This is a genomic window from Pseudomonas triticicola, from assembly GCF_019145375.1.
Lineage (GTDB): Bacteria > Pseudomonadota > Gammaproteobacteria > Pseudomonadales > Pseudomonadaceae > Aquipseudomonas > Aquipseudomonas triticicola.
Map to the genome: position 1 here is coordinate 1 of NZ_JAHSTX010000001.1, position 57,671 is coordinate 57,671.

The 57,671-nt window shown below is 59.9% G+C and carries 38 protein-coding genes and 1 pseudogene (1 of these 39 running past the window's edge); 17 read left to right on the forward strand and 22 right to left on the reverse strand.

What is annotated here, in order from left to right:
* The 3 genes from KVG85_RS00005 to KVG85_RS00015 all read right to left on the reverse strand — a co-directional run.
* Window positions 1-1,278 (reverse strand): RHS repeat domain-containing protein (locus KVG85_RS00005; RefSeq protein WP_367615303.1); only part of this gene is annotated, 1,278 nt, incomplete at its 3' end.
* The gene (locus KVG85_RS00010; RefSeq protein WP_217862622.1) at window positions 1,275-5,756 is read right to left on the reverse strand and encodes a SpvB/TcaC N-terminal domain-containing protein; all 4,482 of its coding nucleotides are present in this window, start codon (window positions 5,754-5,756) and stop codon (window positions 1,275-1,277) included. The genes KVG85_RS00010 and KVG85_RS00005, both read right to left, overlap by 4 nt.
* A gap of 199 nt (window positions 5,757-5,955) precedes the next feature.
* Entirely contained in the window at window positions 5,956-7,479 is a 1,524-nt protein-coding gene (locus tag KVG85_RS00015; protein WP_016773454.1) for a fumarate hydratase, read from the reverse strand.
* A 487-nt stretch (window positions 7,480-7,966) separates the two neighbouring features.
* Here KVG85_RS00015 and KVG85_RS00020 point away from each other — a divergent pair, with 487 nt between their 5' ends.
* Genes KVG85_RS00020 through KVG85_RS00030 form a run of 3 tightly spaced genes read left to right on the forward strand, consistent with a single transcriptional unit; the run spans window position 7,967 to window position 10,773 of the window.
* The gene (locus KVG85_RS00020) at window positions 7,967-9,073 is read left to right on the forward strand and encodes a GGDEF domain-containing protein (protein WP_217862623.1); all 1,107 of its coding nucleotides are present in this window, start codon (window positions 7,967-7,969) and stop codon (window positions 9,071-9,073) included.
* On the forward strand, window positions 9,066-10,001 hold the full coding sequence (locus KVG85_RS00025) for an iron-sulfur-binding ferredoxin reductase (protein ID WP_217862624.1): 936 nt from the start codon (window positions 9,066-9,068) through the stop codon (window positions 9,999-10,001). The genes KVG85_RS00020 and KVG85_RS00025 overlap by 8 nt, the downstream gene beginning before the upstream one ends.
* Window positions 10,002-10,029: 28 nt before the next feature.
* Entirely contained in the window at window positions 10,030-10,773 is a 744-nt protein-coding gene (locus KVG85_RS00030; RefSeq protein WP_217862625.1) for an enoyl-CoA hydratase-related protein, read from the forward strand.
* 137 nt (window positions 10,774-10,910) lie between these two features.
* Here the strand turns inward: KVG85_RS00030 and KVG85_RS00035 are convergent, their stop codons facing one another.
* Both KVG85_RS00035 and pyk read right to left on the reverse strand, forming a co-directional pair.
* Window positions 10,911-12,206 (reverse strand): hypothetical protein, encoded by a 1,296-nt coding sequence (locus KVG85_RS00035; protein ID WP_217862626.1) that lies wholly within the window; start codon window positions 12,204-12,206, stop codon window positions 10,911-10,913.
* A gap of 201 nt (window positions 12,207-12,407) precedes the next feature.
* On the reverse strand, window positions 12,408-13,859 hold the full coding sequence (pyk, locus tag KVG85_RS00040; protein ID WP_024014116.1) for a pyruvate kinase: 1,452 nt from the start codon (window positions 13,857-13,859) through the stop codon (window positions 12,408-12,410).
* Between the two features lie 172 nt (window positions 13,860-14,031).
* Here pyk and KVG85_RS00045 point away from each other — a divergent pair, with 172 nt between their 5' ends.
* Window positions 14,032-14,418 (forward strand): tetratricopeptide repeat protein, encoded by a 387-nt coding sequence (locus KVG85_RS00045; RefSeq protein WP_016773461.1) that lies wholly within the window; start codon window positions 14,032-14,034, stop codon window positions 14,416-14,418.
* A gap of 231 nt (window positions 14,419-14,649) precedes the next feature.
* Window positions 14,650-15,009 (forward strand): PilZ domain-containing protein, encoded by a 360-nt coding sequence (locus KVG85_RS00050; RefSeq protein ID WP_212616999.1) that lies wholly within the window; start codon window positions 14,650-14,652, stop codon window positions 15,007-15,009.
* A gap of 132 nt (window positions 15,010-15,141) precedes the next feature.
* On the opposite strand, the gene KVG85_RS00055 is transcribed toward KVG85_RS00050, so the two are convergent.
* Window positions 15,142-15,519: a DUF6124 family protein gene (locus KVG85_RS00055; RefSeq protein WP_217862628.1), complete on the reverse strand. Its 378-nt coding sequence runs from the start codon at window positions 15,517-15,519 to the stop codon at window positions 15,142-15,144.
* Between the two features lie 460 nt (window positions 15,520-15,979).
* On the opposite strand from KVG85_RS00055, the gene KVG85_RS00060 reads away from it, so the two are divergent.
* The 4 genes from KVG85_RS00060 (at window position 15,980) to KVG85_RS00075 (ending at window position 31,187) form a co-directional block, all read left to right on the forward strand.
* Entirely contained in the window at window positions 15,980-19,192 is a 3,213-nt protein-coding gene (locus tag KVG85_RS00060; protein ID WP_217862629.1) for a hypothetical protein, read from the forward strand.
* 124 nt (window positions 19,193-19,316) lie between these two features.
* Window positions 19,317-22,973 (forward strand): Tc toxin subunit A, encoded by a 3,657-nt coding sequence (locus tag KVG85_RS00065; protein ID WP_217862630.1) that lies wholly within the window; start codon window positions 19,317-19,319, stop codon window positions 22,971-22,973.
* Window positions 22,974-23,038: 65 nt separating this feature from the next.
* The gene (locus KVG85_RS00070) at window positions 23,039-27,133 is read left to right on the forward strand and encodes a Tc toxin subunit A-related protein (protein WP_217862631.1); all 4,095 of its coding nucleotides are present in this window, start codon (window positions 23,039-23,041) and stop codon (window positions 27,131-27,133) included.
* The gene (locus KVG85_RS00075; RefSeq protein WP_217862633.1) at window positions 27,126-31,187 is read left to right on the forward strand and encodes an Ig-like domain-containing protein; all 4,062 of its coding nucleotides are present in this window, start codon (window positions 27,126-27,128) and stop codon (window positions 31,185-31,187) included. The genes KVG85_RS00070 and KVG85_RS00075 overlap by 8 nt, the downstream gene beginning before the upstream one ends.
* Window positions 31,188-31,196: 9 nt before the next feature.
* Here the strand turns inward: KVG85_RS00075 and KVG85_RS00080 are convergent, their stop codons facing one another.
* The 6 genes from KVG85_RS00080 to KVG85_RS00105 are packed head-to-tail and all read right to left on the reverse strand — an operon-like array spanning window position 31,197 to window position 37,895.
* Window positions 31,197-32,525 (reverse strand): DUF58 domain-containing protein, encoded by a 1,329-nt coding sequence (locus KVG85_RS00080; protein WP_217862634.1) that lies wholly within the window; start codon window positions 32,523-32,525, stop codon window positions 31,197-31,199.
* Complete coding sequence (locus tag KVG85_RS00085; protein WP_217862635.1) at window positions 32,522-33,523, reverse strand: AAA family ATPase; 1,002 nt, start codon at window positions 33,521-33,523, stop codon at window positions 32,522-32,524. The genes KVG85_RS00080 and KVG85_RS00085 overlap by 4 nt, the downstream gene beginning before the upstream one ends.
* On the reverse strand, window positions 33,520-34,683 hold the full coding sequence (locus KVG85_RS00090; protein ID WP_217862636.1) for a DUF4350 domain-containing protein: 1,164 nt from the start codon (window positions 34,681-34,683) through the stop codon (window positions 33,520-33,522). Before KVG85_RS00090 ends, KVG85_RS00085 begins: the two co-directional genes overlap by 4 nt.
* Window positions 34,680-36,218: a DUF4129 domain-containing protein gene (locus KVG85_RS00095; RefSeq protein ID WP_217862638.1), complete on the reverse strand. Its 1,539-nt coding sequence runs from the start codon at window positions 36,216-36,218 to the stop codon at window positions 34,680-34,682. The genes KVG85_RS00090 and KVG85_RS00095 overlap by 4 nt, the downstream gene beginning before the upstream one ends.
* Window positions 36,205-37,182 (reverse strand): stage II sporulation protein M, encoded by a 978-nt coding sequence (locus KVG85_RS00100; protein ID WP_217862639.1) that lies wholly within the window; start codon window positions 37,180-37,182, stop codon window positions 36,205-36,207. Before KVG85_RS00100 ends, KVG85_RS00095 begins: the two co-directional genes overlap by 14 nt.
* On the reverse strand, window positions 37,179-37,895 hold the full coding sequence (locus tag KVG85_RS00105) for an RDD family protein (RefSeq protein ID WP_217862641.1): 717 nt from the start codon (window positions 37,893-37,895) through the stop codon (window positions 37,179-37,181). Before KVG85_RS00105 ends, KVG85_RS00100 begins: the two co-directional genes overlap by 4 nt.
* A gap of 267 nt (window positions 37,896-38,162) precedes the next feature.
* On the opposite strand from KVG85_RS00105, the gene sbcB reads away from it, so the two are divergent.
* Entirely contained in the window at window positions 38,163-39,593 is a 1,431-nt protein-coding gene (sbcB, locus tag KVG85_RS00110; protein ID WP_217862642.1) for an exodeoxyribonuclease I, read from the forward strand.
* A 97-nt stretch (window positions 39,594-39,690) separates the two neighbouring features.
* Here the strand turns inward: sbcB and mvaT are convergent, their stop codons facing one another.
* Complete coding sequence (mvaT, locus tag KVG85_RS00115) at window positions 39,691-40,068, reverse strand: histone-like nucleoid-structuring protein MvaT (RefSeq protein ID WP_016773476.1); 378 nt, start codon at window positions 40,066-40,068, stop codon at window positions 39,691-39,693.
* A gap of 337 nt (window positions 40,069-40,405) precedes the next feature.
* Here mvaT and purU point away from each other — a divergent pair, with 337 nt between their 5' ends.
* Window positions 40,406-41,254, forward strand: coding sequence for a formyltetrahydrofolate deformylase (purU, locus tag KVG85_RS00120; RefSeq protein WP_016773477.1), 849 nt, complete (start codon window positions 40,406-40,408; stop codon window positions 41,252-41,254).
* A gap of 81 nt (window positions 41,255-41,335) precedes the next feature.
* Window positions 41,336-41,512: a hypothetical protein gene (locus tag KVG85_RS00125; RefSeq protein WP_217862644.1), complete on the forward strand. Its 177-nt coding sequence runs from the start codon at window positions 41,336-41,338 to the stop codon at window positions 41,510-41,512.
* Here KVG85_RS00125 and gpgF read toward each other — a convergent pair.
* From gpgF to KVG85_RS26190, 5 genes and pseudogenes are all read right to left on the reverse strand, one after another.
* Window positions 41,496-42,494: a glucosaminyl phosphatidylglycerol flippase gene (gpgF, locus tag KVG85_RS00130; protein WP_110602535.1), complete on the reverse strand. Its 999-nt coding sequence runs from the start codon at window positions 42,492-42,494 to the stop codon at window positions 41,496-41,498. The genes KVG85_RS00125 and gpgF overlap by 17 nt on opposite strands.
* Window positions 42,491-43,261, reverse strand: a complete 771-nt coding sequence (gene gpgD, locus KVG85_RS00135; RefSeq protein WP_217862645.1) for an N-acetylglucosaminyl phosphatidylglycerol deacetylase — start codon at window positions 43,259-43,261, stop codon at window positions 42,491-42,493. The genes gpgF and gpgD overlap by 4 nt, the downstream gene beginning before the upstream one ends.
* On the reverse strand, window positions 43,254-44,366 hold the full coding sequence (gene gpgS, locus KVG85_RS00140; RefSeq protein WP_496198498.1) for an N-acetylglucosaminyl phosphatidylglycerol synthase: 1,113 nt from the start codon (window positions 44,364-44,366) through the stop codon (window positions 43,254-43,256). The genes gpgD and gpgS overlap by 8 nt, the downstream gene beginning before the upstream one ends.
* A gap of 195 nt (window positions 44,367-44,561) precedes the next feature.
* Complete coding sequence (locus KVG85_RS26185) at window positions 44,562-45,326, reverse strand: methyl-accepting chemotaxis protein (RefSeq protein WP_425375757.1); 765 nt, start codon at window positions 45,324-45,326, stop codon at window positions 44,562-44,564.
* A gap of 93 nt (window positions 45,327-45,419) precedes the next feature.
* A pseudogene (locus KVG85_RS26190) lies at window positions 45,420-46,451 on the reverse strand (HAMP domain-containing protein); the annotation flags it as partial.
* A 186-nt stretch (window positions 46,452-46,637) separates the two neighbouring features.
* On the opposite strand from KVG85_RS26190, the gene KVG85_RS00150 reads away from it, so the two are divergent.
* Window positions 46,638-48,125, forward strand: a complete 1,488-nt coding sequence (locus KVG85_RS00150) for a helicase HerA-like domain-containing protein (protein WP_217862648.1) — start codon at window positions 46,638-46,640, stop codon at window positions 48,123-48,125.
* A gap of 133 nt (window positions 48,126-48,258) precedes the next feature.
* Here KVG85_RS00150 and KVG85_RS00155 read toward each other — a convergent pair whose 3' ends face one another.
* Window positions 48,259-48,714, reverse strand: coding sequence for a DUF721 domain-containing protein (locus tag KVG85_RS00155; protein ID WP_016773483.1), 456 nt, complete (start codon window positions 48,712-48,714; stop codon window positions 48,259-48,261).
* A 308-nt stretch (window positions 48,715-49,022) separates the two neighbouring features.
* On the opposite strand from KVG85_RS00155, the gene secA reads away from it, so the two are divergent.
* From secA to KVG85_RS00175, 4 genes are all read left to right on the forward strand, one after another.
* Window positions 49,023-51,764: a preprotein translocase subunit SecA gene (secA, locus tag KVG85_RS00160; RefSeq protein ID WP_217862650.1), complete on the forward strand. Its 2,742-nt coding sequence runs from the start codon at window positions 49,023-49,025 to the stop codon at window positions 51,762-51,764.
* A gap of 122 nt (window positions 51,765-51,886) precedes the next feature.
* Window positions 51,887-53,104: a bifunctional glutamate N-acetyltransferase/amino-acid acetyltransferase ArgJ gene (gene argJ, locus KVG85_RS00165; protein ID WP_217862651.1), complete on the forward strand. Its 1,218-nt coding sequence runs from the start codon at window positions 51,887-51,889 to the stop codon at window positions 53,102-53,104.
* Between the two features lie 159 nt (window positions 53,105-53,263).
* Window positions 53,264-53,896 (forward strand): glutathione S-transferase family protein, encoded by a 633-nt coding sequence (locus tag KVG85_RS00170; RefSeq protein WP_217862653.1) that lies wholly within the window; start codon window positions 53,264-53,266, stop codon window positions 53,894-53,896.
* On the forward strand, window positions 53,893-54,837 hold the full coding sequence (locus KVG85_RS00175; protein WP_217862655.1) for a Nudix family hydrolase: 945 nt from the start codon (window positions 53,893-53,895) through the stop codon (window positions 54,835-54,837). The genes KVG85_RS00170 and KVG85_RS00175 overlap by 4 nt, the downstream gene beginning before the upstream one ends.
* 123 nt (window positions 54,838-54,960) lie before the next feature.
* Here KVG85_RS00175 and KVG85_RS00180 read toward each other — a convergent pair whose 3' ends face one another.
* The 3 genes in view from KVG85_RS00180 to KVG85_RS00190 are tightly spaced (at most 45 nt apart) and all read right to left on the reverse strand, a layout consistent with a single transcriptional unit that may run on beyond the window.
* Window positions 54,961-55,545 (reverse strand): cob(I)yrinic acid a,c-diamide adenosyltransferase, encoded by a 585-nt coding sequence (locus KVG85_RS00180; RefSeq protein ID WP_217862657.1) that lies wholly within the window; start codon window positions 55,543-55,545, stop codon window positions 54,961-54,963.
* 3 nt (window positions 55,546-55,548) lie between these two features.
* On the reverse strand, window positions 55,549-57,585 hold the full coding sequence (locus tag KVG85_RS00185) for a sensor histidine kinase (RefSeq protein WP_130910016.1): 2,037 nt from the start codon (window positions 57,583-57,585) through the stop codon (window positions 55,549-55,551).
* 45 nt (window positions 57,586-57,630) lie between these two features.
* Window positions 57,631-57,671: the end of a putative 2-dehydropantoate 2-reductase gene (locus KVG85_RS00190; RefSeq protein ID WP_217862659.1), read on the reverse strand. It continues 877 nt past the right edge of the window; the window shows 41 of its 918 coding nt (coding positions 878-918); its start codon lies beyond the right edge, outside the window; its stop codon occupies window positions 57,631-57,633.

Below are 57,671 nucleotides of genomic sequence, written 5' to 3' on the forward strand. Positions count from 1 at the left end.
TTCGTCACGACTGTTCCAGTGCAATGACGGACCGTGGTGCAGCTTGCGTTGATTGCCGTGCGTGTCGAACCAGATGCCGAAGTCCGGCGGCTCGTCGCCTGTTTGCCAGCGCACCCCGCGATTGCTGTTGTCGTCGATGCGCATTGTGCGGGTGCGACTATTGCCGTCGCGCTGATGACGCGATTCGGTCAGATTGCCGCCATCGTCGTAGCTATACGTCTCGGTGTAATTGAGGCGGTTTCGCTCGTCGGGCGGTCGCGGCAGGCCGGGAATGTCCGGGGGCAGGGCGTCGTCATGACCGGTCGCGCGGATCAGGCGGTACAGGGAGTCGTAGTCGAATTCGCGGTGGCCGTCGACCCGTTGATTGGCGAACCAGAGGGGCTCGAAGGCGTGGTCCTCGATGCGAGTGATGTTACCGACGCGATCGTAGAAATATTCCAGATCCTGCAATCTGGGGTGAGCAGTTTTCTGACTGGTGCGCGTATGCAGGCGTCCGTCGGCCGGGTCATACGTCCACTGACTCTGGACACCGTTACCGGCCAGTTGCGAGATGATCTGATTGTTGGCGTTGTAGTGCGCATCCAGCATGACTTGCGTGATGTTCGCCTTCACTTGCAGTTCCATTTGCCTGAGCTGCCCGGCAAGACCATAGCGCGAGGTTCTGCGATGGCCGCCGGCGTCGGTCTGTTCAAGCACGGCGCCAAGCGGACTGAACACCTGATGGCTAGTGAACGCTTCGTTATCTTGAAAAGTGCGCTTTTCCACCAGTGCCTGTCCGGTGAGGGCATAGCTGGTGATTTCCAGCGAACCTGACGGATCTGTCTGCTGGATCAGCCGGCCGCGCAGGTTGGAGCCGGCTCCGGCAGAGCCGGAGGCGTAAATGAAGGTATCGAGCTGATTTTCGCCATTTCCCGAGACTTCAAGCTGCACCACGCGCAATTGCTCGTCAAAGGTCGATTGCCAGCCATGGCCGCGCTCATCCCAACGGTGTCTGGGCTCCCCGGCCCTGCCCGGCAGCAGCAGGCGCCAGCCGCTATCCCGGCTGTTGGTAAACACGGCGATATCGTTCAGCGCAAACACGCTGGTTGTGTTTGCTATCGGCAGGCGCGGATCCTGTTGCGCGACCAGGCGCCCGGCGACATCGTGGTGCTGGCGGGTCACGAGTGCGCTAGGCGCGTCACCCGCCACGGTACGCAAATAAGCGACCTGACGGACTGGCAGGCCACGTCCGTCGCTGACGGTCAGCGAAGGCGTGCGCCAATGTGTGGAGGCGCTCATGAGCCTGACCCACGCATAGACACCAGCTCTTCGGCGGTGTCGTTGAAGTCCTCACTGGCGTGATACCAGGGATGATAAGTCTCGCGGGAAAAGTCGCCCTTGGCGTTGATCAGCTTGATCGGACGCATCGTTGCGTCATAGAACAGCTGATCGAAGAGCCCAAGCTCGCGCAGCGATTGATCATTGACGTAGCGGTGGGTGTTGGCGAAAAACGGCCGGTATTGGCGCTGCGGCAGACCTTTGTTGTTGTATTCGACACGTTCGCTGATGCGCCAGCGCGTCTGCGTCGGTTGCTCACCTTCTTCGATGAGCAACTCACCATCCTCAGCCACCACATAAGCCAGCCCGGGGTCGACCTTCTGCTGGGTTTGCAGTACCCGACCAAAGCCGTCGACGCAGGTTTTGACAATCTGGATCTGTGCCTTGATGGTGTCGTAGGGATAGCGGTCGGCGCTGAGCACTACGGTGTGTACCGGTTCTCGGTAAGCCAGTTCAATGGCCTCGAGCAATTGCTGGTCTTCAGGCGTCAGGTTGAGGCTTTGCGCGAGCCGGCGACGTGCGCTGGCGCGGATCTGCCCGCCGGGCAGCAGGTCGCCTTGCATGATCGACCGGGTTTGAAGCGTGGAGGAGGGGATTGATCCCATCCAGCTAAACAGGTTTTTGTGCAGAGTGCTTGCTGCTTTGCCTACGGTGTCCTCTGGAAACTGGATGGCGTATTCCGGACTGGTGTCCGGCAACTCCCACCCAACGCCCAGCTTCTCGAATCCGGCAGGTTCACCATTCTCGGTACCGTAAAAGCTGACGACCAGTGGCTGCCCGGAAGGCTCGTAAATGACTTCTTCGAAGTTGTCGTTGGCGTCCTTGATCAGCCTGGGTTTCAGGGCGTGGTAATCGAACTCCGCTACCTCAACCGCACACCCGTCGGGCAGTTTCATGCGAAGGACTGTCAGGTATTGTGGATCATATTCGGCTTCGGTCACGCCATGGCTTGGCGTTTCGTTGAAATCGAGCACTTTGTAGAACGCATGCACGTCGCCGTATCGAGCCAGATTGAACCGCGACGACCATAGGTTTTGTTCCTCACTCGGCGTCGCTTCGAACAGAAATTGCATGGGGCAGTAACCAATTGCCTGCAGGGCACAGCGAATGTCCAGCTCCGGCACAATGCTGTAAGCGTCAAGCGCAGTTTTGTCCAGCAGGGCAAGCTCCAGAGAATGCGAGAGGGCTTCGAATCCGGCGACGCCATCCTCCAGCTCAACACCTTCTACGTCCACATAGCGCTGTATGGATTGGGAAGTCAGTACCCGTTCGTCGGGCCATTCTTGCAAATCCTGCAGCTTTCTCAATGATTCAAAAGACACCCTCGCCGGGTTCAACTCAATGGCGCCCGTGCCTTTGGCCAATTTCAGCGCATCGCCCCGTTCCTGATACGGCAAGCCCAATCGCCATTGCTGTGGCTCTGGCAGGTTGATCAGACGCGCACGGGATTCAGTGATGTAAAAATATTGCTGCGCCTCGTCGTGAGCATCGGACCACCATTGATTCAGATGGTCCTCGGTGAAGGGGGGCGGGCTCTGGGCGGTCAACCTGCGCGCATAGCTCACCGTAAGTGCATGGGTGGCGGCGCCATAAGCGTCCCAGCGCAGGCCAACATCGTGGCGGCACAGCGGGTCGTTGATAAAGCCGTCGTACTGATAGCTGATGGCTTCGACCTGAAGGGGCAGCAGAACGGCTGCGGCATATGGCCCCTGCGGCCGCACCTCGCGCACCAGATAACGCTTCTCCTCTACCGAGTACAGCAGGGACGCACCGGGCGCCTGCGCATCGGCGCGGTAGGGGAAAATTTCTGTTCGAGCGACCGAGCCGACCAGTGCCTGCGCAATCCGGTAGCGACTGTCGGAATCTTCCGGCGTGACAGGCTCATCGATTTCACCCTTGGGGTGGTAACGACTGAACAGGGTTTCGCCTAACGGGCAGGCGTCCACGTCCGCGTTGAAATAGTCGTCGCGTGAGCGATTCATGTCCTGCCCGTTGTGAAACCAGGTGCACGTTTGCACCGGCTCGTTGAAGCCGGGCTCTGAATGATCGGTTTCAATCTCGCAGTCAAGTTGCTGCAAATAGCCGAACCCGCGAAATTCCCGTTCCCTGCCGTCGTAAAACCCCTCGCGCCAGATAAACGACTGGGTCAACCGGTTGCCGGTGATCTCGTCGTGCTGCTCCTGTTTTTTCACCACTGCCAGCGGAAATGGCAGGTGACATACCGGTGCCCGCTCAAGTGCCAGCAGCCGCTCCTTTTCATCCAGCCATTCCTGCGCCGAGCTGCGATAGGTCACGCTGCTGGAGCAACCCATGTTGTTGTTACTGTTGACCAGCAGATAGGGCTTGGCCGCAACGAAATCGTAGCGCCAATGCCGAGGCTGGATATGCGGCACCGTCAGAATCAGGCTGGCGCAACCGAGGCCTTGCAGGTCGGCGAAACTGACCTGGCACAAACGGTCATAGCGCACCTCCTCAGGCCACGGCACGCTGACGGGAATCTGCTCCAGACCATTGCCGCCCCGGTTCAGGTAGATGTCGAAGCCCTCGGATTTGAGATAGATCAATGCCGGCGCGCCGGAGCCATCGAGGTCGGCCAGACGCACTCGTGAGGCATCGAATTCTTCGTAGGTGAAGGGCAGGGCGCTTATCTTGTGACCCTTGCCGAACTTGCCGTGACCAAGATTCGGCCAGCAGCGGACTTCGTCATGGCGGATGCGACACAGCTCGGGCATGTCGCTGCCGAGCAGATTGCCCAGAAGCACCAGCTCGGTTCGCGAGTTGCTGAACACCGGCAGACGGTCGTCAGCGTATTCATGGGGTATTTCCTGTGCGGCGGCGAAGCCTTTTTCCCGCAGGCTGGCATAGAGGCGCACACGGTCGGGGCTGATGCTCGCCGCTGACATCAGGCCGTCGCCGCTGAAATCACCCATGGTCAAAGTCAGATCCTGGTGTTCCCTGGGAAACTTGTCGAACTCGCTGAACAGTTCGAATTGCCGCTGCGCATTCAACGCATGAAACCCGCAGTAACCCAACCGGGCGATGATCAGGTCCAGGCGCCCGTCGCCGGTCAGATCAAGCAGCTGCGCCACGGCGCGGTTGCGATCTGCCACCGGGATCTTGTCCAGCAGAGCCCATGGGCCGTAACCGATCAATTCAGTGCCAGGCGCCGCGCGCAGCGGTTCACGGTAATACCAGGCGTTGTCGTAGCGGCAGAGAAAACCCGGCACGCCCTCGCCATACAGATCGACGCATTGGTAGAACCCGCCGTCTTCGATGCCCGGTTGAGTCTCGTTTTCCAACAGGCGTGCAGGTGTCTTATTGATCTCGAAGGGCGAGTATTCGAACTCGAGCGGCGGCGAGTGCTCGACATTGCCTTTGGCGTCAAAGGCCTGATAGTGCGCCGCCGTGATCTGGCTGTAGGCCCACTGCGCAATGTTCTGGAACGGTCGATATTCCAGCAGCAGGCGACGTGCAAGTTTCGCGTCTTCCACCAGGCCATCAGGGAAGTGATGAAACATCAACACTTGCTGGCAGAGCCTGCGGGTGCTCAGTTCAAAACCCTGGCCATAGGTGGAAAACGGATCCGGTCGCAGCCGCCAGCGGTTTACTTCCCCGTAGCTCGGCATCTCCGTCAGCGAATCGCTGCGTTCGCCGTAATCGAACACCAGTTGAAAAAGCCATGGCAGATCCGTCGGTCGGTCAGTGTCCCAGCTGTAAAGGTGATCGCTCGCCGTGGCATTGCCGTAACACACCCGTCGCAGATAGCGCTGGGCGCGGTAGTCGTGAATCGGGTCTTGCTCGTCAGGCTGATCGTCGGCCTTGTACTCGTAGCAGATGTGTTCGCCATGGGCGTTCATGCTTTCACACAAAAGCCAGCTGCTGATGCGTGATGGGTCGTCGGGGTCGGCACGGCGGGAGGCGGTGGTTTTGCCGTAGACATGCAACGTACCGTCGGCGCCGTGGATCAGCCAGAAAGGGGCTCCTCCGTCAGCCGGATGCCAGCATTCGCGCAGGGAAAAATCACTTTCGATCCGCGCCCGGTAAGTCACGACGTTGTGTTCGGGAATGGGACGGTCTCTGTAGCTGCGTTCCGTACGCGACTTCAGGTTGCCGGCATCATCGAGTTCCGGCATCCATACCTCGCCGTCATGACCGATGATTTCATCGTGCTCGGTATAACGAGGAACACCTTTGTTGGTGCGGCGGCTGATCTGGCTCAGGCCCAGGTGGCAACCAAGGCCAAACGGACCGTTACCGCTCTGGCTGTTGATTGACAGGGGTATTTGCGGGCCGTAGTCACGACCGCTCGATAGCGGGAGCAGCAACTCGCATCCAGCCGAGGCGGTCGGCCCGACGGCGCTCCAGCTTTTACCGATGGTGGCGATCGATGAGCTTCTGGCGATGGAAGGAGCTGTGATGCTGAGGTCTTGATCGGCCATGGTCGAGTCCATTCGCGCTACTTGGGGCTTATGGATAGACGCTAACAGGAGTGGGCCGGAGATGGACCTGTCAGATCTGACAGGTGCGCAAGATCGTTTTCTGTGCTTGGGCGATTCTTTTATCGCAATTGGTTTGAACAAACAAAAACGGCCGGGGCATCTTTGCGAATGCACCGGCCGTTTTCATGACAACAGAAGGTTACTGCACTTCTACCGCCAGGCTTTCGCTGATCTTCTGTTGCCAGATCGCTGGGCCAGTGATGTGTACCGACTCACCTTTGCTGTCCACCGCTACGGTGACCGGCATGTCCTTGACCTCGAACTCGTAGATCGCTTCCATGCCCAGCTCGGCAAATGCCAGCACCTTGGACTTCTTGATCGCTTGCGCAACCAGATAAGCGGCGCCGCCGACGGCCATCAGGTAAACAGCCTTGTTGTCCTTGATCGCGTCGATCGCGGTCGGGCCGCGCTCGGACTTGCCGATCATGCCCAACAGGCCGGTCTGCTCGAGGATCTGCCGGGTGAACTTGTCCATCCGCGTTGCGGTGGTCGGGCCGGCCGGGCCAACCACTTCGTCACCAACCGGATCAACCGGGCCGACGTAGTAGATGAAGCGACCCTTGAGGTCGACCGGCAGGGTTTCACCCTTGTTGAGCATCTCGACCATGCGCTTGTGCGCGGCGTCGCGACCGGTGAGCATCTTGCCGTTGAGCAGCACGGTTTCGCCCGGCTTCCAGCTCTGCACGTCTTCCGGGGTCAGGGTGTCGAGGTTGACGCGACGCGCCGACGGGCCGGCTTCCCAGACGATTTCCGGGTAGGCGTCCAGCGGTGGCGCCTCCAGCGAGGCCGGGCCAGAACCGTCGAGCACAAAGTGTGCGTGACGGGTGGCGGCGCAGTTGGGGATCATGCACACCGGCAAGGATGCGGCGTGGGTCGGGTAGTCCATGATCTTCACGTCGAGCACGGTGGTCAGGCCACCAAGGCCCTGGGCGCCGATGCCCAACTGGTTGACCTTCTCGAACAGCTCCAGACGCATTTCTTCGATGCGGTTCTGCGGGCCACGGGCCTTGAGCTCGTGAATGTCGATGGATTCCATCAACACTTCCTTGGCCATCACCGCAGCTTTCTCGGCGGTACCGCCGATGCCGATACCCAGCATGCCCGGTGGGCACCAGCCGGCGCCCATGGTCGGCACGGTCTTCAATACCCAGTCGACGATCGAGTCGGACGGGTTGAGCATGGCCATTTTCGACTTGTTCTCGGAACCGCCGCCCTTGGCCGCCACGTCCACTTCCACGGTGTTACCCGGGACGATGGAGTAGTGAATTACGGCCGGGGTGTTGTCCTTGGTGTTCTTGCGAGCGCCTGCCGGGTCGGCAAGGATCGAGGCCCGCAGGACGTTTTCCGGCAGGTTGTAGGCGCGACGCACGCCTTCGTTGATCATGTCGTCCAGGCCCATGGTGGCGCCATCCCAGCGCACGTCCATGCCGACACGGACGAACACGGTGACGATACCGGTGTCCTGGCAGATCGGGCGATGGCCGGTGGCGCACATGCGCGAGTTGATCAGGATCTGGGCCATCGAATCACGGGCCGCTGGCGATTCTTCGCGCAGGTAGGCTTCGTGCATCGCCTGGATGAAATCCACGGGGTGGTAATAGGAAATGAACTGCAGGGCGTCGGCAACGCTCTGAATCAGGTCATCTTGCTTGATCACGGTCATGAGTCGCGCTCCTCTAAAACACGATGGGGCAGCTACAAGCTTCTAGCTTCGAGCGGCAAGTTAAAGCATTACGCGGACAGCTTGAGCTTGCCGCTTCAGGCTTGCGGCTTGTAGCTGTCTTTTTGTGGCGCGACGCTAAAAAGGCGCGGCAGTATACCGCGCCTCGGTGGTGGGCACACATTGGCTTTTGGTCGGATGACCCTGTGGCGAGGGGATTTATCCCCGCTCGGCTGCGCAGCAGTCGTAAAACCTGTGAGCTCAGTGTGATTGACAGGTTGCAAGGGGCCACTTCGCAGCCCATCGAAGATAAAACCCCTCACCACAGGGACCTGGTGCGGGCATCAATGCAGCTCAATCAGGTCATGCATTTGACGTCAATTTTCGAGCCCGAAAATCGGTGGTCATTTAGCGACCGGCCCTCTAAAGTGGCATCCGGTCTGTAGAGTAGGACACTCGGTCAGCCTCCTATCGCACGGTGAGTCAACGATTGACCCATAACGCCATTCAACGCCTTTTGCTCAAACGCTTCGCCCTCGCTGCGGCCACCTACGGATTGGCTTTGCTGCTGCTGTGGCTGGCGTTTTTCACCGGGCATTACCAGCAATCGCTCAGTGGCGTGGCCATCGGCAGTGCCCTGGTGGTCATCAGTCAGGCGACGCTGTTCGGGCTGTTCTGGAGCGGGCGCAACCAACATTTCGCCGACCCCAGCCTGACCGAAGCGCAAGTGCTGATGGGCCTCGGCTGGCAGACGTGGCTGATCGCCCATGTCGACGAGGCGCGCGGCGCGTTTCTGGTGTTCTATGTGCTGATCCTGCTGTTCGGCCTGTTCCATCTCACCCGACGGGTGTTCATCCGCTGCGCGCTGCTGGTGTTCTTCAGTTTCTCCGCGATTACCCTGTGGGACGCTTACCACTTCCGCTTGGCCGAGCCTGCGCTCGCGGCGTTGCAAGTGTGCATTCTGGCGATGGTTTTGGCGTGGCTGGTGCTTTACGCGCGGTTTGTGCAGGTTTCGCGGCAACGTCAGCGCCAGCGTCGGTTTGCCTTGCAGGCGCATCAGGACACCCTGCGCGGGATGATGCGCCAGCTTGAAGATCTGGTGGCCACCGACGAACTGACCGGGCTGTTCAATCGCCGGCATTTCCTGCGCATCGCCTCGCGCGAGCTGAACGCGCTGGATAGCGACGTGATGCACGGGCTGGCGCTGATCGATCTGGACCACTTCAAACGCATCAACGATCTGCACGGCCACGCCGCCGGCGATCAGGTGTTGCAGGCGTTTGCCGGGGTGGCGCAAGCCTGTCTGCGCGACGGTGACGTGCTGGCGCGCTATGGTGGCGAGGAATTCGTGGTGCTAGTGCCCGACTGCGATGCCGAACGCCTGACCGCGTGTTGCGAGCGTTTGCGCATCGCCTTCAGCGAGGTGGAATTGATGGGCCTGCAAGTGCGCAACCTGAGCCTGTCCGCGGGCATGACCCTGCTGGCGGTCGGCGATGATCTGGACGAGGCGTTGCAGCGTGCCGATCAGGCGCTGTACCGGGCCAAGCGTGACGGGCGCAATCGTTGTGCCCCCGCGTGGGAGAACGTTGATGCCTGAATTGCGCGTCGGTGATCGGCAGTGGACGGTTGAGGCGGGCAGCAATCTGCTCGATGCCCTCAACCATAACGGCGTCACCGTGCCCTACAGCTGCCGCGCCGGCAGTTGCCATGCCTGTCTGGTGCAATGCGTTCAAGGCGTACCCGCCGACAATCGTCCGGACGCCTTGAGTGCCGAGCAACGTCAGGACGGGTGGCGCCTGGCCTGTCAGTGTCAGGTGGTCGAAGACTTGCAGGTACACACCTTCGACCCGATCAGCGACGGTCGCCCGGCCTTGGTCGAAGCGCTGGACTGGCTCAGCGATAGCGTTCTGCGCCTGCGCCTGACCCCGCAGCGGCCATTGCGCTACAGCGCCGGCCAGCATCTGGTGTTGTGGATCGGCCACATCGCCCGGCCTTACTCGCTGGCGAGCCTGCCGCAAGAAGACCGATTCCTTGAATTTCACCTCGACTGCCGCCAGCCCGGCGAATTCATCGATGCCGCCCGCAAGCTGCAGATCGGCGACTCGATCCGCCTCGGCGAGCTGCGCGGTGGTGCTTTGCACTATGACCCGGACTGGCATACGCGCCCGCTGTGGCTGCTGGCCGCCGGTACCGGTTTAGGTCCGTTGTTCGGTGTGCTGCGCGAAGCCTTGCGTCAGGATCACCAAGGCGCCATCCGCGTCATTCACCTGGCCCATGACGAACGCGAGCACTATCTGGCCAAACCCCTTGCTGCACTGGCTGCGCAGCGGGAAAACCTCAGTGTCGAGCTGTGGGCCGCGGCCGAGTCGGCCGCCGCTTTGGCGCAACTGCGCCTTGTTTCCCGGCAGACCCTGGCCTTAGTCTGCGGCTCGACGGCCAGTGTCGACGCGTTCGCCAAGCGTCTGTACCTGGCTGGATTGCCGCGCAATCAACTGCTGGCCGACGTATTTGTGAGCCGTGGTTGAGCGCTGATTTTCAGACGCGAGACACGCCATGACCGAAGCCATCCTGCTGGAACGCGAACGCGGTTTGCTGACCCTGCGCCTCAACCGCCCGGACAAGAAAAACGCCCTGACCCGCGCCATGTACAGCCGCCTCGCCGAAGCACTGAAACAGGCCAACGATGACCCGCAAATCAACGCCGTGCTGATCAGCGGCAGCGCCGAGTGCTTCACCGCCGGCAACGACATCGCCGACTTTATCGAGCAACCGCCGAGCGACCTCGACAGCCCGGTGTTCCACTTCATGCTTAACCTGCTCGAATGCCGCAAACCAGTGATCGCCGCCGTCGCCGGTGCAGCGGTAGGCATCGGCACGACGATGTTGCTGCACTGCGATCTGGTCTATGTCAGCCGCGACGCCCGGCTGCGCATGCCTTTCGTCAACCTCGGATTGTGTCCCGAATTCGGTTCCAGCCTGATCCTGCCGCGTTTGCTCGGGCAGGCGAAAGCTGCGGAGCTGTTATTGCTCGGTGAAGGCTTTAGCGGCGAGCAGGCTGCGCAATGGGGGATCGCCACCGAAGCGCTGGACAGCGGTGAAGCGGCGTTGAGCAAGGCGCGAGAAGTGGCGCTGCGGTTTGATGAATTGCCGGCCGAAGCGGTGCGCATCAGCAAGCAATTGATGCGAGCGCCGGATCGGGATCTGCTGCGCAAGGTGATCGAGGAGGAGGGTGCGTTGTTCACCCAGCGCCTGCGTTCGCCGGAGGCGGTGGCGGCGTTGAGCAGGTTTTTTCGGTGACGGTCAAGACGCCTTCGCGAGCAGGCTCGCTCCCACGGGGGAACGCATTTCAAAGTTGGGAGCGAGCCTGCTCGCGAAAGGGGTTGACCAGACCATAAAACTCTCAATCAGGGGCAGCCGGTAAACTCGTCGCCAGGTCACTCGATCAATCCACGGCCGACGCATTGAACCTGTTGCCCGTCGACTTGCCTTTGGCCGAGGAACGTCATTTTACCTTCACCGATTGCAACGCCAGTCCAGATCCCCCTCTCCAGGTCGAACACTCCCCAGCCTTTGCCATCCGCAAAATCCGTGTCCAATTTGCCGTCATCGGTGAATCTGGCAATAACATGGTTAAAACCAGAGGACAGTTGACTCAGCCCGGCAACAAGTATGTGTCCGCTGCTCTGGATGGACGCGTCAAGCCATAAGGTGTCAATGCCTTGCAGTCTGCTCAGAAGTGGTTTGCCTGCGTTGAACTGGATGTTGGGTTTGCCGTCGGATTCCCGGCTGATCAATACGCCATGGTGTGCAGGCTCGGTATACCCAACGGATAACAGCCGCTTACTCGTCTGCCCGATAACTTTCAAGACATTGACGCTCAGCGAGTTTTCTACTGGATCCATCACTTCAAAGCCATCAACGGCGAACGAGTCATCAATTTTCCCGGTAGCAGTCAAGCGGTTGAGTACTGCCCGGTAAGGATCATTGCCACGTACACAGCCCGCGAGCACGTAGGTCCCATCCTGTTTTGCCAATAGATCGTATAGCTCCGTGTGAGTGAAATTCGGGTGGAGAACATAGGCGATTTCTCCCTCGTTGAATTCAATATCCCGTGTGCCGTCAGGCAAGAGTCGAATGACGGCTGTCGCCACTTTGTTTCCATCCCGATCTACGGTGGTATGCAATATGATCTTGCCGTCAGGCAGAACGGTCGACCGCTGGCTACCGGTTTTTGAGTTCGCTGCGTTGGGTAGTTGCTGGTGCTTCTGATCTGCCGTGTCGTCATCCGAGAGGTAAACGGCGACTTTGCCGGTTTTGTTGAATGCCGGATCAAGGTAGCCAGCGACGTCGAGACGCACGACCCCTATGGCACGCTTGAGGTTAGCCTGAAAGAAACTGCCGATGAGCAGCAGTTTGCCGTCGGCCTGTTCCACTATTTCGGTAGCGAAGGAATGCGATCCTTCTCCGTCCTCAAATTGACCGGTTACGTAGCCACTCTGGCCAAATTGAGTGTCGTGTACGCCGTTGCTATCCAGTCTGATCAAGTAGTAGGCATCACCGTTCGATTGGCCTACGCTTCCCGCGATATAGGTGCGCCCTGATTTGTCGACCATCACCCCCCGCAGGACAAGGTTTCCTGAAAAATCGGGAGGTTTTTTCGGAGTGGCAACGCCCTGATTGCCAAACGTTGGATCGAATTTACCTGGCGAGATGTTTGCCGCAGCGTCCATCTTCAATCCTCCTTGATCACGAGTCGTGTCCAGTCTTGAGTGATTGGGTGGTGCAGTAGCACGCTAGTCAAGAATGGCTCTTGCAACAACTGACAGAACTGACAGTTGACATTCTGTGAAAACTGGTTTTCAGCGACATGCAGACAACAAAAAGCCCCGCCATTCACATGGCGGGGCTTTTGCGTTTCAGCGGCCGGTCACTCAGACCTGCGGATCACCGACATGCAGGATCTTCATGCCGTTGGTGCCGCCAGTGGTGTGGTAGCTGTCGCCCTTGGTCAGGATGACCCAGTCGCCTTTTTCCACGACGCCGCGCTTGGTCAGTTCGTCGATGGCTTTCTGGCTGACTTCGTGCGGTTCCAGCGAGGCCGGGTCGAACGGGATGGTGTAGACGCCACGGAACATCGCCGCGCGGGCCTGGGCTTCGCGGTGCGGGGTGAACGCGTAGATCGGCACCGAGGAGCGGATACGCGACATGATCAGCGGGGTGAAGCCGCTTTCAGTCAACGCGATGATCGCTTTGACGCCCGGGAAGTGGTTGGCGGTGTACATGGTCGCCAGCGCAATGCTCTCGTCGCAGCGGCTGAATTCCTTGCCGATGCGGTGGCTGGAGGTCTTGCCGGTCGGGTGCTTCTCGGCGCCGACGCAGATGCGCGCCATCGCCTGCACGGCTTCCAGCGGGTAGAGACCAGCGGCGGATTCGGCCGAGAGCATCACGGCGTCGGTGTAGTCGAGCACGGCGTTGGCCACGTCGGACACTTCGGCGCGGGTCGGCATCGGGTTCTGGATCATCGACTCCATCATCTGCGTCGCCACGATCACCGCCTTGTTGTGGCGACGTGCGTGCAAAATGATTTTCTTCTGAATGCCCACCAGCTCGGCATCGCCGATTTCCACGCCGAGGTCGCCACGAGCAACCATCACTGCGTCGGAGGCCTTGATCAGGCCATCGAGGGTTTCGTCGTCGGCCACGGCTTCGGCGCGTTCGATCTTCGCCACCAGCCAGGCAGTGCCGCCGGCTTCGTCGCGCAGTTGACGGGCGTATTCCATGTCGGCGGCGTCACGCGGGAAGGACACTGCGAGGTAGTCGACTTCCATTTCGGCGGCGAGCTTGATGTCGGCCTTGTCTTTTTCAGTCAGGGCCGGCGCGGTCAGACCACCACCGCGACGGTTGATGCCTTTGTGGTCGGACAGCGGGCCGCCGATGGTCACCACGCAATGCAGCTCGGTGGCAGTGGCGGTTTCAACGCGCATCACCACGCGGCCGTCGTCGAGCAGCAGCTCGTCGCCCACGCCGCAATCCTTGACCAGATCCGGGTAGTCGATGCCGACCACTTGCTGGTTGCCTTCGGTCAACGGATGGCTGGTGGAGAAGGTGAATTTGTCACCGATCTTCAGCTCGATCTTCTTGTTGGCGAATTTGGCGATACGGATTTTCGGGCCTTGCAGGTCGCCGAGCAGGGCGACGAAGCGGCCGTGCTTGGCAGCGAGGTCACGCACCAGTTTCGCGCGAGCCTTGTGCTCGTCGGGGGTGCCGTGGGAGAAGTTCAGACGGGCAACGTCCAGACCAGCCAGAATCAGCTGTTCGAGAACTTCCGGCGAGTTACTGGCCGGGCCAAGGGTAGCGACGATTTTGGTACGACGGACGGACATGCAAAGACTCCTGAGTTCAAGCGCAGGCAGAGGCTACTATGCTCGAAGGGTGTAGTCATTGTTCGAATGCACTACTTATCGTTTTCTTTATTGAACGTGGCAACTTCGGGACAAACGCGCCTGAAGATTTCCGACCAGGGGTCGATACAGAGCACAAGACAGGAGAACCCCCATGCGATTGTTGCCCATTGCCGCCCTTGCCCTCAGCGTCCTCGCCGCGACGGGCTGCACCCGTTGGTCGATGAACCATCATTTGAACAACGCCTACAGCGCCTATGAACGTGGCAATTGCGAGCAGGTCATGCTTGAACTGTCCAAGGTCGAACGCGCCAGCCGCGCCCGCCCGTACGTGTGGCCGGAAGTGTCGATGATGCGCGGCCAGTGCCTGGAACGGCAGAAGCTGTACATCGACGCGGTGCAGACCTACCAGTTCATCATCGCTTCGTACCCCAACAGCGAATATGCCTACCGCGCCCGCGCGCGTCTGGAAACCCTGCAGAGCCTGGGCCATTACCCGACACGCAGCGCCGCTGCGGTGGTGCGGCCGACACGCTTCTGACGGTACTGTCGTACAAAATCTGGCCGTCTGTACAAGCTCCGCTATAGTCAAGGAAACCGCTTGCGAGGCTTGTCTCGATGGCGGCGCAACACCTGCGACTGGCAGTGGTAAAAGTGACGGCGATTGTCGCGACCGTCACACCGGAAGCGGGGAGAGCGGGCCTGCCTACAGGCTCGTTCCGAAGCACAGGTGCGGCTCCCTGGCGGAGCCCTGCATGGCGTACAGCACATCATGTTTACCGACCGCCGGATCGAACGGCACCAGTTGCCGTATTACCTCAGAGTGTTCAATAGCATCACCGACAAACCCGTCGGCTTTCTCGGCAACGTGTCTGCGGACGGGCTGATGCTGATCAGCCAGCTGCCGATGATGATCGGGGCAGATTTCCAGTTACGCCTCAAAGTCCCGGCCCGTGATGGCAGCCAGCAAGTCATCGATTTCAGCGCCTGCTGCGTGTGGTGCCATGAAGACGCCACACCGCTGCATTACGACGCTGGTTTCATCCTGCGCCGCGCACCGGCGGAGTTCGGCGAGCTGGTGCTGGCGCTGCAGCAGTACTTCAGTTTCCAGCCACTGCCGGCCTCGGCTTGATTCGATACCGTCAAAAGCTTCGCGAGCAGGCTCGCTCCCACATGGAATGGCATTTCATCTGAAGGAATGCGGACACCCTGTGGGAGCGAGCCTGCTCGCGAAAGCGCCAGTCCCGCCAACCCATCTTTAAAGTCAGGCGACCGCGATCGCCCGCTCCTGATCCAGCGCCTTCTCCGCCAGCAATAACCCCATCTCGCTCAACTGATAGATCGCCATCGCCAGATGTCGCGGCTTGTCCTCAAGGCTGTCCGCCAGGTCGAGCAGCAGAATGCTGACCGAAGAAAAGGTTTCGTAGGTCTGAATGGCCATCGCTTCGGGGTTGATGTCGGGCGCGACCATGAACATCTGCATGCCGCGATCGACGGAATTGCGCGACGGCGCAGCAGCGGGTTTTTTGAGGTAGTGATCGAGGGCTTTTTCAGCGGCCTCGTGGAGTCTGGTGGAATCGGGGGAAGCGTAGGGGGAGGTCGAGTCTTCGGTTTCAGGGGGATTTGGTGTTGGTTTGATCATGGTGATAACCCTTGGTTGGGGCCTTCACCCCTCGCGACTAAACGAAAGGGTGGCGGCTGGACGCAGGTTAGTCGACCGGGGGTATCACCAAAAACCGGCGCGCCGAAGCGCCCTGCGTACAGCCACCATCGAGTGCGGGGATAGGGATTACCCGACTGGATGACGCTTATACACCTTGATGACAAACCCCCGGGCGACTAAACCCGACCACTGATTGGCAGCGGCACGGATCACGTTACGGGGCAGCTTCAAAGCGCACAAGCCGGCGGATTCTGAGTGATGTGTAGGCAACGGCGCAACCTGATGTAGCCGCGTGTTAACGGCTGAAGGACGTCTGCATGTTGCGGCGTGGGAATAGTTACCGCTGGTCGGGACTGTCAGAGTTGACAGGTGTCGGGTGCTTAGCTCCCCATGTTCAATGCCCTTGACAACTGCCGGTGGCAAGCAAGGGAAGCTCATCATGTCCGAGAATTCGAAACAAGGTGCTGATAGTCCTGAACAGGGCGCATTCAACAACGAAGAACCGACTGTCCCATTACAAGACGGCGATAACGGTAAGCCAGGAGTATTGATTGACGGGCTGCAGTTTTATTACGCCGGTCAGGTTTTGCTCGTCGGTACAACCATGGACATAACGTTCAATATTCCGCAAAGAGATGGCCTGGATCACAACGTGCACCTCGATTTCCACACCGCAGCGGGTGATTACATGCGGGTCATCGATAGTCAGTACAGGGATTACAGATGGCATACGGTTCGTATCAGCGGACTGAAGGAAAGTGACTCCGCTCGATTTGATGGTCAGTGGGATTACAAGGGCGACTGGTCGAACTGGACCTCCCAACATCTTATAGTGAGGAGGCCTGCCGCGTTCCGCACCACTGCAGTTGCTACGGTCGGGGGTACGGTGTCAGGTACTGCCCATCCAGGCAGCGTGATAAAGCTTGTGCGGCCTGCCGACAAAGCCGTAATGAGTACGACGCACACTACTCAATACCATGGGCAGTGGACTGTCACATTATCGACCGGCCTTCTCCAAGGGGTGCACGATTTACAAATCCGTGAAGACTTCGAGGGAACGCTGGGTCGATACACCGAGACGAAGAGATTCTCTGTTCTAGGCAAAATCAAGATTACATCCCCGGATATCAGTCTGCCCGTCGAGAGTGTTCAACCCGTAATCAAGGGGCGCGGGGCGTTAAAGGGCGCCAAAGTCAGGGTTTACATATCAGATCCATTAGTGCATGTCGCCTCATGCGATGCGGTTTCCGACGGCGATTGGCTCGCAACCAGTTTTCATACTTTTGCGCGAGGGGCTCGCTACACCCTTATCGCCCAACAGAGTCTGGACGCCAGCGACTCCGACTGGGGGGATCCTCAAGAGTTTTATGTTATCGGGCCTCCAGTATTTACAGCGCCAAAGGCCAACCCCGCTTCGCCGCCAATTGTGGAGGCCAAAACGATGTTCGAGGGGACCGGCGCCACTGGTTTCTATCAGAACAGGGTCGACGTGTATTCAGAGCAAATGGGAAGCAACGCCGTAACGGTGGGCTGGCCTGATCCCGTGACTGGAGCATGGCGGCGAGAAGGCACCCTTTCACCTGGCCCCCATTCGATTTTCGGCACGCACACAGTTTATGGAGTTACCTCAATAACAAGTGAACCCTTCGGCATACGGGTACGCACGGGCGTGCCGATGGTCACATACACGCAAGCCAATGAAACGATCACGTTCTCCGGCACCGGACATTTCGACGAGAAGCTCAGAACCGAAATCGAGTTCACTATCCTCAAAAGTCCGACCGACCCAACGCCGGTCGCGCCTCCAAATGCACAAGTACAGCGCGACGGCACCTGGAGCACCACCGTAACGGGCTGGAAATTTGGCACCTATGAAATCACTGCCGTCCAGAAGATCAGAGACAACGCGAGCGGCTGGATCGACTCGCTCCCGCTGACCTTCGAAGTAAAAAATATCCTCCCCGATGTCAGTGATGTGCAATTCACCAACGACTACCAACCGACCTTCAGCGGCAAAGGTTTCAACGGCGCCTTGGTACAGCCACGCAAGCCCAATAGCGTAGATCTCGAAGCGCCAGCGGTGGAGGTAGCTGGCGGGCGGTGGTCTACCAAGGCTTCAACGGTCTGGGGACCCTCGTTCGAACGTGAAGTCCACATCAAGCAATATCTCGACGGTCATCAGTCACCAAACAGGTATGTCCTCAAAGTCACCATCCCGCCGCAGGCCCCTGGCCTGAACGAGCCTGAGGAGGACGGATGTTCGCCCAGGTTCAGCGGCACGTGCTGGCCGGGTGCAACCGTGGACATTCGGTATAGCGACGAAACCGGCATTGTGCACACGGGCATCGTCAGTGCTGGCATGTGGCATTACAGGCGCAAACGAACGTTTGACCTAGATATCACACATACCGTCACGGTGACCCAATTCGCCGCGCAGCAAACTTCGCAGCCGGCGTCCACGACCTTCATTGTCAGGAGACCGATGGTCACGCCAGTGATTACCCAGCCGCCGGACGGCTCGCAAGTCGGTCGTGCTGTAACGGTCGAGGGCACGATGGGTATGGTGGGCGCCACTTTGCAACTGCGCGACAAGCAGTTTGATAGTCCCTTGGGCGATCCGAAAATATTGAGCGAGGATGGCGACTGGTCGATTGACCTGAGCCTTGAGCAATTCAGGCCCTACATCCTTGACGCCCAGCAGACACTGGACGGTCGACCGTCGCTACACAGTGACGAGCATGAATTGACGGTGGTGCTGCTGCCGCCAGAATTTCTCCAGCCGATACCAAACGGCAAGTTGCCACGAACCGCGTTGCTCAAGGGTACGGGCATGAGGGGCGGGGTGGTCGAAGTCTGTCTGCAAGGGGTTGAGGAACCTCTGGTCAGTGATGTCGTTGTGGATTGGGCGGGCAATTGGCAAGCCGAAGTGACGTTGCCGGTGGGCAGCAAAACGATCTGGGCCCGGCAAAGTTTCATGGATGAAAGCGGCACACAGCGGGAGTCGAAAGACAGCGAGCCGCTGCACTTTGACGTTGTGCCAGCGGCACCCTTCATTGAAACCCCGATCGAGGGCGATGCCATCGGGCAGCAGGTGATGGTGTGCGGTTTTGGCGTGCCGGGCGATACGGTCACGGTGACGCTGGTCGGTGCCACGCGCTCAGAACCGGCAAGCGCCATCGTGCAGGAAGATCGCACCTGGTCAGTGATGCTCGATGCAAGTCTGCCCGACGGGGGCCTTTACCGGCTGGAGGCAGTCGCATCTATGGACGGGTTCGAATCATTTGAAACCCTGCGCTCGGTCATTTTGAGTACTTTCCGACCTGTGCTCGACGGACCCGCAGCCGGGCGTTGGGTCAGTCATCCAGTGCAGTTCAGCGGCAAGGGCCGTCCGGGTGTGGGCACCGTCGTGAGTTGGTACAACCCGGATGTGCAATGGGTGCCGCAGCTGCCCGTGGACGGTGAGCAATGGCGCGCAGAAGCGGCGCGGGCACTGCCTCTGGGGGGGAACTGGTACCGATTCCGCCAGACGCTGACTGACGCGGCGGTTGACGCAACGATGTCTGATTGGGCCGACAGTGCGCGTTTTGAAGTCGAAGTCGTGCCCTTGCCCCACGCCAACTCCGGATCCCCGGCTTCCGACGAACGGTTGTAAAAACTGTCAGAAATGACAGTGGACTTGACCGCGTTCGAAGCGCTCAATCAGTACTCACTGAATGTGCAGCCTGACGAAGGACGTCAGGTTGCGCGGGCCAGTTGTCGCCTAAAGGAATCTGATCATGGTTGATTCGCGCCGTCCCGCCCTGCAACTGTTCGATGAGTTGTTCAGCGAGGAACAACGAGCACAGAACGTCGGACTGCAGAACCTCGAGACATACCTGAAAAACGGTGGATCAGTTTATCCACTGGTTGAAAAGGGGGTTCAATGCATGGTCCAAGAGCATCAGCTCAGCGTTGAGCAAGCGCAACAATATTGGCGCGGCGCCAACAGCATAGCCACGTCTCAGCGGCGTCAGTTTATCGAGAGGACGCTGAGGGGGACCAGGGACGCGCCAAAGCGCAGTTCCAGCGGTTTGTCATCGATCGTGGACGGTCCCAATTATCACGCTCTGATCGGTACCAGTTTTGCTGCACTGTGCCCGCCAGATGCGCTGGAGTCTATCTGGTCGCCAGTAGCCTATCTGATCGATTTGTTGCGCTGGGTTCGTGACCGTCTGGAGGGCATCAACAAGGAAGAAGAATATTCGCTGCATAACCGGCGCACGGATTTGCTGGCACTGAACGTCGACTTTAATGCGGTTTATCAATCGATCTCGTCGGTGGACATCATTGTCGAGGTGCTGGAGAAATTCATCGCGGCGAACACGGATATCGAATCGATCGAAGACGCACTGATCGAAGCCCGCTACCCCAATGGTCTGCCTTATTACCAGCATTGGGTCACGATTGATGGAATCGCGCAGTTTCATGACTTGTCGGTGGGCGACTTCGAGCACCGGGTCGACCCGGCTTATCCCTATTTTCTGCAAGCCAATGCTCGAGGTGCCAATACTGCACAGGGTTTCGCCCATGCTTCGCGGCTTGGCCCTTATCAGCGCCTGTTGCTGACCGAGCCGCGTGCGGATTTTGAAGATCGCTATGTTTTTTTTGCGCACAACTTTGGTACCAGCAACACCGAGCTGTATATGAATCTCAAACAGGTGGAGTTTTTCGGTCGACGCACCAAGCTCGACAGCCGACAGATCGAGGCGCTTCTGTCGGTTGGCGACTTTGCTCCCGTGCGCTCGGCCAATGTGACCTACCCGGATGAAACACCCGAGCAGCCTGAAAGCGAGCGCTCGGGTTCGGTTTACATAAATGACGGTACTGCGCCGGCGGTGCGTATCGATCCTGCAACCAAGCCTCGCCTTCGAATGACGGCAAACCCCGCCGAATCCATCGGGTTCAACCGCTATATCCGGATGAATCAGATGGTGCGCCTGGCCAACTGGACAGGATTGTCGTTCGGCCAGTTGGATGGATTGTTGACGTCCATCATCCGTGCAACCGGGCTCGGCAATTCAACGAAAGGTCTCAGCAACGAGATGAACATCTCCAGTGGCGCGGTTCATGCGCTTGGGTTGTTCCAGACGTTGCGCGAGCGCTACGAATGCACCGCCGCGGACTTTGCTGTGTTTGTGGGTGAGTTGTCGGTTTATGGCCGCGGTGAAGCGCTCTCGCAATTCGATCAGGTGTTCAATTTTCAAACCGGTTATCGCGAGCCTTTCAAGCTCGACAACGATGAGTTTGCGGTGGCGCCGATACCGGGCGAGGTGGATCTGACGATCAGCCAGCTCTGCAGTGGCCTGGCGATTGATCCGCAGACTTATTACGTGCTGGCGAACGCAGTGGCCAAGGCTCATGGCTTGACCGACAAATTGAAGCGCAACGCAGCGATCATCTCAAGTTTCTACCGTTTGGTGAGGCTGGCCCGGTTGTTGAACATCACTCCGGTTGAGGGCGTGCTGATGCTATCGATCCTGGCCCCGGATGGCGATGACTGGGTCAGTGGCTTGGCCGGTACCCCTGTCATTCACGATGTACCGGACGGTTCACCGGATGCTCTGGAACTGATCGAGGCTATGCAAAGTTGCGTGCAGTGGTGCGCGCAAAACAATCTGCCGGTGTTGTGGGTGTTGCAGCATGCGGTTGCTGCGCCACCGGCTCAGGATCCATCCGAACAGGATGAGCAGTTTTTCGAGCAGATTCGCAATTTGCTGCCGACTGCACAGTTGTCCAATAGCACTTTTCTCATGGCAGGCGTTCCGGCAGCCGGGGCCGCAGACTGGATCGAATTTCTCGCAACATCCGCCGACAATCTGGGGCCGATAACCGACGGGCATGGTTTGATCCTGCCTCCCCCGCAGGGAAGCGCTGAGATGTACCTGGCCTTCGTTCATAAAAAAATCGCCTGGGCGATCGACAGTGCCTTGGGCGAGGTCGAGCCAGCATTGCGCCAGAACATCATCGACAGCATGGTCAGCGCGTTTTTACAGATGCGCGATGCGCAGACTTCGCTGGTCAAGGAGACGCTGGCGGCATACGCCGGCGTTGGCGTGGATCAGGCATTGCCGGTCCTGAACTGGGCAAACGTCACGGTACACCGGTTACTGCTGCATGCGCTGGAGCAAGCGGATGCGGGGAGCGAAGGGGCTGGCCGAACTCGCCCCCGAGCTGCCGACGCATCATTCGATCTTCTGGCTGAAGTTCGCCGCCGCAGTGAGGTGGTGTCGACCCTGGGGTTAAGCGCGGCGCTGTTGCAGGATTATCTGGATGGCGGCTACAAGGACTGGCTGGATCAGGACGACAAGCATGCGTTGACGGTGCGCACGCTTTATTACCTGACCACGCTCACTCGCGCTTTTGCCCTTGCCTCAGCCTCGAGCGGCCAACCGCCCCAGAAGCTGTTGGACTACCTGCGCCAGGTCAACGCATTGCCGGATGTCACCGGAGATGCGAGATGGCTGGCACAGCAGGCGGCTGCCATCAAACTGGCCGATTTTTTTGGCTGGAGCGTTCAGGAAGTGCGCGAATGTGTGAGCCGCATCGATCCCGACCTGAAGGTGTTGAAAAACCTTCCCCAGCTCGATTTGTTGATGCGCGTGCTGGTGCTGTCCACCGAGACCGGCATGGATGCGCTAACAATTTTTCTCATTGGTAATCTGCCCGAAACCGTCGACAAAAAATCCTATGCCGATGCCGCCGAACATGCCCTGCTTGGCGAGTCCGATACTCGTGCCCCGATCGTGCATGTTCCAGGCGACGTCAGAGGGCTGGTCACAATCACGTGCGAAGTGGTGGATGACAGCACCGTCGTGGCTAACAAGCCAGACGAAAAAGTCACTTATAAAGTGACCCTCAAAGCCGCCAATGGAAAGTCGCTGAGTGGCGTCAATGTTTATTGGCGCGCCACATTGGGCACCATTGAAAACAAGGCGACCGGGACGGACGGCACACTTTCGGTCGAGTATATCCCCGGCAAGGTCACGGGCCGCGACACGCCAATGCTTTGGCTGGACTTGTTCGAGCCGCAATACGCCCCTCCCATCGAGGTCACAGCCGATTTCGAGACGTTGTCTTTTCCGATTGCGGAACTTTCACCTACGCCTTTGGAAACAGTGAAACACGGCCATGAGGTAGAACTCTATGCGGTGCTGGAGGACGCCTACGGAAACCGCGGACAAAACTCGCTCGTGGAGTGGTTCTGGAAAACCGAACAGCTCGCGAAACTGGATACCGTGACTATTCGGCCGGCGCAGGGCTTCACTGATCAGCAGGGACTAACCCGGGTTTTCGTCTCAAGCAAGACGGGCGGCACATTCGAGTTCAGTGTTCGCTCTCAGTCTGGGGAAAGCGAAAGTGTATTCCCCAATGCCATTACCTTTGCCAGGGAGTAGCGGCAGGGCGTTGCGTACCGCCTGGCGAACGTTTTTCCCCGGGCCATATTCCAAGGAGCAAGATCATGGCACTGAGTAATATTGGCGGGCTGCTGGAAAAACGTCGCTCGGCACTTCTTGAGTACTGCATCGGTCAAGTGGCCAATGAAAAATACTCTTTTCTGAAAACACCTGAAGACTTGTTTGAATTGCTGCGCATGGATCCTCTGGATACTTATCAGGTCAAGAGTTCCAGAGTTGCTGAAGCGATAAGTTGTGTGCAGCAGTACATCCATGCGGTGTATCGAAAGCTGGAACCAGGGTTCCAGGATCACGAGTTCGACAAGCGTCATCTGCGCGAATGGGAGATTTTCAGCAATTATCCCGACTGGACCGTGATCCACCAGGTTTCATGCTATGCGGAAAACTTCGTCGTTCCATCGGTGCGACTGCGCAAAACCGGTCTGTTCAAGAATCTGGAAAACAACCTGAACCAGGCCCGTCTGGACAAAGATACCGTGCAGGCTGCGTTGCAGGATTATTTGCAGGCATTCGAACAAATCTGCGATCTCGACGTGAACAGTTGCTTCATGGACGGCGTTACACCGGCCAAAGCCGATTACTACTTTCTGGGGCGGCAGCGGGTGCAGCCGTTTCAGTATTTCTGGCGCAAGGCCGAGATCGAACTGGGCGCAACCAGCGTAGCGGTCAATCCGGCGGTCTGGAGTGAATGGCAAGCCGTGGAAATCCCGACCGCCGATCAAGTGCTGGATATTCGCCCGGTGTTCTGGAATGGACGGTTGTGTGTAGTCTGGGCCGAATGGCGCGACGCGGTCGTCGGTAGCGCAGCGGCGTCGCTCAGCCCGAGCAAACTGGTGATCAATCTGGCATTCATGAAACAGAACGGGCAGTGGTCTGCGCCGTTGTGTGTGCACAGTTCAGAACGCAGCAACGAGGTTTTGGCGAGCTCCAGACTGATTGCGACGGTGCAGGTCGATTATCTGAATCCGAAGGGCAAGTTGGGGATTTTATTGACGGGCCTGACTTCGCCATCCGGCGATCTGCGAGTGCATGGTGTCTACGACGTTCTGATGCGCCCCCTGCTGGACGGTGGCGCGTGGCTGGACCTGGCGCTAAAGGAGCGATTCGTCAGCAACGATACGGTTCAGCACCCACTGAACAGTCAGGTGACTGTTGCCACTCGCATACCGAACACTGGTTCCCTGACGCCCTATCTCGACCTGCACGTTATGGCAACGCGCGCGGATGACAAAGATGTGCTGACGGTGCAGGGTTTTTGCAGCCCCACGGGCCTGGGCAGCGTTCCGTTGAAAATGGTGCTGCAAATGAAGGGACAGACTGCTGGTGATCCGCCGCCGATCGACGAACAACAGGATGCAGGCGGGGGCTGGGTAACCAAGTCGTGGACTTCCTCGCGGACGGAAGGCACCTGGCCCACACCAGTCACGTTTATATTCGCCTCTCCCAGTTCGCAGACAGGACAGAAAGAGTTCGACCTGACGATTGTCGATCTCATGGACTTCGTCCCGCCGACTCTGCACAAGAACAGTACCGACGGGGCACAGTTTCTTTCATTCAATCAAGCTGGACTGGAGTTGAAATTCGTTCGGCTCAATTCATTGTTTGGCTCGGAACTGGTGCGATGCTCGAATATTTCCGTGGACGCCGTGCTGGACTGGTCCAACCAGTTCATTTGCGAACCGTCGCCGACCGGCGCAAAGTTCGTTGAACCACCCAATGGTGCCTTCGAAGGTGCCAATGGTCTGAACTTCTGGGAGCTGTTTTTTCACCTGCCGCATTTGATCGCCACCCGGTTGCGCGACGAAGAACGCTTCCAGGAAGCGCAGAACTGGCTGCATTACGTGTTCGATCCACAGGCCACCGCAGATCGTCCGGCCAGTCCGCCAGTTCCGATCACGAACCCGAAACCGGCCTATTGGCGTTGCCGGCCTCTGGATATCGCAATAGCGCCGGGCAATCCAGGGTGGGAAATCCAGAATCCCCTTGATCCGGATGCCATTGGTTATGCCGCACCCGCACATTTTCAGATCCTGATGTTCACCAACTACGTAGAAAACCTGATGGCGTGGGGCGATTGGTATTACCGACAATTGACCCGGGACAGTCTGGTGGCCGCCAAGCTTTGCTATGTCCAGGCCGGATTTCTGATGGGCGAGGCGCCCACCGCCGACACGGCGACCAGTTGGCAGACCGACACCGTTGAAAACCTCTTGGACAAGTGCGAATCGCGACCCCTGCTTGAAGCGCTTGAAAAAACGCTGGATTTCAACCTGGCGGATTACCCGATCGCTTCCGATACCCCGCCGATCCTGGGTTTGTTGGCCTGCGGACCTTTTGAAATTCCGATCAACCAATCGCTGCTCGACCTGTTTGCAAAGCCGCAGCAACGCCTTGATAACCTGCGCAACAATCTCACGATCGATGGCAAGCCGCTGGACGTGTTGCTGTTCAGCCCGATGACGGATCCCAGGCAATTGCTCCGCGATCTGGCCGCTGGTAGCGCAGCCGGGCCAAGACCGATGGGCGGGCGGCTGGTGGTCAATGCGTATCGCTGGCGGGTCACGTTCGAAGTCGCATTGCGTGGGGTACAGAGCCTGCGGGATTTTGGCAGTCTGGTGTTGCGTCTGCTCGAACAACGCGACCGTGCCGAGCAGGAAGAATCACAGCAGAACCATTTGCTGGAGCTGGGTCGCTATGCCGAAACGGTGCAGGAACAATCCATCGCCCAATTGGAGGCGAATGTCACAGCGCTGAAGCAGAGTCGGGCAATGGCGCAGGACCGGGCCGATGCCTATGCAATGCGTTACAGCGAAAACGTTTCGCCGATCGAGTATCAGGTCATGGCCAGTCTGCAGCAGTCGAAAACATCAGCGCTGCAGGCCAAAGTCGTCAGAGTGGCAGGGGGTGTCATCGCGGCGTTGCCAAAAATCTATGGTACTTCCAACGGTGGCTTCAAACCCGAACACGCTTTCGATGCGGTGGCTTTCGGTCTGGAGGTTTCTTCGTCACTGCTGCAAATCGACGCCGACCGACAGGCCACCACCGAAGGTTATCGTCGTCGCCGCAGTGAGTGGGCGCTGCAACGTGATCAGGCGCTGGCGGAGGTGGGCGCAATCGATGCGCAGATTGAAGCGCAAAGCCATGCGGTCAGCGCGGCGAGATCCAGCCTTGAACAGACGCTCAGGGCCAACAGCCAAGCATTGACCATGTACAACTTCCTCAAAAAACGCGCGAGCAATGCCGAGCTGTTCGGCTGGATGCTTGGCCAGCTCAAGGCGCTGCACTATCAGGCGTACGACGCGGTCGTCAGCCTGTGCCTTAGTGCTCAGGCTTCACTGGCTGCCGAAACCGGCGATTATGATGCACCCATCCCCTTGCCTCAGGCCTGGCTCGATCACCGTTATGGTCTGGGCTCGGGTGAACAACTGCATATGTACCTGCTGGACCAGGAGCGCAGGCGCTTGCAAAGCTACGAGCGGCGGCCGGAACTGATCAAAACCATTTCCTTGCGGCAGTTGTTCGACGACAGAATCGAGCCTCAAGAGGGCATAACCAGCTGGGCAGATGCACACGCGCAATTGATGGCAACAGGTGTGTTGGAGTTCAGACTGACCCAGTTGTTGTTCGACCGTGATCATCCTGGCCATTTCTGCCGGCAGATCAGTTCCGTGGAGGTCGATCTGCCTGTGCTGGCCGGTCCCTACGAGGATGTGCGGGCAACGTTGCTGCAGATCAGTAGCGTGACCGCGACCCGACCGACCACACAGTCTGTGCAGTATTTGCATAAGCCCACCGCAATCGCACCTGGCGATCTGCTGTTCAACCTGCGCAGCGGTCAGCAGATCGTTTTGTCGGTCGGGCTTGCCGATAATGGCCAGACCCACCAGAAACCCGACGAAGGATTGCTCAACCCGTTTGAATACACGGGTGCCGTTTCCCATTGGCGGCTGAGTTTTCCTCGCCCGCTTAATCAGCCACAAGCGGCAATGCTCAAATCCTTGACCAATATCATTCTTCGCGTGCGGTACTCCATCAAGGCCGGCGAGCCGACGTACGTCCAAAAGGTCACAGACCTGGTGACCGAGGCTGAAAACACCTACCTGGCGCGCCAACGTAACGGAGCCAGCGACCATGAATGAGCCCGTCGTGCAAAAAAATAAAAGTCTGCTGCTCAATGGTGACTTCAACGAGCGGCTCAAAGAGTGGCGTACCAGGGGTAGGGTTGGCCTGGCGAAGGAGTTCTATGAGGGCGAGTTAGTCAATTTCATGGAAGTCGGTGTCGGGGCTTCGGCTACACAGGAAGTCAAAGCTCCCAAAACCCCCGGTGCCCGTGCCGGCTACGAACTGACGTTTCTATGTGAACTGCGGCCCGGCGTTTCATGGTCGGGGGAATCGGGCTGGTTGCGCATCCGCAAGCGCGGTGAAGTGTTGATGAGCATCGAACTCACGGCGGAAGAAGGCCGGCATCCGGAGCTCGAAAACGCCCGGCGGCTGGCGGGACAGCCGCTGGAGTTCAAGCCGCGTGCGTATCAACGGTCGCTGGATCAATTGGAGTTCGTCGGAGATGACGTATTGAGCTTCGAGGTCAGCGGTGTCCCTGACAACACGGGCGACAATCGTTCGGCAATCCGCATCACTCGAATCGATCTGCAACTGAAGCTCGAACCGCTGCAACTGCAGAGCGTGCTGCTGGATCACGGAGATGTTTCACCCGGCCAGACTTTATATCTCTGCCTGGGCGCTTCCCTTGGCGTTGACCCGGACGACTCTCTGTACATTCCACACGGCCTGTCTTTTATCCCTGCAGACGGCAGCGCCTGGCTGGAGACAGATATCGCATTGATCATCCACGGCAACCCGATGGAGTCAGTCAAGGCGACCCCCGACTGGGGCGCCTATCAACCGCTACAGTCGCAGTGGTCGCTCGATTGCCCGGATATGGGGGAGGAAAAGGTTCATGACTTCACGATAAGTCTGGTGAACCAGTACAACGCCGAGCCTTACACGATTGACGTGTCGTTGGGGCATCATCGATTAGCGCTTCGCGAAGTACAGTGCGCGGCTTATTACCCTGTCCTGGAGTATGCGCAAAGCGTCCGCTTGGGTGTGCAGGTTCTGTCGTACTACACCGGCCAGGCGATTGATGGCCGGGAAGTCAGGTGGACGACTGCCGGGCAAGGTGTGCTGGGCACCAGCATCACTGATGAACAAGGCTTGGTGTACTTCGATTTCGTTCCTGAGCAAGCAGGCGATTTCATTCTCACAGCTTCGGTCGACAGTCCTTATTACCCAAGTGGCGAGGTGACTCTTGAGTTTTCAGTCACGGTGCTGGCGACCGATCCCTGGGTGGACTTGCGTTGCGTTGTCGAAGGGCAGGTAACTCCGTGGAGCGCGACCGGTTATCCCAATCGAGGCACTGATTATCCCATCATTGTGCGCTTGCCCGCCGACAGCCCTTGGCTGACGACTGATCTATCGCTGCACTGGAGCGGCGTCGGGCATGAAGAGTTGAAGGTCGCGGTCAACCCGCCACTCCAGCAACCGGTCGCTTTCAATGGCGACGATACTCTCTGGACGCTGGCCTGCGAGGACTGGCTGGACGGTCGCTTCGAACTGTCATTGGTCTGCTCGAAGTTGTTACTGCCATCGCCGCGTAAACCCATGTCGCTGGCGCGCAACAAGGTCAGGATCGCTGATACGCGCGGCCCCAATATTTCGCCGGTTGTCGAGAACTCCGAAAAGACCTTGATGCGAGTGCAGGTGGTGCATGTCACTGACAAAGGTGCCGGTGAGCCAGTAATTGATGCGTTCGTCCACTGGCAAACCCCCGAGGGTATTGTCGAGTCTCGTACTGGCAGTGGTGGCTGGGCCAGCCTGTATTACCAGCCGTCGGAGGCTTTGAGCAACGAGACGATTACCGCCAGTGTGAGTGCCTACGAAGGCGGGCCGGAAGATGGACACAGGTTTTCGGTCACGGCGTTTGCACAAGACGATTGGAAGGACAAGGTCAGCATCACGTTTGATGGCTTTCCACTTTTCAATGACGGAATCGCTTGCAAGCGAGGCAAGACGCACGTCCTGACGATCCGTGCAGTTGAGAACAGTCCGCTGATTGGCAAGGAAATTACGCTCGGTTGGCGCAACGCAAAGCCAGAGATCGGGCTTGCGGTGAGCGATCTTGATGTACCCAGAACTTTGCCCGAAGGGGAAGATCTGACCTGGACGTTCAGCTCTGATCGTATCGAAAGTACCAGCAGTATTTTCGAGGTGAGTTTGCGCACCGACACTCTCACGAACAAGGATTTTTCTTGCCGACTGTTATCACCTGACCTCCATGAAGAAATGACCGTGGTCCTGGATCAGATGACCGATCTCAGGGGGCAGCCGCTCTTTCCGTGTATTGGCGCTATACATCGCTATATCTTGCGCACCAATGCGCTGAGTCCGTTAGTCGGTCTCCTCATGGATTTGCAGTGGGATGGAAGCCCGGCGGCAGAGCTCGGAATTGAGCTGTGTCCACCATCCCAGACCGACAATATTCTGGATGACAGCGGGTTTACCTGGACGCTGGACTGTTCAAACAGTACGAAGCCCGGGGTTTTCAAACTTCGGTTCATTAGTGATTACCTTGGCTTGAGTGACGCCAATACAATGACCTTGGGCCACAATAAAATCACTATCGAAGACGCCCAAGCATCTGCGGTGGATCCGGTCATTGGGCAGGATCCTGCGTGGATGTGGCTCAAGGTACGCTCCCCTTATCGTCCCGACCTCGCTCTGGATCAAGTACCCGTTCAATGGACAGGCGACGGCAGCAGCGAAGAGCGCAGGACGGGGGCCGACGGCTGGAGTGGTTTTCCCTTTGCGCCAGCCACCGCCGGTGAGCATGTGGTGACAGCGGCGGTTATCAGCCCTTATGACCGTTTTGAAGAGCGCCGCTCCATGCAGGTTCTAGCGCTGGAAGGGGATCCCTGGGACGGATTCATATACAGTTTCGACTCCCGACCGTATCAGCCACTGGGCGATAGCGCTGAATTCCCTCGGCGCAAGGGGCAGCACCAACTGTGCGTGAGAGCCCCGGAGGGCAGCGCGTTGCTTGACCAGGACCTGACACTGGGCATGACCGGCACCGGGCCGGCGGAATTGGGCATGCGCTTCGAGGAGCCACGTTTGGGTGACCCCAGGCCTTTCTCGAGCGCTGGAATGACCTATCGGTTCAACGCGGGCGACCTCAAGGACGGGCGTTTCGGCCTGCGCTTTGCCTCGGCGCGGTTGGCCAGGCTTTCTCCAGTTATTGCAATGTCGCTGGGGCAAGGCGCGCAGGTTGTAAAAATTGCGGATCGTTCGCGCAGCAGTCAGACGCTGTTTTGGGGCGAAGCTGTATCTGAGCGGATCACCATTGTGTCGGGCATCAGTGGCAGACCGATGGTGGGGATGAAGGTTGTCTGGTGCAGTCCGGACCTGGGTGAGGTGACCACCACTACCAACTTCTACGGTGAAGCGCGGATACGGTTCGTGCCGACAACACCGGGAGCGGCGCAACTGACCGCCACGGTGGGCGATGCGCTGTATTCGGAGTCGATTTCCTTACCGTTTTTGCTGCACGAGCCCCGGGAGATCAAGGAACTGGTCAGCGATGATCCGAGCGGGTATCCGGGGCAACAGATGACCGCGCAAGTCCTGGTCGTTTCAGCGAGTACCGCGCAACCCTTGGCCAATGTCGAAGTGATGTGGGAGTACGACCGCACCTCGCTGCCGACAACCCTGACGAATGCCGAAGGCAAGGCAACGGCGCGCATTGTCCTGGGAGGAGCAGGCGAGGCTGCGTTGCGAGCGTCGGTAAAGGGTGGTTTGGCTGGCTGGGTGGTAAAAACGCTCTGGTTGACCGTTACTGAGCGTCCAGCAGCGGTGGAATCCGTTGTTGCGTCGCCTAATCCGGTCCCCTTGCAGACCTACGTCTCCATGACCGCGCTGATTGTGGCCAAGGAGGGGCGAGAGCCCATGCCCAGACGGAAAATCCTCGTTTCCACTAATGGAGCATCGTTCACTGAGTCGTTTACCGATCACAACGGGCGATACCAGGCTCACTGGCGGCCGTTGAGCCTTACGGATCAGATTTCATTGGTCGTCAAAGTAGAAAACAGCGACGGCACTTCGGACAGCGGCGCTGTGTATGTTGCAGTCACCAACTGATCGAATCTGTCAGATCGCAGCGGTCTTTTTCCAGCTCATGTAGCTTGTCACCAGTCCGGCCCCCAGCTCGGCGGGCCGAACATCCATCACTGCAACGCCATGGGCAGTCAGCCGCTCATGGAGTTGCGAGCGGTCATTGAGAAAATCGATGGTGCCGCAGTAGGCGAGTGCCTCCGGCAACGTTTGTACCGTGCTCTGGCGCAATGTATCCAACGCCTGTTCACGCAGGCTCGCCACCAGCACCCGATGTTGCGCGCTCAACCGTCTGACCGCGCCCAGCACTTGATCATCTTCATCGCGCAGATTGGTCACCAGCACCACCAGCGCACGGCGCTTTTGGCGGGCCAACAACTGGTTGGCGGCAGCCTGGTAATCAGCAGGGAGCTGGGTGCTCCGAAGGTCATAAACAGCGTTGAGCAGGACGTTCAGTTGGCTGCTGCCTTTGACCGGCGCGACATGGCGCGGCTCATCAACGGCAAAGGTACTCATGCCCACCGCATCCCCTTGGCGCAACGCCACATAACTGAGCAGCAGGCAGGCATTGAGCGCGTGATCGAAGTGCGACAGCTCACCGTCCTGGCTGCGCATCTGCCGGCCGCAATCGAGCAGGAAGATGATCTGTTGATCGCGTTCATCTTCGTACTCGCGGGCAATCGGTGTGCGCTGACGGGCGGTGGCTTTCCAGTCGATCTGGCGCAGGCTGTCGCCCTCGCGAAATTCGCGCAACTGATGGAACTCCTGACCCTGACCGCGACGTTGTCGCTGACGTATGCCGAGCTGGCTGAGCCAGTTGTCGACGGCGCGCAACTCACCGCCGTAAAGCCGGGCGAAGTCCGGGTAGACACGGGTCTCGTCGCGGACTCTCAGCAGGCGTTTGCCGGACCATAATCCCAAGGGGCTGGGCAGGTTGACTTCGCACTGTTCGAAGCAGAAATGCCCGCGTTCGAGAGGTCGCAGACGGTAGGTGAGCTGACTGACATGGCCGGGTTGAAGCTCGACAACTGTTGGCAGATATTCAAACGCGAGGCCGTCGGGTACGTGGTCGAAGAGATTGATGTTCAGTGGCTCGGCAAACTCATGGGCGACCTCCAGCTTTACCTCTCCCCAGCGCCCGAGCGCCAGGCTGCCGGGCATCTGTCGTTTGATGCGCGGCGAGGGCAGGCGTCTGAGGCGTACGGCGTCGATAACCGCCAGGGCCAACAGCGCCAGGAGCAACCCCCAGTTGATCGAAATCAGGCTCGACGGGAGCTCTCTGCCAAGTGCCTGAAAGGCGCCGAGCACAGTGCTGACTAACAGCAGCAGCGCCAGCCAGATCAGCAGCAGACGCGAGGGTTTCACAGGCGCGGCGCCGGCACTTGATCGAGCAATTGCGCGAGCACTTGATCGACCTGCAGGCCTTCGATGTCCAGCTCCGGTGCGATGCGCACGCGATGGCGTAACACCGCCAGCGCGCAGCCTTTGATGTCATCCGGAATCACGAACTCGCCGCCGCGCAACAATGCCCGGGCACGGGCACAGCGAACCAATGCAATCGAGGCGCGGGGTCCGGCGCCGAGGGTGAGGCCCGGCCAGGTGCGCGTGCTGCGCGCCAGACGCACGGCGTAATCGAGGACCTGATCGTCCAGCGGCAGATCGCTGGCAATACGCTGCAACGCCTGCACATCTTTGGCTTGCAACACGGTACGCAGCGGTTGCACATCGAGCATGTCGGCGCGGCTCGAACGACAGACCTGACGGACCATGTTCAGCTCCTGATCGACGTCGGGATAATCCATGCGCACCTTGAGCATGAAGCGGTCGAGCTCGGCTTCCGGCAGCGGATAGGTGCCTTCCTGTTCGATCGGGTTCTGCGTCGCCAAAACCATGAACGGTTGCGCGATCGGCAGCGCGCGACCTTCGAGCGTCACCTGACGCTCCTGCATGGCTTCGAGCAATGCCGCCTGGGTTTTTGCCGGGGCGCGGTTGATCTCGTCGGCCAGCAGCAGGTTGGTGAACAGCGGGCCTTTGCGCAGCTTGAACTGCTCGGTCTGCAAGTCGTAGACGGCATGGCCGGTGACATCGCTGGGCATCAGATCCGGGGTGAACTGGATGCGTGCGAACTCGCCGCCGAAGCATCGCGCCAGTGCCCGCACCAGCAAGGTCTTGCCCAGGCCGGGCACGCCTTCGAGCAGCACGTGGCCGCCGGCGATCAGCGCGGTCAGGACATCGTCGACCACTGCATCCTGGCCGATCAGCGCCTTGTTCAATTCGTTGCGCACTGCCTGCGCCAACTGGCTGGCACGCTGGCGCTGCTGGGCGGCATGCGTCGCGCTGCCGGGCTCGATCTGTTCAGTCATAACGCGTTCCTCAAGGTTTGCAGATGAGCGACCTGACGGCTGAATTCGGCGCTGGACAAACGCTGCTTCGGACGTGGGCTCAGGGCCTGGCTGATGGCGCGGGTGGGGTGCCGGGTCAGGCGCGATAACGCCAGCCATTGCTCGGCCACATTCAATTGATCGAAACCGGGATGGCGGCGGCGGGCGCGGCGCAGGATGTCTTGTTGCAAGGCTTGCAGCAGCGCTTGCTGGCCGTTGTGGCGCAGCAGGAAGTCGGCACTGGCACGCAGATGCTCCAGCAGCTGGCGGCGACCCGCTGGCGCCGGCATTTGCACCGGGCCGTGACGCACGCCGGCCTGCCACAACCACAGGCCGATCAAGGCGAGCAGGGCGACGATGGCCTGCGGGAAGTAGCGCCAGAGCAAGGTCCACAAGCCATCGTGCGCGGTGTTGTAAATCAGCGTGACGTCGGTGTCGGCGCTCAGATACCAGAGCAGCCAGGCGTTGTCGTATTTGCCGATAGCGCCGGTTTTCCATAACTCGGCATCGGTGACCACGGTGATCGTGCCGAGGCCGTACACCCTTTGCATCATGTGCGTGGCTTTGGCGCTATTGGCCCAGGCTTGCGCGACATTGTTCGGGTCGTCGAGGTGGAAGTCGGTATCGAAACCGGCGTATGCCGGCGCGTCTTCGTCCTCCAGGTGCAGTTTGGTCAATTTCGGGAAGCGGTCCTTTTCCACGTCCCCTGAAGGATCTTTCAAGTCCTTGCTCAGCGATTGGTGCAGTTGCACCTTATCGAGCAGCAGATCATTGCTTTGCCCGGTTTGCGCATCCCACAGCGACTCGGCGACAAATATCAGACGTCCGCCGGCGCGAGTCCAGTTCAACACCTGATCGACTTCACGCGGCGTCATCCGCGCGCGCTCGCCAAACAAAAGCAAAGTGTGGCTATGCGGATCGATCTGCGGCAGCACCGCCAGGGTCTCGGCGTGATTGACCGCGAGGCCGCGCTCGCGCAGGAACATTTCTGCCGCCAGATAAGGATTGGCTTGCGCGGCAGGCGAGGGGCCGTGATCGACGGTTTCCTGATAGGGCCGGGCCTTGAGGTAGAGAAACAGACTCAAGCCGCCCAGCAGCAGAAGCGCCAGCGCAGCCAACGACCAGCCGATGCGCCGGTTCAATGCCCGGATCCTTTGCCGAACAATTCACGCCAGCCGCTGCACAGCTCTGCTTGCAGGTGCGCAGCTGGAAGTCGGTGTCCGTAGGCCATGTTCTGCCAGTGAACCGTTAGGTTGCGGCTGTAGGCGAGCAGGTCCGGGCGTTGCAATTGCTCAATGCGGTTGAGGATCTGGCTCTCGGTGTCGGCGGCTTTCAGCGTCAGGTCAAAATCATGCAACAGACGGCTGAGCAGGCCGCGATAGAGCAGGCCCAGCGCGGCGCGAGGTTCGCTTAGCCACAATTGTTCGGCGCTGGCAGCGAGGTCATCCGGGAGGGTTTCACGGTTCAGATCGAGGCCGAAGACTTGTGGCGACGCCGGTGGTTTGCGGCGCGCTGGCAGGTTCGGGCGGCGGCTGACGAAAGCCCCTAGGAATTCTCGATAACGCCAGACCAGCCAGCCCAGCGCGGCAATCAGCGCGCCCCACAACAGCACCTCAATCACGTTCGCCAAGGCATCAAGGTGTCGACCTTCGAGCCAACCGAGAAGGGTTTTCAGCCACTGCGGAGCCTCACCCGATTGCGCGTCCTTGGCCGGGCTTGCCGGGTCGTCGCCGAAGCGATAGCGGGTGACGCTTTCCTTGTTCTTGAACGGCGGTTGTTCGAGCAGCGACTCAATGCTGTCGCGCGATGCCTGACTGGTCAGCGGCTGATTGAGCAACCGTGGAGCATCCGGCGCATCGCTGGCCCATACCGGTTGCAGATTCGGCAGCAGCAGACACGCCGCCAGCAACATCCCGAGCACGCCGTTGTTCAAGCGCTGGCGCAAACGGCGGAAAACCAGCTCGATATCCCAGGCTTCCAGTTGTGTGCGGCGGTTCAGGTACAGGCTGAAACCGCAGGCGACATACACCGGTCCCCAGGCCACCAGGATCAGCGCATAAAAAACGTTGGTCAGGTGCTCCAGCCAGCGCCAGTCCTGATCGACGGCGAGCAGCAGTGACTGCCAGTCCCAGTCGGTTTCGATCTGCTGCGGCAAGAGCATGTAGAACAGCAGCATCAAGCCGATCCACAGTGCGGTTTCCAGATGCACGCCGATAATCGTCAACCATTGCGCGGCGCCGCCGTTGCGTTGCAGCAGCACCTGCAGACGTTGTTGTCTGGCCTCGCCGTCGAGACCTTCGAGTTGCGTCACCGGCAGCACAAAGCTGCGGCTCAGGCTCAGCCGGCGCCAGGTCAGACTGGCCAGCAGTTGCGGCTTGAGCAGGCGCGGCCATTCACGCAAGGCTTGCTTGAGCGTCGGGGTTTCGCCGAACAGCGCTTTGGAGAGGATGAATAACGGCAGGCGTTCGTAGGCCGGTTTCAGCCACCAGAAAATGAACACCGCCAGCGATGGCGAATCCCACAGCAACAGGCTGAGCAGGGCGAACAGCGGCAGGGTGACGATCGCCCAACTGCTCATCAACAACCGCCGATGCTGCTGGCTCATCAATACGCCCAGGTCCATGGCTTCCCAGGTCGTGCGCGGGCGGATCACTACGCTGGCGTCACTCAGGCGCATGGCGGGTCCTTCCGGCAAACAGCAGATACACCGCAACGGCCAGCCACAGCGCGGTGCCGACGGCGTATTTGGTCAGCGGCGTGACACTGGTTTTCGACGACCAGTAAGCCTCGATAAAGGCTGCGATCAACATGAACAGCATGGCCCCACACACCAGCAACACGCTTTTGCGTGCGGCCAGACGCAGCGCCTCGCCCCATGTCAGGCGTCCGGGGGCGATCAGTGCCCAGCCCAGCTTCAGGCCCGCCGCTCCGGCGAGGGCTATGGCGCTCAGTTCGAACGCACCGTGACCGATCACGAACGACCAGAAGGTCTGGCCGAAACCGATCTCGCTGAGATGCCCGGCCACCGCGCCGATGATCATGCCGTTGTATAGCAGAAAGAATCCGCTGCCCACGCCCATCAACAAACCGCTGGCGAACGTCTGAAAGGCGATGCCCGTGTTGTGCATGACGTAATAGCCGAACATCACCCAGTCTTCGCTCGCCGCCCGTTCGGCCGAGCGTCCGAGGTGGCCGGCGACGGGGTCGTACATGCCTTGCATCTCGCGCACCTGTTCGGCCGGAATCAGGTTGTAGATCAGTTCCGGGTTCAGATAAACCAGCACGCCGAAAGCGATCAGGCTGCCGAAGAACAACAGGCTGGCGGCCGCAACAAAGCGCCACTGTTCGCGCACCAGTCGCGGGAAGTCGGCGAGGATAAAGCTGATGATAAGCGCCCCGAGGCGACTGCGATGCCGATAGAGCTGTTGATGGCCGCGCAGCACTTGCTGCTGTAATGAATCGATCAGAAAACTGCTGTAGCCGCGCGCCTGGGCCAGAGCCAGATGTTGGCAGAGACGTCGATAGGCCTTGGGAAAATCGCTGACTTGCGCCGTATCCTTGCCGTGTTCGAGGCGTTCAAGCGCCACGGCGAAACGCTCCCATTCGGCCTTGTGGCGACTTTCGAACAGGCTCTGCTTCATGGGGTCGGCCCCAACAAACCGTGCGCGATGCCGTTGATTTCAGCCACGGCCTTGGGCGCAGAGATGTGCAACGGCTGCGCCAGCAATGCCGCCAGCTCGTTGACCCGTGCGGGAGAGAGCTCGGCCTGACGCTCGGCGAAACCGAGTACCGCGCGTTGTTCGCTCAGGGTGAGTGGGACAGGGCAGCGACGAGGTTCAGCGTCAGGCAGTTGCGGGCGGCTCAGCGGCCGTTCGCTGTAAACCACCAACGTGCCGGCGGCAATGTCGCCGAGGCGTTTGAAGGTCGGGTGTTGCAGGCAACTGAGCGCACCGAGGAAATAGCCGAAGGGCAGTAGATCGACAAAGCGCAGCAGGTTGCGCAATAGCGAGGCCGACCAGCCGATCGGCGTGCCGTCATCGTGTACCACGCGCAAACCCATCCATTGCTTACCCGGCGAGCGGCCCTGGCGCAGCACCTCGAACAGCACCATGTACCACCAACTGATGGCAAACAGCAGCAAAGAGCCAAGTCCCATGCCGAGCTTGCCGAGAAACGCCAGTGCGATAAACAGCACACCGAGGATCAAGCCGCGAATGCCCAGATCGATGGCAAACGCCACGGCGCGCACCATCAGCCCGGCTGGGCGCAATGGCAAGTCGATGCCTTCCGGCGTTTCGACCTGATGGCGCGTATCCAGCGGTGCTTTCCTTCGCGGTGCTGTGGGCTCGAGCATGGGCTACCTGATGTTCGCCTGTTCGGAGTGCAAGTGCGCCTGATGCTAGCAGCCTCTCGGGTGTGGGAGCGAGCCTGCTCGCGAATGTGGTGGGACAGTCAGCGCATTTGCAACTGATAGAAAGCTTTCGCGAGCAGGCTCGCTCCCACAGGGAAAATGCGATTCACCTGTAGGAATCTGGAGAAATTGCTGTTCGAGGGCGACCAGGCTGGCCGTGGCAGCCCTGAAACGCCTAGACTTCGCCGATCTTCTGTTCAGGATTCGCCCGTGACTTCAATCTTCTGGTACGACTACGAAACCACTGGCATCAATCCGCGCAACGACCGACCGCTGCAGGTGGCCGGGATTCGCACCGACCATGCGCTCAACGAAATCGACGAGCCGGTCAACCTCTATTGCCAGCCCAGCGAAGACATCCTGCCGCACCCGGCGGCATGCGCGATCACTGGCATCACCCCCGGTCAGCTCGCTGAAAAAGGCCTGAGCGAAGCCGATTTCATGACTCGCGTGCATGCGCAACTGGCCGCACCGGGGACCTGTGGCGCCGGTTACAACACCTTGCGTTTCGACGATGAGATGACCCGCTACAGCCTGTATCGCAATTTCTTCGACCCCTATGCCCGTGAATGGCAGGGTGGCAACAGTCGCTGGGATCTGATCGACGTAGTGCGCGCCGCTTACGCATTGCGCCCGGACGGTCTGGTCTGGCCGACCGATGATGAAGGCCGCGTGACCCTCAAGCTCGAACGCCTGACAGCGGCCAACAATATCGATCACGGGCACGCTCACGAAGCCCTGTCGGATGTGCGCGCCACCATCGCGTTGGCGCGGCTGATTCGCGAGAAACAACCCAAGCTCTACGAGTGGCTGTTCCAGTTGCGCAGCAAACAGAAGGTGATGGATCAGATCCGCCTGTTGCAGCCACTGGTGCATGTGTCCGGGCGTTTCTCGGCGGCACGCAGTTATGTCGGCGTTGTTTTGCCGCTGGCCTGGCACCCGAAGAATCGCAACGCCTTGATCGTCTGTGATCTGCACCTGGACCCGCAGGGGTTGCTGGACCTCGATGCGCAAGCCTTGCGTCAGCGTCTTTATACCCGTCGCGATGAGTTGGCCGAAGGTGAGTTACCGGTACCGCTCAAGCTTATTCATATCAATCGTTGCCCGGTTGTAGCGCCGCTGGCGGTATTGCGCGCACAAGACCAGCAGCGCCTTGGGCTGGACATGGCGCTTTATCAGGAGCGGACAGTGCGACTAACTGACGCACAACACGTCTGGAAAGATAAAGTCGCGGCGATTTATGCCAGCGAAGATTTCACTCCCAGCGAAGATCCCGAGCAGCAGTTGTACGATGGATTTATCGGTGATCGTGATCGTCGTTTATGCGAACAAGTTCGAACGGCCGACCCTGCGCAATTGGCGCAAGAGCAGTGGCCTTTCGATGATGAACGTTTGCCTGAATTACTTTTTCGATATCGAGCACGCAACTTTCCGGACACCCTGGATGTTGTCGAGCAGGAACGCTGGAGATTATTTTGTCAGCAGCGTCTGACGCAACCCGAGGCAGGCGCACCGAATACCGTGCAGTCATTCATCGAGGCTGCCGAGCAATGGTCACTTAGTGCAACGCCAATGCAGCGAGAGGTGCTCAATGACTGGCAGAATTATGTCCAGGCATTACGCAAACGTTTGAATTTGTGAAATCGAACATGCCCGGAATTAATTTACGGGCATAAAAAAACGCCAGCTCAAGCTGGCGTTTTTTTGTTCGCGGATCGCTCGGCGAAGGCGTTGCGGCTTAGCCCAGCAGGGTCGCCCAACCTTCAACCACGTCGCCGCCCCACTTGGCTTTCCACTCTTTCAGAGTCTTGTGGTTGCCACCTTTGGTTTCGATGACTTCACCGTTGTGCGGGTTTTTGTATTGCTTAACTTTTCGTGCACGCTTGGTGCCGGTAGTTTTTACTGCGCCGCCACGTGGAGCCTTGGATTTGGCTTCTGGATCCAGCAACGCGATGATGTCACGCAGCGACTTGGAGTATTCACCCATCAGCGTGCGCAGTTTGCCTTCGAATTCCAGTTCGGCTTGCAGTTTGTCGTCTTCGGACAGGTTCTTCAGACGGGCTTGCAGCTCTTTGATGGCTTCTTCGGTGGCGCGATATTCGTTGATCAAGGACATGAGTACTACCTTTTGTAGAATGCTGAATGACAGGGGACAGTGCCGCAATAATAGTCAGGCTGTTTCATCAAGTAAACATTTAGATCGGCTTTTTATTTAAATGAGTTACAGGAATTAGCCGCGCTTTGAATGTTCCGTTAAATAATGTGATGCAGTCAGCACAGATATTTACAGTTGTCTGACAAAAGCCCTTCTAAAGCGTCACGGTCTTGACGTAAGACCTGCGTCAGAAAGCCGTTTCGCCATGCTTTGTCCCACCCGGCGCGTATGCGTACTGCAGTTTTCCTGCGCAGTCGCTAGAATGGCGGCCTTTGTGAAGTTCTGGAGTTTCCCCCTCATGCGCACTTTTCGGCTGGTGATCTCTTGCCCGGACCGCGTTGGCATCGTTGCCAAAGTCAGTAATTTTCTGGCCTCTCATAACGGCTGGATCACCGAAGCGAGCCACCACTCTGACAATCAAGTGGGCTGGTTCTTCATGCGTCACGAAATCCGTGCCGATTCGCTGCCGTTCGGTATTGAAGAGTTGCGCGAGAAGTTCGCGCCGATCGCCGAAGAGTTCTCGATGGACTGGCGCATCACCGACACCGAGCAGAAAAAACGCGTGGTGCTGATGGCCAGCCGCGAGTCCCACTGCCTGGCCGACCTGCTGCACCGCTGGCACAGCGACGAACTGGATTGCGAAATCTCCTGCGTGATCTCCAACCACGACGACCTGCGCAGCATGGTCGAGTGGCACGGCATCCCTTACTACCACGTGCCGGTCAATCCGCAGGACAAGCAGCCAGCATTCGACGAAGTGTCGCGCCTGGTCAAACAGCACGACGCCGAAGTGGTGGTGCTGGCGCGCTACATGCAGATCCTGCCGCCGGACATGTGCCGCGAATACGCGCACAAAGTCATCAACATTCACCACAGCTTCCTGCCTTCGTTCGTCGGCGCCAAGCCGTATCACCAGGCGTCCCTGCGTGGTGTGAAGCTGATCGGCGCGACCTGCCACTACGTGACCGAAGAGCTGGACGCCGGCCCGATCATCGAGCAGGACGTGGTGCGTGTCAGCCACAGCGACAGCATCGAAGACATGGTGCGTTTCGGCCGTGACGTCGAGAAGATGGTCCTGGCCCGCGGCCTGCGTTATCACCTGGAAGACCGCGTGCTGGTGCACGGCAACAAGACGGTTGTGTTCTGATCGAGCACGACACGCTTGAAAAACCAGGGGCCTGGGCGTTGAATCGCTCAGGCCCTTGTCATTTGAGCCCGAGGAAAAGCCATGAGCAATCCACTGGACAAAGCCACTTCAAAAGCGCCCGCCACCCTTGGTGAAGGTTGCCTGAGTCGTTACGACCCGGATGACATGAGCCCGGACGACGGCACCGAATTCCCCGGGGCCGCCGAGCTTTGGGAGCAACTCCAGCAAGAGCAGGACGAACCTAAGAAGCCTGCCTGACGTTCATCAACTTCTTCAGCAACGGCTTGCCCAGCATCAACACGAACACCGGGCCGCCAACCAGCAGATAGAAGTAATACGTCACGACGCGCCAGATCAGGATCGCCGCCGCTGCGGTGGATTTGCCCACCATCGGTGCGAGCAGCGCGGCCGAGGTCAATTCTGCGGCTCCCGCGCCGCCGGGTAGCAGGCTGAACTGGCCGGCGCCGAGCGAGAGCATCTGCACCAGAAAGCTCCACGCCCACTGCAAATCCGCGCCGAGCCCGCGCAGGGCCAGATACAGCACGCTGTAGCGCAGCAGCCAGTGCACGCAGGTCAGAGCAAAAACCTGAACCAGCGTTTGCCAGGGCAGTTTCAAGGTATCGGTAAATGCCGCGAGGAAGTGCAGCAACTTGCGCGCCCAGCGACGGCGAGTGCGTGCCGTGATGTTCATCCCTGCCAACAGCCGCCCGCTCAGGCGAATCAATGCGCGGTGATAACGCGCAATCAACACGCAACTGAACAAACCGCCAAACAGCGAAACGGCGCTGACGGTCAGCAGCCACTCGAGACGATCGCTCAGGTGCTGGAACAGCGCGTAAATCAGAATCCCGCTCAGGGCGCAGAGAAAGAACAGCAGATCGCTGAGCTGATCCATGGCAAACACCGCGCTGCCCCGCGCCGGACGCACGCCGCAACGGGCGAGCAGAGCCATGATCGTCAGCGGCCCGCCGCTGCCACCCGGCGTGGCGCAGTACGCGAATTCGGCCGCCATCACCACGCCGAGGCTCTTCAATGGCGCGACCTTTTCACGTTGGTCGCCGAGCAACAAACGCAGGCGCAACGTATTGATGCCCCAGCAGAGCAGAATCATGCCGAACATGATCAACAGCCAGTTCAGCGGGAAGCTGCGCAGGCGCGCCCAGGTTTCGCCGCCGCCGAGCAGCACCGGAATCAGCACCGCCGCGAGCAGGCCAATCAGCAACAACAGGCTGCGCTTCATGCTGCGCGTTCCAGCTGACCGTGCTGGCGGGTCAGCCAGTCGATTTTGGTCAGCGGCATGCGTCCGTCTGCCAGCAGCCGCTGCAACGTGTGCAACCAGTAATCGCGAGAAAAGCGGTGACGCATGTCCACCGGATGCAGCCCCAGGCGAATCACCGATGCCTCGCGCCAGCGCTGTTCACGCTGGTCGCTGAGGATTTTCGACAAGCCGCGCCGCCAGGCACTGCGCGCACTCCACACCAGCCCGGGTGCATTGATGGCGCTGAAGTCGGGCAAGCGATAAAGGTGCTGCGGATCGCTGGTGTAGCTGAGCGGCAATTCGCGCAAGGCCTGGCGGGTGCCGTCGCTCATCAGCCAGGCCGGGGCGACGAAACCCTGCACCGGCCAGTCGTAGCGCTGAAACATTTCCAGACCCGCATGCAGGCGGGCCAAGGCTGCTTCGCGGGACAGGCGATAGAACTCGCCTTCGTGGGTGTAGACCCGGCGCATGAACCAGTCGCGCGGGTTGTTCGGCATGGGTTCCTGATCGTCGTGGTAGTAGCCGTGCAGCGCCAGTTCATCGCCTCGGGCGACCCTGGCATCGAGCACTCGGCGAAACGCCGGGTTGGCGTCAAGCGCATCGTGGCGATGGAAATCCGGCACCACCAGCCACGTCATCGGCACATCACCCAAGGCATCGACAGCCTCGACGAAGGGCTGGTAATCCGCCCAGGTCGAGGGCGCCACATCATGCAACACCAGGCAAACAGCTTTCATTTCTTCAACCATTGGCCACCCGTGGCAGCGTATGGCCGAGCACGGCGTGATAGTGGCTGAGCAGGCTGTCGACCACGGTGTCCCAGGCGTAGTGCCGTTCGACATGCTGGCGCGCCTGACGGCCGAGTCGATCGCAGCCGCGACTGAACAGCTCGCGCACGGCATTGGCCATGGCCTGCGGATTATTCGGTGCACAGAGCAGACCGCAGGAATCGTTGACGATCTCTTCAAACGCCCCGGCCGCCACCGCCACCACGGGAATGCCGCAGGCCATGGCCTCAAGGATGACCAGTCCGAAGGTTTCCTGGTCGCCGGCATGCAGCAGCGCATCAGCGCTGGCCATCAGCCGCGCGACTTTCGGCGCCGGGCAGAATTCGTCGATAACGCTGACGTTGTCCGGCACCGCCGCGGGCATCGACGAGCCGACCAGCAGCAAGTGATAACGCGGACCAAGGCGCTGCATGCACTTGAGCAGCACCGGCAGGTTTTTCTCCTTGGAACCGCGCCCGGCAAAGATCAGCAGGCGGGTATCTTCAGCGATTCCCAGCTCGGCACGCAGGCCGGGGTCGCGGGCGTCGGGATGGAAGGTGTGCAGATCCACGCCCAGCGGTTGCACATGCACGTTGCGCACGCCTAGCCCGATGAGCTTGTCGGCCATGACCTGGCTCGGCGCGAGAACGCGGTCGAAATTGCCGTACAGACGAGTCACGTAAGCCTCGACATTCGGCGTGACCCAATGGCCCATGCGATTGCCCGCCAGCAGCGGCAGATCCGAGTGATAAAAGCCGATCACCGGCACGTCCAGCTGTCGCCGCGCATCCAGCGCCGCCCATGCGGTGAGGTAGGGATCGCCGACTTCGATCAGATCCGGCTGCAATTCCTGCAGGACGTTTCGCCATGGCGCCAGCCGCAGCGGGAAGCGATAGCCTTTGCCAAAGGGCAGGGCGGGCGCTGGCACCGTGTAGATACCGTCATGTTCACCCAGTCTCGCGCCGGGGATCAGCAGGCTGTGGCGAATGGCGTTGCGCTCGCCAAGGCGACGGTGTTTGGCATCCAGGTAAGTCCGCACGCCTCCGCTGGCCGGGGCGTAGAACATGGTGATGTCGGCGATATGCACGGTGAGCAACCCTCCGCTGTGTCGTTCTCCCTTGATTGACCTTTATCCAGAATAGATGTTCGGTCGGGATTGCGCGGTGGGGTGTCAGTCGGGTTTCGTTGAAATGTAGATATTCGCGAGCAGGCTCGCTCCCACAATGGAATGCATTTTCCCTGTGGGAGCGAGCCTGCTCGCGAAGTGGCCAGTCGCCGCAGCTTAAATCCTGAAGCTGCCCACCAGTTGCTTGAGACGCGAAGCCTGCTGCTCCAGATCCGAACACGCGCGCAAGGTCGCCTGCAGGTTTTCCACGCCTTCCTGGTTCAGCGTGTTGATCTCGGTGATATCGACATTGATCGACTCAACCACCGCAGTCTGCTCCTCGGTCGCCGTCGCCACCGACTGGTTCATCCCGTCGATCTCGCCAATGCGCAGGGTCACGCTGTTCAGGCGTTCGCCGGCAAGGTTGGCGATCTCCACGCTGTCCTGGCTGTGGCGCTGGCTGTCGCTCATGGTGCTCACCGATTCCCGCGCGCCGACTTGCAGCTCCTCGATCATGGTCTGCACCTGCTGTGCCGATTCCTGCGTGCGGTGCGCGAGGTTGCGCACTTCGTCAGCCACCACGGCAAAACCACGACCGGCCTCACCGGCACGCGCCGCTTCGATCGCCGCGTTCAGCGCCAACAGGTTGGTCTGCTGGGAAATGCTGGTGATCACTTCGAGAATCTGGCCGATGTTGACGGTCTTGCTGTTCAGCGACTCGATGTTGGTGCTCGACGCGCTGAGCATGCTCGACAACTGGTTCATCGCCTTGATGCTGCGCTCGACCACTTGCTGGCCATCCTCGGCCAGACCCCTGGCATCGCTGGCCTGATTCGACGCTTGGGCGGCGTTGCGGGCAATTTCCTGGGCGGCGGCGCCGAGCTGATTGATCGCGGCGGCAACGCTGCTGGTGCGCGAAGCTTGCTGGTCAGAGTTGTACATCGACGAGTTTGACGCTGCGACCACGCGCAGGGCGACCTCGTTGACCTGGCCGGTGGCCGAGGACACTTCGCGGATCGAGCCGTGAATACGCTCGACGAAGCGGTTGAACGCGGTGCCGAGGATGCCGAATTCATCGTTATTGACGATGTTCAGGCGTTTGGTCAGGTCGCCCTCGCCGTCGGCGATGTCTTCCATGGCACGGGTCATCACGTGCAGCGGCTGGATCAGCAGGCGGATCAGCATGCCGAGCAGGGCGATGATAATTGCCACGGCAATAATGGTTGCGATTACCGCTGAGGTACGGAATTCGCTGAGCATCGAGTAGGCCTGATCCTTGTCGATCGACAGGCCGATGTACCAGTTCACCGACGGCAGGCCCTTGATCGGCGCGAAGGTGACGATGCGGGTTTTGCCGTCGACGCTCACTTCGCTGAAATCGCTGCTGATGCGCGGCGTGTCCTGCGGGTAGGCTTCTTTGAGCGACTTCATCACCAAAGCCTTGTCCGGGTGGACGAGGATCTTGCCGTCGGCGCTGATCAGGAACACGTAGCCCATGCCGTCGAAATCCCGCGCGGCGAGGGTATCGACCAGCGATTGCAGGCTGAGGTCGCCGCCGACCACGCCGACGCTCTGCCCGGCCTTTTTCGAGGCGGTGGCGATGGAGATGATCAACTGGCCGGTGGCCGCATCGATGTAGGGTTCAGTCAGGGTCGAGGTGCTGCTGCTTTCGGCACCTTTATACCAAGGGCGGACGCGCGGATCGAAACCGTCCGGCATCTTCACGTCCGGGCGGATGGTGAAATGCCCGGTGGCATCGCCCAGATAGGTGGCCATGAACGTCGAGGTCAGGCTTTTCTGTTCCAGCAGGCTGGCGACCGTGGCAGGTTCCGGGTTGATGGCGATGTTCTGCGCGGCGTTCTCGATCAGCAGGATGCGCCCGCTGAGCCAGGTCTGGATGTTGCCGGCGGTGACCTCGCCCATTTCGTTGAGGTAGTTGTTCAGATCATCGCGGATCGCATTGCGCTGCAGCCAGTCGTTGTACAACGTGAACGAGGCGAAAGCGGCAATGACGATGAGAGCGGCGGCAAGCAAAATCTTATGGCTGAAGCGCAGGTTTTTGTTCATGGCTTGGGGTTCCGCTAAGGTCTTAATGTCCTGGGCGTGCTTTGATAGAGGCGCGCACTATGGGCAAGGTTGAAAAACTGATATTTCCGGCTCTCCTTAGGGAAATGTGCGACCCGATTTTCTGACGGGTCTGTCCACTTTATGTATCGGCCATGTGTCATCAAAGATTAACCATTGGGTGAGAAAATGCCTGACTCCTCGCAACTCGTTATCGGCGCTGGTCCGGCCGCGCAACCCATCGCTCAGGCCATGCGCCTGGCCAACCGCCACGGGCTGATCGCTGGCGCTACCGGCACCGGTAAGACCGTGACCTTGCAGCGCCTGGCTGAAGCCTTCAGCGACGCCGGTGTGGCGGTGTTCGCCGCAGATATCAAAGGCGACCTGTGCGGCCTCGGTGCCGCCGGCAACCCGCAGGGCAAAGTGGCCGAGCGCATCGCTGGCATGCCTTGGCTCGGTCATACGCCGCAGGCTTATCCGGTGACGCTGTGGGACATCCACGGTGAATCCGGTCATCCGCTGCGCACCACGTTGAGCGAAATGGGTCCGCTACTGATCGGCAGCCTGCTCGAGCTGACCGACAGTCAGCAGTCGGCGCTGTACGCGGCGTTCAAGGTGGCGGATCGCGAAGGGCTGTTGCTGCTGGATCTCAAGGATCTGAAAGCGCTGCTCAGTCACCTCAAGGACAATCCACAGTTGCTCGGCGAAGACGCCGCGCTGATGACCACCGGTTCCAGCCAGGCGCTGCTGCGCCGCTTGGCGACACTGGAACAGCAGGGCGCCGAAGCCCTGTTCGGCGAGCCGGCGCTGCAACTCGAAGACATTCTGCAACCGGGCGCCGATGGCCGTGGACGCATCCATCTGCTCGACGCCAGCCGTCTGGTGCACGAGGCGCCGAAGGTTTACGCAACGTTCCTGCTGTGGCTGCTGGCCGAGTTGTTCGAGCAACTGCCCGAGCGCGGCGATGCTGACAAGCCGCTGCTGGCGCTGTTCTTCGATGAGGCGCACTTGTTGTTCGGCGACACGCCCAAGGCTTTGCAGGAACGCCTGGAGCAAGTGGTGCGCTTGATTCGTTCCAAAGGCGTTGGCGTGTACTTCGTCACTCAGTCGCCGGCGGATCTGCCGGATGACGTGCTGGCGCAGTTGGGCTTGCGTATTCAACACGGCCTGCGTGCGTTCACCGCCAAAGAACAGAAATCCCTGCGCGCCGTGGCGGATGGTTTTCGGCCGAATCCGGCGTTCGACAGTTTGTCGGTGCTGACTGAGTTAGGTATTGGTGAGGCGCTGGTCGGCACGCTGACCGAGAAGGGCACGCCGGAAATGGTCCAGCGCGTGCTGGTGGCGCCGCCGCAATCGCGGATCGGCCCGCTGACTGAAACCGAGCGAACCGTGCTGATCGCCGGCTCACCGTTCAAGGGCCGTTATGACAAGCCGATCGATCGCGAGTCGGCTTATGAGATCTTGATGGGACGCAAAGGGCTGGCGCCCGAGGCTGAAACACCAGCGGGCAAAGCGGCGACTGAAGAGCCGAGCCTGGCTGATCGAGCAGGAGAATTCCTCGGCACGGCGGCAGGGCAGGCGCTGAAATCAGCGATGCGTCAGGCGGCGAATAATCTTGGCAAGCAGTTGGTGCGCGGGTTGATGGGCTCTCTGCTCGGAGGCAGCAAGCGCCGCTGATCTCAGGCGAATCGGAGATCCAAACTGTGGGAGCGAGCCTGCTCGCGAAAGCGCTGTGTCATTCAACATCAATGTCGTCTGACACGGCCTCTTCGCGAGCAGGCTCGCTCCCACATGGGAATGGTGTGCACGGTCAGGTTTTGCTTTTGGCATGCGCCGCCAACCGCTCCAGCGCCGCGCGCAATCCCGGATCGCTGATCCCGTCGGCCGTCGATTGAATCGTCTCCGCCGCACTGCTGGACAAATCCATGGTGTGTCCAACCGCCCGGTGCTGGATGATCGGCGGGCGCACGCTGAATTTGATCCGGGTCAGGTTGGCGAACTCTTCGAACAATTGCAGCTGCCGTTGCAGGCGTTTCTGCTGGTAGCGCAGGCGCGTGGCCCAGTGGCCGTCAGTAACCACCAGCGACAGCTCGCCTTCGCGCCACTTGGCCACCCGGCAATGCTCGCGGGCGGCCGGTTGCAGCTGGCTTTCGAGCAGGCGCTGCAAATGCTCCAGGCGCTGGGCATGGCCGAGGATGGCTTTGAGCGGTTTGGCTTCGCGTAACAGAACGGCGGGTGCTCTGGCCGTGAGAGGGCGAAACGCCATGATCGAACACCTGAGGTAACAGAGGCGCCATGTTAGCAGAAAGCTGTGGAACCACTGGCCCATTGCTTTTGTCCCTGCTTTGCTCATTAAATCAACGCCTGACTTCTTTCCCCCGACGGGTTGAAGTTGAGCAAAACGCCCCTATTTTAAGTGAGCCCCGTCAAAGCGCAGTGCCAGCATCGTGGAACATCGCCACTTTCCTCACCACCGTTTCCGGGTAGAATGCTCGTTCGCATGCGGCCATGAGGGCTGCACGGGCGACTCACGGGGCCGCCCTCCATCCCTTTAGTGTGGAAGATCCTGCCGATATGTTTGCGCCTTTGTTAAAGAAACTTTTTGGAAGCAAGAACGAGCGTGAAGTCAAACGCATGCTCAAGACGGTGCAGCTCGTCAATGCCTTCGAAGAGCAAATGGTGGCCCTTTCGGACGATCAATTGCGCGCCAAGACCGCCGAGTTCAAGGCCCGTATCGCCAAAGGGGAAACCCTCGACAAGCTGTTGCCGGAAGCCTTTGCCGTCGCCCGCGAGGCCGGCAAGCGTGTGATGGGCATGCGCCACTTCGACGTACAACTCGTCGGCGGCATGACTCTGCACGAAGGCAAGATTGCCGAAATGCGCACCGGTGAGGGCAAGACCCTCGTGGCCACCCTGGGTGTTTACCTCAACGCACTGTCCGGCAAGGGCGTGCACGTTGTGACCGTGAACGACTACCTGGCCCGCCGTGACGCCAACTGGATGCGCCCGCTGTATGAATTCCTCGGCCTGACCGTCGGCGTCGTAACGCCGTTCCAGCCGCCGGAAGAGAAGCGCGCCGCCTACGCGGCCGACATCACCTACGGCACCAACAACGAATTCGGTTTCGACTACCTGCGCGACAACATGGCGTTCAGCATGGATGAAAAATTCCAGCGCGAACTCAACTTTGCCGTGATCGACGAAGTCGACTCCATCCTCATCGACGAAGCGCGTACCCCGCTGATCATCTCCGGTCAGGCCGAGGACAGCTCCAAGCTGTACATGGAGATCAATAAACTGATCCCGCAGCTGGAACTGCACGTCGAGGAAGTTGAAGGCCAGGTCACCAAGGCCGGTCACTACACCGTTGACGAAAAGACCCGTCAGGTCGAACTCAACGAAGCCGGTCACCAGTTCATCGAAGAAATGCTCACCCGCGTCGGCCTGCTGGCCGAAGGCGAGAGCCTGTACTCGGCGCACAACCTTGGCCTGCTGACCCACGTCTACGCCGGTCTGCGTGCGCACAAGCTGTTCAACCGCAACATCGAATACATCGTCCAGGACGGTCAGGTCGTGCTGGTCGATGAACACACCGGTCGTACCATGCCGGGTCGTCGTCTGTCCGAAGGCCTGCACCAGGCTATCGAAGCCAAGGAAGGTCTGAACATTCAGGCCGAGAGCCAGACCCTGGCCTCGACCACCTTCCAGAACTACTTCCGTCTGTACACCAAGCTGTCCGGCATGACCGGTACCGCCGACACCGAAGCGTTCGAATTCCACCAGATCTACGGTCTGGAAGTCATGGTCATTCCGCCGAACAAACCGTTGGCGCGTAAAGACTACAACGACCTGGTGTTCCTCACCGCCGAAGAGAAATACGCGGCGATCGTGGCCGACATCAAGGAAAGCATGGCCGCCGGTCGTCCGGTGCTGGTGGGTACCGCGACCATCGAGACCTCCGAGCACATGTCCGAATTGCTCGTCAAAGAAGGCATCGAACACAAGGTTCTCAATGCCAAGTTCCACGAAAAAGAAGCTGAAATCATCGCTCAGGCCGGTCGTCCGGGTGCGCTGACCATCGCCACCAACATGGCCGGTCGTGGTACCGACATCCTGTTGGGCGGCAACTGGGAAGTGGAAGTCGCTTCGCTGGAGAACCCGACTCCTGAACAGATCGCTCAGATCAAGGCCGACTGGCAGAAGCGTCACCAGCAAGTGCTGGAGTCCGGCGGCTTGCAGGTGATCGCTTCCGAGCGTCACGAATCGCGCCGTATCGACAACCAGCTGCGTGGCCGTGCCGGCCGTCAGGGCGATGCCGGTTCGAGCCGCTTCTACCTGTCGCTGGAAGACAGCCTGATGCGCATCTTCGCCTCCGACCGCGTGAAGAACTTCATGAAAGCCCTCGGCATGCAGCCGGGCGAAGCGATCGAGCACCGTATGGTGACCAACGCGATCGAGAAGGCGCAGCGCAAGGTTGAAGGCCGCAACTTCGACATCCGCAAGCAACTGCTCGAGTTCGACGACGTCAACAACGAACAGCGTAAAGTGATCTATCACATGCGTAACACGTTGCTGGCCGCCGACAACATCGGCGAAACCATCGCCGACTTCCGTCAGGACGTGCTCAACGCTACCGTCAGCGCGCACATTCCGCCGCAATCGCTGCCAGAGCAGTGGGACGTGGCCGGTCTGGAAGCGTCGATCGAGAGCGATTTCGGCGTGAAACTGCCGATCCAGCAATGGCTCGACGAAGACGATCACCTGTACGAAGAAACGCTGCGCGAGAAGCTCATGACCGAGCTGGTGGCGGCGTACAACGAGAAGGAAGATCAGGCCGGTGCCGAGGCGCTGCGCTCGTTCGAGAAGCAGATCGTCCTGCGTGTGCTGGACGACCTGTGGAAAGACCACTTGTCGACCATGGATCACCTGCGTCACGGCATTCACCTGCGCGGCTATGCACAGAAGAACCCGAAGCAGGAATACAAGCGTGAGTCGTTCACGCTGTTCTCCGAGCTGCTCGATTCGATCAAGCGCGACTCGATCCGCGTGCTCTCGCACGTTCAGGTTCGCCGCGAAGATCCGGAAGCCGAAGAGCAACGCCTGCGTCAGGAAGCCGAAGCACTGGCGGCGCGCATGCAGTTCGAACACGCCGAAGCGCCCGGGCTGGATCAGCCGGAAGCGTTGGGTGAAGAGGTCGATGTGGCACTGGCCACCGCCGCTGCCCCGGTTCGCAACGAGCAGAAGCTGGGCCGCAACGAACTGTGCTACTGCGGTTCGGGCAAGAAATACAAGCATTGCCACGGGCAGATCCAGTAAAACCCGTTTCAATCGCTGAACACCCCGCGCCGCGACCGGCTCCTGCCGTCGCGGCGTTTTGCCATTTATCCCACCGTCCTTTCCCGTGGCGGTGCTGACATCATTGAGTAAGGAGCGCATTCATGGCTGTTGGTCTTGGTCCTTTGCCAACGTTGCACCCGGTTGCCGGTTTTGAACTCGGTATCGCCTCGGCCGGCATCAAGCGCCCGGGGCGCAAGGATGTAGTGGTGATGCGCTGTGCTGAAGGTTCGACCGTGGCTGGCGTGTTCACCCTGAACGCGTTCTGCGCCGCGCCGGTGATCCTGGCGAAAAAGCGCGTGCACAATGCCGTGCGTTACTTGCTGACCAACACCGGCAACGCCAACGCTGGCACCGGTGAACCGGGCCTGGCCGCTGCCGAGCGCACCACCGCCAAACTGGCCGAGCTGACTGGCGTTGATGCCGATCAGATCCTGCCGTACTCCACCGGTGTAATCGGCGAGCCACTGCCGGTCGAGAAAATCGAAGGCGCACTGCAAGCTGCGCTGGACGACCTTTCGGAAAACAACTGGGAAGCCGCCGCCACCGGCATCATGACCACCGACACGCTGCCGAAGGGCGCCAGCCGCCAGTTCGAGCATGACGGCGTGACCATCACTGTCACCGGCATCAGCAAAGGCGCCGGCATGATTCGCCCGAACATGGCGACCATGCTGGGTTACATTGCCACCGATGCCAAGGTCTCCCGCGAGGTGCTGCACAACCTGATGCTCGACGGCGCCAACAAGTCGTTCAACCGCATCACCATCGACGGCGACACCTCGACCAACGACTGCTGCATGCTGATCGCCACTGGCAAGGCCGCGCTGCCCGAGATCACCCGCGCTGAAGGCGAGCTGTTCGGCAAGCTGAAGCAAGCGGTGTTCGAAGTGTGCATGGACGTCGCCCAGGCCATCGTGCGCGACGGCGAAGGCGCGACCAAGTTCGTCACCGTTGAAGTGAATGGCGGCGGCAACCATCAGGAATGCCTGGACGTCGGCTACACCGTGGCGCACTCACCGCTGATCAAGACTGCGCTGTTCGCCTCCGACCCGAACTGGGGCCGTATCCTCGCCGCCGTGGGCCGTGCCGGTGTGCCGGACCTGAACGTGAGCAAGATCGACGTATTCCTCGGCGACGTGTGCATCGCCAGCCGTGGCGCTCGCGCCGCGACCTACACTGAAGCCCAGGGTTCGGCGGTGATGCAGCAGGAAGAAATCACCATTCGCATCGAACTGGGTCGCGGTGATTGCAGCGAAACCATCTGGACCACCGACCTGTCGCATGAGTACGTGAAGATCAACGCTGAATACCGTACTTGACCTGATCCGGGACCGAGCCGCTCCATTCGCGAGCAGGCTCGCTCCCACAGGGTATTCTCGCTGCAGCTCGGTTCTCTGTGGGAGCGAGCCTGCTCGCGAAAGCGGCGGTCCAGACACAACCCATTCAGAAGCATTCCTCTGACGAAAAGGCGCCACACCATGTCCCTGCACCTGATCATCGGCGACAAACTGCTTTCCTCCTGGTCCCTGCGTGCGGCACTGGCGCTGGAGATGACCGGCGCACCCTACAGCGAAGAGCTGATCAAGCTCGGCAAGCCCGACACCCGCGAGCGCCTGCTCAAGCATTCGCCGACCGGCAAAGTGCCGCTGCTGCAAACCACCCGTGGCACGATTGCCGATTCGCTGGCCATCGCTGAATATCTCGCCGAACAGTTTCCGTCCGAGCAACTCTGGCCGAGCGATACCTTCGCCCGCGCCCAGGCCCGCTCGGCCTGCGCACAGATGCACAGCGGCTTCTTCGCCATGCGCAATCACATGCCGTTCAACCTCAGCCAGGACGCACCGCTGAACCCGGTGCCGCCGGAAGTGAAGGTGGATATCGAACGCATGCTCGCGCTATGGGCCGAATGCCGCGCAGCAGCCACGGAAGAGGGGCCATACCTGTTCGGTCGTGTCAGCCTCGCCGACGCCTTTTTCGCGCCGATCGCCGTGCGCCTGCGCACCTATCAGGTGAAGTTGCCGGCAGTCGACGAAGCTTATGTTGAAACCCTCTACCAATGGCCCGCCTTCAAGGCGTGGCAAAAGGCTGGACTGGAGGAATTGAATCCGTGAAACGCGTCCACGTCGCCGCTGCCGTCATCCGTGACGGTGCCGGCAAAATTCTTATCGCCCGCCGTGCCGACACCCAGCATCAGGGCGGCTTGTGGGAGTTTCCCGGTGGCAAGGTCGAGGCTGACGAATCGGTCGAATCGGCACTGGCTCGCGAGCTGCACGAAGAGTTGGGCATCGTCGTTGATGCTGCGCGGCCGCTGATCAAGGTTCGCCACGATTACCCGGACAAACAGGTGTTGCTGGATGTCTGGGAAGTCTCGGCGTTCACCGGCGAACCCCATGGCGCAGAAGGCCAGCCTTTGGCTTGGGTCTCTGCCAGGGAGTTGATCAACTATGAGTTCCCGGCGGCCAATCAGCCGATCGTCGCGGCAGCGCGCTTGCCTGCCGAATACCTGATCACTCCGGAAGATCTGGAAGGCCCGGCACTGTTGCGCGGCATCCAGAAGGCGATCGCCGGCGGCGTCAAATTGATCCAGCTGCGCGCACCCAACGGCTACGACCCGAAATACCGTGATCTGGCGGTGGATGCGGTGGGCCTGTGCGCGGGCAAGGCACAGTTGATGATCAAAGGGCCGTTCGAATGGCTCGGCGATTTTCCGTCTGCCGGTTGGCACATCACCGCTGCGCAACTGCGTAAATACGCGGCGGCAGGACGTCCGTTGCCGGCCGAGCGCTGGCTCGCGGCGTCGTGCCATAACGCCGAAGAGCTGGCGCTGGCCGAGCAGATGGACGTCGACTTTGTCACCCTGTCGCCGGTGCAGCCGACGCTGACGCACCCGGATGCACAGCCGTTGGGGTGGGAGCAGGCACAGGCATTGATCGACGGTTTCAGTAAACCGGTGTTCCTGCTCGGTGGAGTAGGGCCGGCGGAGCGCGAGAAGGCGTGGGGTGCTGGGGCTCAGGGTGTGGCGGGGATTCGGGCGTTCTGGCCAGAAGCTTGATTCTCGATTGAGGCTACCGGCCTCTTCGCGAGCAGGCTCGCTCCCACAGTGGATTGCATTTCTCCAGTCAGAATGCAGGCAAATGTGGGAGCGAGCCTGCTCGCGAAGGCGTCCTGACAGGCGCTACTTTCCTTCAGGTTTCGCCGCCGGCTGCCACAAAATCTCCGCAACCCCCTGCCGCCGCGCAATCAACCGCGCCACAACAAACAGCAAATCCGACAACCGATTGATATACGCCAGGCCAACCCCGGCCAATGGCTCCAGCGCATTCAAATGCTGACAGCGGCGCTCGGCACTGCGCGCCAGACTGCGGCAGACATGCGCCTGCGCAATCAGCATCGAACCACCCGGCAAGATGAAGTTTTCCAGCGGCCCCAGCTCTTCATTCCACACATCGATCGCCGCTTCCAGCCGCTCGATTTCGGCCTCGTTGAGAGCCTGATATTCCGGCATCGCCAGTTCACCGCCGAGGTCGAACAGGCGATGCTGACACGGCGCCAGCACGTCGATGATTTCATTCAGCCCCGGATGCACTGCGCGCTCGGCGAGCAAACCGGCGAGCAACACGCCGACCTGACTGTTCAGCGTATCGACCTCGCCGATCGCCTCGATGCGCGGGTGATCCTTGGGGACGCGACGGCCGTCACCGAGGCCGGTCTCGCCTTTGTCGCCGGTGCGGGTGTAGATCTTCGACAGGCGAAAGCCCATGGGTTACCTCGGTAGTGAATTGGTTTCGGTGGTCAACGGCGCCGGTTGCGCGAGCGGCAAGCGCAGGGTGAAGCAAGTACCCTGACCGGGTGCCGACTGCACTTCCATCTGGCCTTTGTGGTTGTTGGTGATAATGAAGTACGACACCGACAGACCAAGCCCCGTGCCCTGGCCGATTTCCTTGGTGGTGAAGAACGGCTCGAAGGTACGCTTGCGCACGTTCTCGCTCATGCCGATGCCGTTGTCCTCGACCTGAATCTCGGCCCACGGCGGATTAAGCCGGGTGCGCAGAATGATCCGCCCCGGTTCGCTGTCGTCTTCGCGCTGGTGGATCGCCTGTGCGGCGTTTTTCAGCAGGTTGAGCAGCACCTGTTCCAGCTCGTTGGCGGTGCCCGGCACTGGGCCCAGTGCCGGGTCGAACTGGCGGATGATTGCCTGGCCCTTGAAGTCGAAACCGATGGCCAGATCGAAGTCGTTACCGGCGATTTCCACGGCTTGATCGATCAGCGCCGGCAGATCGCACGGCGCCATTTGCCGGGTGCTGCGGCGGCTGAAGCTGAGCATGTGCGTGACGATCTTCGCCGCGCGGGCGCCGGCCTGCTGAATGCCGTCGAGCAATTGCGGGACTTCGCGGCCTTGCAGGTAGCGGTTCACCGTGTCCAGTTCGATGCCCAGTTGCTCGGCGGTCTCGATGTTCTTCGGCAGATCCGCCGACAGCCGCCGACGAATGTTCTGCACGTTGTGCAGGATCGCGCCGAGCGGGTTGTTGATTTCGTGGGCCATGCCGGCCGCAAGGCCACCGACCGAGAGCATCTTTTCTGACTGCACCATCATTTCTTCCAGCGACAGACGCTGAGTGATGTCATCGATTCGGATCACCACGCCACGCCCGGCACCGCCCATCAGCGGATAAAACGTCAGCGCATAATGCTTGGGTTCATCGTCCTTGAACCACGTCACCCGGTCGACTTTGGCCACGGTGTGTTGTTCGACGGTGGCCTTGAGCTGCGGCAAGAATGGTTTGAGCGGCTCGAAGGCGAGGAAGATCGGCTGGTTCAGCGCCTCATCCAGGCGTGTGCCGGAGAGGGCGCTGGCTTCCTGGTTCCACTGGGTGACGTAAAGCTGCTCATCGAGAGCGATCAGCGCCGACGGCATCGAGTCAATGATGCTATTGAGGTAATTCTGGAAGCCGGTGAGTTTCTTCTCGATCTTACTGCGCACCTGGACTTCCAGCTCCAGTTTGCGGTTGGTGTGGCGGGTTTCCTCGGCCAGCCCCTGCGCCTGGTCGTAGGCGGCCTGCGAGTCGTCGCGGGCGCGTTTCAATTGCTGCTCGCGGGCTTCGATGCGCGAAAGCATGGTGTTGAACGCCTCGGCCAGGCTGCCGATTTCGTCATGGTTGCCGCGTGCAGCGCGCAGGGCGTAGTTCTCTTCGCGGGTGACCTGCCGCGACAGTTCTTCGAGCTGATGAATCGGCCGGGTAATCAGGCGCTTGATCTGCCGGGCGATGACCAGCCACAGCAGTACGCTGAAGATCAGGATGCCGAGGCTGGCGGTCAGAGTGCCGGTGTAGAACGCCATCGGCAGTTCGCTGCTGGCGACCAGCAACAGATGCCCCGGCGCGGCACCGGGGCGGGGCAGGGTGATCAGTTGATTGCTGCGAAACTCGGTGAGTTGCCAGGCTTCGACGTGGCGGTAGCGCTCGGGCAGGCTGAGTTTTTCGCCGCGCTGCACTTGCGCCAGGCGTTCACCCTTGCCGTCGTACAGGGCGGCGGCGCGCAGCGGTGAATAACTGTCGAGCTCCTTGAGCAGGCGCTCGGCGCTGCGCGGCGACTCCAGCGCATCGCTGACCAGACTCGGATTGGCGATCAGCCGGCCGATGGTCTGCAGGGCCTGAGGCGCCATGCTTTCCTGAGAAATGTAGTAGGCGGCGCTGATAAAGGTCAGGTTGGCGACCAGCAGAACCGTGGTCAACAACACCAGCAGGGCGGCCAGCAGTTTCTGGCCGACCGGCAGGTTTTCAAGGCGCTGGCGCAATGGCATCAGGTTTATCGCAGCAGGGGAACAAGTGGTCAGCCTAGCGGCTGCTCAGTCGCTGGGCAATCCACGCTTGTGCAGATGAGCGATCA

What these genes read in the sequence shown, in the direction of transcription:
- KVG85_RS00065 (WP_217862630.1), top strand. Translation starts at nt 19,317, where the DNA reads ATGGTTGATTCGCGCCGTCCCGCCCTGCAACTGTTCGATGAGTTGTTC.
- KVG85_RS00060 (WP_217862629.1), top strand. Translation starts at nt 15,980, where the DNA reads ATGTCCGAGAATTCGAAACAAGGTGCTGATAGTCCTGAACAGGGCGCA.
- KVG85_RS00030 (WP_217862625.1), top strand. Translation starts at nt 10,030, where the DNA reads ATGACCGAAGCCATCCTGCTGGAACGCGAACGCGGTTTGCTGACCCTG.
- pyk (WP_024014116.1), bottom strand. Translation starts at nt 13,859, where the DNA reads ATGTCCGTCCGTCGTACCAAAATCGTCGCTACCCTTGGCCCGGCCAGT.
- KVG85_RS00095 (WP_217862638.1), bottom strand. Translation starts at nt 36,218, where the DNA reads ATGCGCCTGAGTGACGCCAGCGTAGTGATCCGCCCGCGCACGACCTGG.
- secA (WP_217862650.1), top strand. Translation starts at nt 49,023, where the DNA reads ATGTTTGCGCCTTTGTTAAAGAAACTTTTTGGAAGCAAGAACGAGCGT.
- KVG85_RS00015 (WP_016773454.1), bottom strand. Translation starts at nt 7,479, where the DNA reads ATGACCGTGATCAAGCAAGATGACCTGATTCAGAGCGTTGCCGACGCC.
- argJ (WP_217862651.1), top strand. Translation starts at nt 51,887, where the DNA reads ATGGCTGTTGGTCTTGGTCCTTTGCCAACGTTGCACCCGGTTGCCGGT.
- KVG85_RS00035 (WP_217862626.1), bottom strand. Translation starts at nt 12,206, where the DNA reads ATGGACGCTGCGGCAAACATCTCGCCAGGTAAATTCGATCCAACGTTT.
- KVG85_RS00150 (WP_217862648.1), top strand. Translation starts at nt 46,638, where the DNA reads ATGCCTGACTCCTCGCAACTCGTTATCGGCGCTGGTCCGGCCGCGCAA.
- KVG85_RS00045 (WP_016773461.1), top strand. Translation starts at nt 14,032, where the DNA reads ATGCGATTGTTGCCCATTGCCGCCCTTGCCCTCAGCGTCCTCGCCGCG.
- KVG85_RS00170 (WP_217862653.1), top strand. Translation starts at nt 53,264, where the DNA reads ATGTCCCTGCACCTGATCATCGGCGACAAACTGCTTTCCTCCTGGTCC.
- KVG85_RS00155 (WP_016773483.1), bottom strand. Translation starts at nt 48,714, where the DNA reads ATGGCGTTTCGCCCTCTCACGGCCAGAGCACCCGCCGTTCTGTTACGC.
- gpgD (WP_217862645.1), bottom strand. Translation starts at nt 43,261, where the DNA reads ATGGTTGAAGAAATGAAAGCTGTTTGCCTGGTGTTGCATGATGTGGCG.
- gpgF (WP_110602535.1), bottom strand. Translation starts at nt 42,494, where the DNA reads ATGAAGCGCAGCCTGTTGTTGCTGATTGGCCTGCTCGCGGCGGTGCTG.
- purU (WP_016773477.1), top strand. Translation starts at nt 40,406, where the DNA reads ATGCGCACTTTTCGGCTGGTGATCTCTTGCCCGGACCGCGTTGGCATC.
- KVG85_RS00085 (WP_217862635.1), bottom strand. Translation starts at nt 33,523, where the DNA reads ATGACTGAACAGATCGAGCCCGGCAGCGCGACGCATGCCGCCCAGCAG.
- KVG85_RS00185 (WP_130910016.1), bottom strand. Translation starts at nt 57,585, where the DNA reads ATGCCATTGCGCCAGCGCCTTGAAAACCTGCCGGTCGGCCAGAAACTG.
- KVG85_RS00125 (WP_217862644.1), top strand. Translation starts at nt 41,336, where the DNA reads ATGAGCAATCCACTGGACAAAGCCACTTCAAAAGCGCCCGCCACCCTT.
- KVG85_RS26185 (WP_425375757.1), bottom strand. Translation starts at nt 45,326, where the DNA reads ATGTACAACTCTGACCAGCAAGCTTCGCGCACCAGCAGCGTTGCCGCC.
- KVG85_RS00050 (WP_212616999.1), top strand. Translation starts at nt 14,650, where the DNA reads ATGTTTACCGACCGCCGGATCGAACGGCACCAGTTGCCGTATTACCTC.
- KVG85_RS00010 (WP_217862622.1), bottom strand. Translation starts at nt 5,756, where the DNA reads ATGGCCGATCAAGACCTCAGCATCACAGCTCCTTCCATCGCCAGAAGC.
- KVG85_RS00105 (WP_217862641.1), bottom strand. Translation starts at nt 37,895, where the DNA reads ATGCTCGAGCCCACAGCACCGCGAAGGAAAGCACCGCTGGATACGCGC.
- KVG85_RS00070 (WP_217862631.1), top strand. Translation starts at nt 23,039, where the DNA reads ATGGCACTGAGTAATATTGGCGGGCTGCTGGAAAAACGTCGCTCGGCA.
- KVG85_RS00075 (WP_217862633.1), top strand. Translation starts at nt 27,126, where the DNA reads ATGAATGAGCCCGTCGTGCAAAAAAATAAAAGTCTGCTGCTCAATGGT.
- mvaT (WP_016773476.1), bottom strand. Translation starts at nt 40,068, where the DNA reads ATGTCCTTGATCAACGAATATCGCGCCACCGAAGAAGCCATCAAAGAG.
- KVG85_RS00100 (WP_217862639.1), bottom strand. Translation starts at nt 37,182, where the DNA reads ATGAAGCAGAGCCTGTTCGAAAGTCGCCACAAGGCCGAATGGGAGCGT.
- KVG85_RS00025 (WP_217862624.1), top strand. Translation starts at nt 9,066, where the DNA reads ATGCCTGAATTGCGCGTCGGTGATCGGCAGTGGACGGTTGAGGCGGGC.
- KVG85_RS00055 (WP_217862628.1), bottom strand. Translation starts at nt 15,519, where the DNA reads ATGATCAAACCAACACCAAATCCCCCTGAAACCGAAGACTCGACCTCC.
- KVG85_RS00180 (WP_217862657.1), bottom strand. Translation starts at nt 55,545, where the DNA reads ATGGGCTTTCGCCTGTCGAAGATCTACACCCGCACCGGCGACAAAGGC.